The sequence below is a fragment of the Ketobacter sp. MCCC 1A13808 genome, assembly GCF_009746715.1.
GTDB lineage: Bacteria > Pseudomonadota > Gammaproteobacteria > Pseudomonadales > Ketobacteraceae > Ketobacter.
The window spans coordinates 346,030-403,700 of sequence record NZ_VRKW01000002.1 but is presented as its reverse complement, the minus strand read 5'-3'; the positions used below and the strand labels follow the sequence as shown (position 1 = coordinate 403,700).

The 57,671-nt window shown below is 52.3% G+C and carries 47 protein-coding genes and 1 pseudogene (1 of these 48 running past the window's edge); 25 read left to right on the top strand and 23 right to left on the bottom strand.

What is annotated here, in order from left to right; all coding sequences use genetic code 11:
* The 3 genes from asd to FT643_RS05690 all read right to left on the bottom strand — a co-directional run.
* Window positions 1-113 carry the 5' portion of an archaetidylserine decarboxylase gene (asd, locus tag FT643_RS05700; protein WP_156870076.1) on the bottom strand. 748 nt of this gene lie to the left of the window's left edge, so only the first 113 of its 861 coding nucleotides appear in the window; the start codon lies at window positions 111-113; its stop codon lies beyond the left edge, outside the window.
* Between the two features lie 54 nt (window positions 114-167).
* On the bottom strand, window positions 168-1,004 hold the full coding sequence (locus FT643_RS05695) for a sulfurtransferase (RefSeq protein WP_156870074.1): 837 nt from the start codon (window positions 1,002-1,004) through the stop codon (window positions 168-170).
* A gap of 75 nt (window positions 1,005-1,079) precedes the next feature.
* Window positions 1,080-2,840, bottom strand: a complete 1,761-nt coding sequence (locus FT643_RS05690) for an HDOD domain-containing protein (RefSeq protein ID WP_156870072.1) — start codon at window positions 2,838-2,840, stop codon at window positions 1,080-1,082.
* Window positions 2,841-2,959: 119 nt separating this feature from the next.
* Here FT643_RS05690 and motA point away from each other — a divergent pair, with 119 nt between their 5' ends.
* Both motA and motB read left to right on the top strand, forming a co-directional pair.
* Window positions 2,960-3,811 (top strand): flagellar motor stator protein MotA, encoded by an 852-nt coding sequence (gene motA, locus FT643_RS05685; RefSeq protein WP_156870070.1) that lies wholly within the window; start codon window positions 2,960-2,962, stop codon window positions 3,809-3,811.
* The gene (gene motB, locus FT643_RS05680) at window positions 3,811-4,881 is read left to right on the top strand and encodes a flagellar motor protein MotB (protein ID WP_156870068.1); all 1,071 of its coding nucleotides are present in this window, start codon (window positions 3,811-3,813) and stop codon (window positions 4,879-4,881) included. Before motA ends, motB begins: the two co-directional genes overlap by 1 nt.
* On the opposite strand, the gene FT643_RS05675 is transcribed toward motB, so the two are convergent.
* The 6 genes and pseudogenes from FT643_RS05675 to FT643_RS05650 form a co-directional block, all read right to left on the bottom strand.
* A complete protein-coding gene (locus FT643_RS05675) occupies window positions 4,878-5,243 on the bottom strand; it encodes a Na+/H+ antiporter subunit G (protein WP_156870066.1) in 366 nt (121 codons plus the stop codon). The two genes, motB and FT643_RS05675, sit on opposite strands and share 4 nt — an antisense overlap.
* A gap of 13 nt (window positions 5,244-5,256) precedes the next feature.
* On the bottom strand, window positions 5,257-5,526 hold the full coding sequence (locus FT643_RS05670) for a K+/H+ antiporter subunit F (protein WP_156870064.1): 270 nt from the start codon (window positions 5,524-5,526) through the stop codon (window positions 5,257-5,259).
* Window positions 5,520-6,008 (bottom strand): Na+/H+ antiporter subunit E, encoded by a 489-nt coding sequence (locus FT643_RS05665; RefSeq protein WP_156870062.1) that lies wholly within the window; start codon window positions 6,006-6,008, stop codon window positions 5,520-5,522. Before FT643_RS05665 ends, FT643_RS05670 begins: the two co-directional genes overlap by 7 nt.
* Entirely contained in the window at window positions 6,001-7,512 is a 1,512-nt protein-coding gene (locus FT643_RS05660) for a monovalent cation/H+ antiporter subunit D (protein WP_156870060.1), read from the bottom strand. The genes FT643_RS05665 and FT643_RS05660 overlap by 8 nt, the downstream gene beginning before the upstream one ends.
* 143 nt (window positions 7,513-7,655) lie before the next feature.
* Window positions 7,656-7,970: pseudogene (locus FT643_RS05655) on the bottom strand (Na+/H+ antiporter subunit C); the annotation flags it as partial.
* On the bottom strand, window positions 7,970-10,765 hold the full coding sequence (locus FT643_RS05650) for a monovalent cation/H+ antiporter subunit A (protein ID WP_156870056.1): 2,796 nt from the start codon (window positions 10,763-10,765) through the stop codon (window positions 7,970-7,972). The gene FT643_RS05650 and the pseudogene FT643_RS05655, both read right to left, overlap by 1 nt.
* Before the next feature lie 439 nt (window positions 10,766-11,204).
* Here FT643_RS05650 and FT643_RS05645 point away from each other — a divergent pair, with 439 nt between their 5' ends.
* Window positions 11,205-11,819 (top strand): 3'-5' exonuclease family protein, encoded by a 615-nt coding sequence (locus tag FT643_RS05645; RefSeq protein WP_198043347.1) that lies wholly within the window; start codon window positions 11,205-11,207, stop codon window positions 11,817-11,819.
* A 175-nt stretch (window positions 11,820-11,994) separates the two neighbouring features.
* On the opposite strand, the gene FT643_RS05640 is transcribed toward FT643_RS05645, so the two are convergent.
* Both FT643_RS05640 and rsgA read right to left on the bottom strand, forming a co-directional pair.
* Window positions 11,995-12,819: an SDR family NAD(P)-dependent oxidoreductase gene (locus tag FT643_RS05640; protein WP_156870054.1), complete on the bottom strand. Its 825-nt coding sequence runs from the start codon at window positions 12,817-12,819 to the stop codon at window positions 11,995-11,997.
* A gap of 345 nt (window positions 12,820-13,164) precedes the next feature.
* Window positions 13,165-14,178: a small ribosomal subunit biogenesis GTPase RsgA gene (rsgA, locus tag FT643_RS05635; protein WP_156870052.1), complete on the bottom strand. Its 1,014-nt coding sequence runs from the start codon at window positions 14,176-14,178 to the stop codon at window positions 13,165-13,167.
* A gap of 75 nt (window positions 14,179-14,253) precedes the next feature.
* Between rsgA and orn the strand changes: the two genes are divergently transcribed.
* The gene (orn, locus tag FT643_RS05630; protein WP_156870050.1) at window positions 14,254-14,799 is read left to right on the top strand and encodes an oligoribonuclease; all 546 of its coding nucleotides are present in this window, start codon (window positions 14,254-14,256) and stop codon (window positions 14,797-14,799) included.
* Between the two features lie 24 nt (window positions 14,800-14,823).
* On the opposite strand, the gene queG is transcribed toward orn, so the two are convergent.
* Window positions 14,824-15,870, bottom strand: coding sequence for a tRNA epoxyqueuosine(34) reductase QueG (queG, locus tag FT643_RS05625; protein WP_156870048.1), 1,047 nt, complete (start codon window positions 15,868-15,870; stop codon window positions 14,824-14,826).
* An 81-nt stretch (window positions 15,871-15,951) separates the two neighbouring features.
* Here queG and FT643_RS05620 point away from each other — a divergent pair, with 81 nt between their 5' ends.
* The 11 genes from FT643_RS05620 (at window position 15,952) to FT643_RS05570 (ending at window position 28,912) form a co-directional block, all read left to right on the top strand.
* A complete protein-coding gene (locus tag FT643_RS05620) occupies window positions 15,952-17,484 on the top strand; it encodes an NAD(P)H-hydrate dehydratase (RefSeq protein WP_156870564.1) in 1,533 nt (510 codons plus the stop codon).
* Between the two features lie 101 nt (window positions 17,485-17,585).
* A complete protein-coding gene (gene tsaE, locus FT643_RS05615) occupies window positions 17,586-18,041 on the top strand; it encodes a tRNA (adenosine(37)-N6)-threonylcarbamoyltransferase complex ATPase subunit type 1 TsaE (protein WP_156870046.1) in 456 nt (151 codons plus the stop codon).
* A gap of 51 nt (window positions 18,042-18,092) precedes the next feature.
* Complete coding sequence (locus FT643_RS05610) at window positions 18,093-19,490, top strand: N-acetylmuramoyl-L-alanine amidase (protein WP_156870044.1); 1,398 nt, start codon at window positions 18,093-18,095, stop codon at window positions 19,488-19,490.
* 36 nt (window positions 19,491-19,526) lie between these two features.
* Window positions 19,527-21,386, top strand: a complete 1,860-nt coding sequence (gene mutL / locus FT643_RS05605) for a DNA mismatch repair endonuclease MutL (RefSeq protein ID WP_156870042.1) — start codon at window positions 19,527-19,529, stop codon at window positions 21,384-21,386.
* A gap of 26 nt (window positions 21,387-21,412) precedes the next feature.
* Window positions 21,413-22,375, top strand: a complete 963-nt coding sequence (gene miaA / locus FT643_RS05600; protein ID WP_156870562.1) for a tRNA (adenosine(37)-N6)-dimethylallyltransferase MiaA — start codon at window positions 21,413-21,415, stop codon at window positions 22,373-22,375.
* 66 nt (window positions 22,376-22,441) lie between these two features.
* Window positions 22,442-22,708 carry an RNA chaperone Hfq gene (gene hfq / locus FT643_RS05595; protein ID WP_156870040.1) on the top strand — a complete coding sequence of 89 codons (267 nt, stop codon included), beginning with the start codon at window positions 22,442-22,444 and terminating at the stop codon, window positions 22,706-22,708.
* A 167-nt stretch (window positions 22,709-22,875) separates the two neighbouring features.
* The gene (hflX, locus tag FT643_RS05590; RefSeq protein WP_156870037.1) at window positions 22,876-24,189 is read left to right on the top strand and encodes a ribosome rescue GTPase HflX; all 1,314 of its coding nucleotides are present in this window, start codon (window positions 22,876-22,878) and stop codon (window positions 24,187-24,189) included.
* Window positions 24,190-24,272: 83 nt separating this feature from the next.
* A complete protein-coding gene (gene hflK / locus FT643_RS05585; RefSeq protein WP_156870035.1) occupies window positions 24,273-25,427 on the top strand; it encodes an FtsH protease activity modulator HflK in 1,155 nt (384 codons plus the stop codon).
* Window positions 25,427-26,293, top strand: a complete 867-nt coding sequence (gene hflC / locus FT643_RS05580) for a protease modulator HflC (protein ID WP_156870033.1) — start codon at window positions 25,427-25,429, stop codon at window positions 26,291-26,293. Before hflK ends, hflC begins: the two co-directional genes overlap by 1 nt.
* Before the next feature lie 117 nt (window positions 26,294-26,410).
* Window positions 26,411-27,595: an ATP phosphoribosyltransferase regulatory subunit gene (locus FT643_RS05575; RefSeq protein WP_156870031.1), complete on the top strand. Its 1,185-nt coding sequence runs from the start codon at window positions 26,411-26,413 to the stop codon at window positions 27,593-27,595.
* Between the two features lie 24 nt (window positions 27,596-27,619).
* Complete coding sequence (locus FT643_RS05570) at window positions 27,620-28,912, top strand: adenylosuccinate synthase (protein WP_156870029.1); 1,293 nt, start codon at window positions 27,620-27,622, stop codon at window positions 28,910-28,912.
* 34 nt (window positions 28,913-28,946) lie between these two features.
* On the opposite strand, the gene FT643_RS05565 is transcribed toward FT643_RS05570, so the two are convergent.
* From FT643_RS05565 to FT643_RS05550, 4 genes are all read right to left on the bottom strand, one after another.
* Complete coding sequence (locus FT643_RS05565; protein ID WP_156870027.1) at window positions 28,947-29,774, bottom strand: sulfite exporter TauE/SafE family protein; 828 nt, start codon at window positions 29,772-29,774, stop codon at window positions 28,947-28,949.
* A 24-nt stretch (window positions 29,775-29,798) separates the two neighbouring features.
* Window positions 29,799-30,242 carry a protein tyrosine phosphatase family protein gene (locus FT643_RS05560; protein WP_156870025.1) on the bottom strand — a complete coding sequence of 148 codons (444 nt, stop codon included), beginning with the start codon at window positions 30,240-30,242 and terminating at the stop codon, window positions 29,799-29,801.
* Between the two features lie 189 nt (window positions 30,243-30,431).
* Entirely contained in the window at window positions 30,432-32,606 is a 2,175-nt protein-coding gene (locus FT643_RS05555) for a malectin domain-containing carbohydrate-binding protein (RefSeq protein ID WP_156870023.1), read from the bottom strand.
* Between the two features lie 382 nt (window positions 32,607-32,988).
* The gene (locus FT643_RS05550) at window positions 32,989-34,194 is read right to left on the bottom strand and encodes a malectin domain-containing carbohydrate-binding protein (RefSeq protein ID WP_156870021.1); all 1,206 of its coding nucleotides are present in this window, start codon (window positions 34,192-34,194) and stop codon (window positions 32,989-32,991) included.
* A 1,010-nt stretch (window positions 34,195-35,204) separates the two neighbouring features.
* Here FT643_RS05550 and FT643_RS05545 point away from each other — a divergent pair.
* The 3 genes from FT643_RS05545 to FT643_RS05530 all read left to right on the top strand — a co-directional run bounded on the left by FT643_RS05545 (window position 35,205) and on the right by FT643_RS05530 (window position 39,371).
* A complete protein-coding gene (locus FT643_RS05545) occupies window positions 35,205-36,182 on the top strand; it encodes a calcium/sodium antiporter (RefSeq protein WP_156870019.1) in 978 nt (325 codons plus the stop codon).
* Between the two features lie 100 nt (window positions 36,183-36,282).
* Window positions 36,283-38,148, top strand: a complete 1,866-nt coding sequence (locus FT643_RS23085) for a DUF1538 domain-containing protein (protein WP_198043346.1) — start codon at window positions 36,283-36,285, stop codon at window positions 38,146-38,148.
* Window positions 38,145-39,371, top strand: a complete 1,227-nt coding sequence (locus tag FT643_RS05530) for a P-II family nitrogen regulator (RefSeq protein ID WP_156870017.1) — start codon at window positions 38,145-38,147, stop codon at window positions 39,369-39,371. Before FT643_RS23085 ends, FT643_RS05530 begins: the two co-directional genes overlap by 4 nt.
* Here the strand turns inward: FT643_RS05530 and stpA are convergent.
* Both stpA and FT643_RS05520 read right to left on the bottom strand, forming a co-directional pair.
* Complete coding sequence (stpA, locus tag FT643_RS05525; protein WP_198043345.1) at window positions 39,361-40,560, bottom strand: glucosylglycerol 3-phosphatase; 1,200 nt, start codon at window positions 40,558-40,560, stop codon at window positions 39,361-39,363. The genes FT643_RS05530 and stpA overlap by 11 nt on opposite strands.
* Before the next feature lie 89 nt (window positions 40,561-40,649).
* On the bottom strand, window positions 40,650-41,150 hold the full coding sequence (locus tag FT643_RS05520) for a DUF2780 domain-containing protein (protein ID WP_156870013.1): 501 nt from the start codon (window positions 41,148-41,150) through the stop codon (window positions 40,650-40,652).
* A 192-nt stretch (window positions 41,151-41,342) separates the two neighbouring features.
* On the opposite strand from FT643_RS05520, the gene FT643_RS05515 reads away from it, so the two are divergent.
* The gene (locus FT643_RS05515) at window positions 41,343-43,595 is read left to right on the top strand and encodes a multiheme c-type cytochrome (RefSeq protein ID WP_156870011.1); all 2,253 of its coding nucleotides are present in this window, start codon (window positions 41,343-41,345) and stop codon (window positions 43,593-43,595) included.
* Between the two features lie 146 nt (window positions 43,596-43,741).
* Window positions 43,742-45,151, top strand: coding sequence for a carotenoid oxygenase family protein (locus FT643_RS05510; protein WP_198043344.1), 1,410 nt, complete (start codon window positions 43,742-43,744; stop codon window positions 45,149-45,151).
* A 38-nt stretch (window positions 45,152-45,189) separates the two neighbouring features.
* Here the strand turns inward: FT643_RS05510 and FT643_RS05505 are convergent, their stop codons facing one another.
* Together FT643_RS05505 and FT643_RS05500 are read right to left on the bottom strand one after the other, a co-directional pair.
* Window positions 45,190-46,362, bottom strand: a complete 1,173-nt coding sequence (locus FT643_RS05505; protein WP_156870007.1) for a DUF5610 domain-containing protein — start codon at window positions 46,360-46,362, stop codon at window positions 45,190-45,192.
* A gap of 119 nt (window positions 46,363-46,481) precedes the next feature.
* Entirely contained in the window at window positions 46,482-47,342 is an 861-nt protein-coding gene (locus FT643_RS05500) for an MBL fold metallo-hydrolase (RefSeq protein WP_156870005.1), read from the bottom strand.
* 81 nt (window positions 47,343-47,423) lie between these two features.
* Between FT643_RS05500 and FT643_RS05495 the strand changes: the two genes are divergently transcribed.
* The 4 genes from FT643_RS05495 to FT643_RS05480 all read left to right on the top strand — a co-directional run bounded on the left by FT643_RS05495 (window position 47,424) and on the right by FT643_RS05480 (window position 50,634).
* Complete coding sequence (locus FT643_RS05495; protein ID WP_198043343.1) at window positions 47,424-47,747, top strand: ArsR/SmtB family transcription factor; 324 nt, start codon at window positions 47,424-47,426, stop codon at window positions 47,745-47,747.
* Window positions 47,747-48,178, top strand: a complete 432-nt coding sequence (locus tag FT643_RS05490; RefSeq protein WP_156870003.1) for a YeeE/YedE family protein — start codon at window positions 47,747-47,749, stop codon at window positions 48,176-48,178. Before FT643_RS05495 ends, FT643_RS05490 begins: the two co-directional genes overlap by 1 nt.
* 9 nt (window positions 48,179-48,187) lie before the next feature.
* Window positions 48,188-48,658, top strand: coding sequence for a DUF6691 family protein (locus FT643_RS05485; RefSeq protein WP_156870001.1), 471 nt, complete (start codon window positions 48,188-48,190; stop codon window positions 48,656-48,658).
* 248 nt (window positions 48,659-48,906) lie between these two features.
* A complete protein-coding gene (locus FT643_RS05480; protein ID WP_198043342.1) occupies window positions 48,907-50,634 on the top strand; it encodes a pectinesterase family protein in 1,728 nt (575 codons plus the stop codon).
* A 102-nt stretch (window positions 50,635-50,736) separates the two neighbouring features.
* On the opposite strand, the gene FT643_RS05475 is transcribed toward FT643_RS05480, so the two are convergent.
* Window positions 50,737-51,942, bottom strand: a complete 1,206-nt coding sequence (locus FT643_RS05475; protein ID WP_156869997.1) for a pectate lyase — start codon at window positions 51,940-51,942, stop codon at window positions 50,737-50,739.
* A 462-nt stretch (window positions 51,943-52,404) separates the two neighbouring features.
* On the opposite strand from FT643_RS05475, the gene FT643_RS05470 reads away from it, so the two are divergent.
* Window positions 52,405-55,530 carry a YncE family protein gene (locus FT643_RS05470; RefSeq protein WP_156869995.1) on the top strand — a complete coding sequence of 1,042 codons (3,126 nt, stop codon included), beginning with the start codon at window positions 52,405-52,407 and terminating at the stop codon, window positions 55,528-55,530.
* An 81-nt stretch (window positions 55,531-55,611) separates the two neighbouring features.
* On the opposite strand, the gene FT643_RS05465 is transcribed toward FT643_RS05470, so the two are convergent.
* A complete protein-coding gene (locus tag FT643_RS05465; protein WP_156869993.1) occupies window positions 55,612-56,304 on the bottom strand; it encodes a hypothetical protein in 693 nt (230 codons plus the stop codon).
* 383 nt (window positions 56,305-56,687) lie between these two features.
* Window positions 56,688-57,590 carry a dienelactone hydrolase family protein gene (locus tag FT643_RS05460; protein WP_156869991.1) on the bottom strand — a complete coding sequence of 301 codons (903 nt, stop codon included), beginning with the start codon at window positions 57,588-57,590 and terminating at the stop codon, window positions 56,688-56,690.
* Window positions 57,591-57,671: the final 81 nt, after the last annotated feature.

Genomic DNA, 57,671 nt, shown 5'->3' with positions numbered 1-57,671 from the left:
TTAATCAGTGGCCAGCGGGATTCCGCCACCAGTCCGGCCAACCTGGACAGCAGGTGTTGGGGGACGCAGTATTGAGGCAAAACTCTTAGTCGGTCCAGCGCAGAAGCAGTCATGGCTTTCTCATCTTCTTGGTGTGATTAATTACGGTTAGATTAATGGGGATCAGGTCAGGTGCTTTCAACCGGCATGTCGGGGTCGTTGCCCCATTCTGACCAGGAACCGGGATACGCCTGAATGCTTCGGAAGCCGAGAATTTTGCCCAGCAGGTAGGTGAAGGCAGAACGGTGGTGGCTTTGGCAATGGGTAACAATGTGTTTGTCGGCGCTAATCCCCAATTCCGCCAGTTCCGCAAGGATCCATTGCCGGGGCCGGATACGCAGGCCATTTTGATGATCCATGGCTCTGGTCCACTCATAATTCACGGCCCCGGGAATATGGCCGTTTTGCATGGCGCCGGGTCGCAGGCCCAGATACTCCTCCGCCGATCGTGCATCCCAGATGACAAAGTCCGGTTGGCCCAGGCGCAGTAGTATGTCTTCCTTGTTAAGCAGCGGGCTATCCGGTACCGCCCCGGTCCGGTAATAAAACTCGGGCGTTGTGGTTGTCGCGGTGTGGATCTCGTTTTCCAGCGGTAAATTCGCTTGAGCCCAGGCATGCAAGCCGCCGTTGAGGTAAGACCAGCCAGAATGTCCGATCACATCCAGAGTCCACAGCAGGCGACCGGCCCAGCCGCCGCCCTCGTCATCATAAGCCACTACGTGACTGTGCGGCTGCAAGCCGATACGGCCCAGCACCTTTGCCAGAGTTTCAACCGGAGGTAGCTTTCCGGGGGCAGGAAATTCACCGCCCATTAAATGCATAAAGGGCAGATGAACAGCCCCGGGAATGTGGGCGCTGTGATACTGCTCCGTGCGGCACAAATCCACAATTAACAGGCTGGGGTCGGCCAACGACGCGTTCAGTTCTTCGGGCTCTATCATTAAGGGGTATGCTGTCGATTCCATGGCGAGAGTGTACTCAAGGGGCTGCCTGAATGCCAGACATTGGGCTGCCCCTTGATGACCGCAGGAGCGGGGAGTTTACGGTTGTAATGCCATCAGGTATTTGCTGCAGTTGGCGCAGGTGGATTTGAAAATCTTGTATTCTGCCTCGGATAGACCGATGCGGTCCGTCAAGCCCCGGTCGGCGTAAAACAGTCCATAGGCTCCTTGCTGATTGAATACGGACATCAGAAAAAAATCCTCGCACTGGCTGGCTTGTCTGAACTGGCCGGGAATCACGCCTTCGATCTGCTGCTGACGTTCCCGGCTGATCCAGGTTGCAGCGGGTTGCCTGAGCAGCTGAGTGAATAGATTGGGCGGCTGAAGTTGAACGGTGAAACGTTGCAGCGCAGGTGCCTCGGAGCAGCCTTGGGCGTAGTAAGCTTCCAATTTGGACCGTTCTGGATTGAGTACAGCCACTACGACTCTCTCTAACTCGGTGCACCGATATAGGCAATCGGTAATGCTGCGTAACGCCTCTTGCTCACTGCTGAAGGCAGAGGGCTGGTGCAGCAGCTTATTTATGAGCGTTTCGTAATCTGCATATTTTTCTGCCGAGACAAAGCCGGGGAAGACGGCCGCGGGTTTCGCCGCGGGTTTGGGCGCTGACCGAATGGCGTGATGATCCAGTCCGTCGGGTAATTTTTCGCTTTTAATGCCAATTGCTCGGGGCTGATTGAGCGGGTCAGGACGCTGGCTTGGTGGCGCCGGTGTCGCGGATTTTGGCGCCTTTGCTGGGACGGAACCCTGGCCCAGCATGCTCGCCATTTTGGTAACCGCAGCGTCCATCTGACTCGGTTTGATGCGACGACGTTGCGCGCTCGGCTGCGGCCATAGCAAACCCTCTGCCGGGCTTTGGACGCCAACGATCGCGAATCGCCGTGACGTCTCAAGCGCCACGGATTTGGTTAATTCCAGGATGCGAACCAGAGGTTGATCCAGATAGGCCGCGACGATCGCCTGACAACGCAGGGTGGGCTTGGAGTACCAACTCCGGGCACTCTGTTGCGCCAGCGTATTGCTGAGGTGGACTGTGAACCCTTGCGAATGCGCCAGCAAGCCGGCTTCGGTTTTGTTGGGCATACGCACCGAGGCCGCATCATTGGAATGCTTTTGTGCCAAACGCGCATACCGCATCAAAAACGCGGGCGAGGGGATCGGTGCCCCGTAAATGGCATCGCATACCTGGTCGGAAAAATGCCAGTGTTGTGCCAGCGCCTTCGCCAGCTCGGCGCGCTGGCATCCCAGAACCGCCAGTTCGGCTTCCTCAACGGGTACACGTTGTTGCTGCACCAGCGCGTCGATCATCCGCGCCTCATTGCTCGCCACCCGCCACATCGCCCAATCGGGTACGCCATACAGCAGGCAAGCCAGAACCAATTGATCGGCATTGCCCTGGTGCCGGAACGGAAGCCAGCTCAATGCCAGCTCGGCTGCGTGACCGCTTTGAATGATCGCTTGCAGATAGCGGGGCTCAAAACGGTTGTTGGTACCGCAGTCGGGCTTCAGGGAATCGACCAGAGCGCTGATATTATCCATTCCAAGCATAGAGACGCAGTGATGTGGATTGCTCAGGGTGCCGGCTGCCTTTTCTGCAAACTGATTATTGCAGGCGCGCAGTACATGCAGTCGCAATACCGGGTCTTGCGCTACCAGGTCGCCTATCTGATTTAGGGAGGTGTCCGGGTGCTCCAGCAAGCGGCGGATTTCAACGGCGCTGCCGGGCAAAATGGGCAGCACGGCCTGCGCCAGTTCAGACACCCAATATTGCAGACCTTTGGCTTGAAACGCGCTCGCCATAGAGCTTAAAAACCTAAGTAATTTGTGTAATCAGCAAAGCTGTCCTTAACTTTTAACTATAGACGCATTCCGCAATTGATCAGGAAAACAATCAGTGATTACAGGCTCTTAGTATTTATATGAGTAAGTTATTCGGATATTTAATTGTTATCGGCAGTGTTTTGGGCGGATTTGTGCTGTCCCACGGCGAATTGGCGACGCTTTGGCAACCATTCGAATTATTAATAATCGGCGGTGCGGCGTTTGGTGCGTTTGTGGTTTCCAACCCGTTTTACGTAGTAAAAGAAGTCTTTCATGACGTCGGTCGGATGTTTTTGGGACGGCGCTACGGGCGGGTTCTGTATATGGACCTGCTATCGTTGTTGTACGAGTTGTTTAATAAAGCCCGCCGCAATGGTCTGATGTCCATCGAAGAAGATGTGGAAGACCCGAAAGCCAGTGATATTTTTGAGCGTTACCCCCGGGTTACCAGCGAGCCGATTTTGCTGGAGTTTATCTGTGACTACCTGCGGATTATTTCGTCTGGCAACCTGTCCGCATTTGAGCTGGAAACCCTGATGGACCAGGATATTGAAACCAGCTTTCAGGAAGCGGAACATCCCGCCCATGCGCTTAGCCGGGTTTCGGATGCGTTGCCTGGATTCGGTATAGTGGCGGCGGTATTGGGCATCGTGATTACCATGAAATCCCTGGGCGGCCCGCCGGAAGAATTGGGTATGCACGTAGCGGCCGCTTTGGTGGGAACTTTTCTTGGGGTGCTGCTGGCTTACGGGTTCGTCGGGCCGATGAGCGATGCAATGGCGCACTCAGCCAAAGAGCGGGTGAAAGCGCTGGACTGCATAAAAACCTCGTTGCTGGCTATGCTCAACGGCATACCGCCGCAGCTGGCGGTGGAGTTCGGACGCAAAACCCTGTTCTCTTCGGAGCGCCCCAGCTTCAGTGAACTCGAGGAGCATTTGCGGAGTCGCTGATGGAATTTGAGAACGACGACCGGCCCATTATCGTAAAGCGAGTCCGAAAAGTTCAGGGTGGTCATCACGGGGGGGCCTGGAAAGTGGCCTTCGCGGATTTCGCCACGGCCATGATGGCGTTTTTCCTGCTGTTGTGGCTTTTGGAAGCGGCGTCTCCCAAAGAAAAAATTGCCTTGTCCGGTTATTTTTCTGATCCTTCTGCTTTTACAGAAGGCGGCTCCCCTTATGTTATTGATTTGGGTGGGGGTCTGAAAGACGATCAGTTTTCCGGTGAAAACAATGTGGAATCACCGAACAGCCGGATTCAGGATCAGGGCGTGATGCTTGACGAAGAAACCGTGCAGGATCTGGCCGCTGAAATTGAGAATCTGAAATTTCAGGAATTAAGGCAAACCCTGGAAACCCGGATTGAAAACAACCCGGACCTGCGTAAATACAAAGAGCAGATCATTATGGATGTGACGCGGGAAGGACTGCAAATCCAGATCGTAGATGCCAAAGCGCGCCCGATGTTCGACAGTGGCCGCGACATTATCAAGCCCTACATGAACAGCATCCTGAAAGCGGTGGCGGAAACGTTAACCGGAGTGCCGAACCGATTGAGTATTTCCGGCCACACCGATGCCATGACATTTTCTGGAACCTGGGATTATTCCAACTGGGAATTGTCCGCAGATCGCGCTAATGCGGCGCGGCGATCATTGCAGCGATACGGAATCAAGGAAGCAAAGGTGGCGCAGGTGGTGGGTCTGTCTTCTTCGGTGCCTTATGACAAGGGGCGCCCGGACAATCCGATCAACCGCCGTATTACTATTCTGGTGATGAATGATAAGTCTCAGGCAAAACTGAAAGCACAACAGGAAGGGGACGTTATTCCTGTTCCGGAACAAACAGTTGATAAAATTGAAAGTGAAGCCGACGCATTGAAAGCCTTTGAACGGTTGCGGAAAACGATGACTCGCAAACAGTCCGCTGACCCTGGCCTGTTGTTTCCGGATCCAGGCTCAGCAGACCCCAAAGCTACAGCTCAACCGAAGGCAACCCCCCCACAGGACGACGAAGTATTTTAGCGTGCTTGGGGTGCTCTCCGTTCCAGAATATCTTTACTCATATCCGCGTTTTGGGTGCCCTCGACTAGCTTGGTGCGTCGCTGGAAGGCGGCCTTGGCCACCATATAAGCGGACACTGGCGCGGTGATAAAAAGGAATAAGCTGATGACCAGTTCATGGATGCTAATGCCCGCCCCCTGCAAGGGATGCAATATCATGGACGCAATCAGGATGCAGCCGATTCCCAGAGTAGTGGCTTTGGTGGGCGCATGCAGACGGGTATAAAAGTCCGGCAGTTTCACCATGCCCAACGCACCGATCAGAATAAACAGGCCACCCATTATCAACAAAAACGAGGCAAACAGTTCAACCCAGAACAACATAGTTTATTTCCCTTTATTCAATGATGTCGCCACGCAACAGATACTTGGCCAGTGCGGCGGTGCTGACAAACCCGAGCATGGCAATCAGCAGAGCGGATTCAAAATACATGTCACTGGAAAAGTACAGCCCCAGCAAAACAATTAACGCGATACTATTAATGTAGAGCGTATCCAGCGCCAGAATACGATCGGCTGTGGAAGGGCCGGCCAGCAAACGTATTGTATTGAGTACCAGTGCCAGCCCGACCATCACGGTCACGACCAGCAAAACCGTATTCAACATGCGAAGATCTCCTTCAGCGGCGTTTCGTAGCGTGATTTTATTCGTTGTATCAGGCTTTGTTCATCATCCATATGCAATGCGTGGATGTATAACCATTTCATATCTTCAGAGAAATCCAGGCTCACTGTGCCGGGAGTGAGTGAAATTGTGCTGGCCAGTACCGCCAAAGGAAATTGGCCGGTCAGATCCAGCGGCAGGGCGATTAATCCCGGACGCAACTGCCTGTTGGGCCGCAGGATACGCCCTGCCACTTCAAAGTTGGAGACCACAATGTCAGCCAATACCATAATGATGTAAAGAAAGGCTTTAATCGGTTTTTTAATTCGGTGGTGGGGATTACTCAGGGGCGCTGTTACCCACGGAATGATGGTGGCCAGAACCAAACCCAGCACCAAGTGCCCCATGGTGAATTCATTCAGCAGCATCCATACCCCGATCAAAATCAGGGTATGCAGCGGCATGGGGAAAATTCGTTTAAGCATCAGTGTCTCCCGGTATCCGCAGCGGCACACTCAGGCTGCGTGTCATGTCCTGAGCGGCAGCCTGGGTGTATTCAGTGATCCAGCCCGCGAACACCACCATCAGCGGCAATGTGATTACCAGTAAACACACCGCCGTTAATTGAGCGGGGTGTACCTTCACTTCTCCGGCATTCTCACCCCGGGTGCGCCAGAACAAAGTGCTGCCGGAACGCGCTAACATCAGCAACGCAGCCAGACTGGCCAGCAATATTGGTGGCCAGATCCAGCCTGCTTGGTGGCTGGCCAGCGCGGCCTTCAGCATCAGTGCTTTGCCAATAAATCCGGAGATCGGCGGCATGCCGATCAGCGCCAGCGCAGCAAGCATAAACAAGAGCCCCAGCAACGCCGGTTGTGCGACCGGGCGTGCCTGCACAAAGCGGTCTTCCGCTTTACCTCGTTGGCTGACGATCAGCCCGGCCACCAAAAACATCAGCGCCGTTGCCAGTGTGCTATGGATCAGGTAATACAAAGCACTGGCGGTGGCTTCACGGGTGTTCAGCGTCACCATCAGCAGCAGACTGCCTACCGAAACAATGACCATATTGGCAGTCAGCTCACGCAGGGTTTTGCTGGCCAGAGTCGCAATGATACCGATCACGATGGTGAGCCAAGCCAGCGGCCAAAGCCACGGTTGAGCGATGTTGGCCAGCTCCCCGGCACCGTCGCCGAAGATGGTGCTGTGAACCCGCCACAAGCTGTAGATACCGACCTTGGTCATAATGGCGAATAACGCGGCGACTGGTGCCGGTGCCACCGAATAGGCTTTGGGCATCCAGAAGTGTAGCGGCATCATCGCGGATTTCAGGCCGAACACCACCAGTAGCAGCATGGCGCCGGATTCCGCCAGTTGTACATCGCTCTCCACAATATGCGCTGCACGGAGTTGCATATCGGCCATATTCAGGGTGCCGAACGTGCCGTACATAATGCCCAGGGCAAACAGGAACAGCGCAGAGCCGGCCAGATTCAGTGTCACATAATGAACATTGGCAAGGGTTTTCTGTGGGCCACCTCCGTGGATCAGCAAGGCATATGAGGCAATCAGCAACACTTCGAAAAACACGAACAGATTAAATAAGTCACCTGTTAAGAACGCGCCCTGGATGCCCAGCGCCTGAAACATCAGCAACGGGTGCAAAAATTTACCTTTCTGATCTTCACCGGCGCAGCTGAACAGTTGCACACACAGCAACAAAAGGGCAGTGAGCACAGACATTAACGTGGCCAGCCGATCAGCCACCAAAACAATGCCAAACGGTGGCTGCCATTCCCCCATGGCATACACGATCGGACCGTGCTGATTCACTTGCCACAGCAACGTGATCGTTGCCAGTAGTTGCAGCAGTGCCGCCAACGTGCCGAACACCCGCTGCCGTTGCAGAGTGCCGGCGATGGGCGGCATTAACATTAAAACGCCGGCCAGTAGCGGGATTAATAGCGGCAGTACAGGTAAATGCTGCAGCATCAGGTGAGCTTCCTTTTTACGTTATTCTGTTGGGCTTGTTGGTGGTTCGCCGGTTTCTTGCGGGATCGGTTCTGCCGGGCCTGATTCTTTTCAATGCGGTTTGCCAGCGCATCTTCCATCGCACTGCGTTCCGGTGGCAGTTCGCGTCCGTCCACGTGATCGTTGCCCAGATCCGAGCGTGCCCGGATCGCCAATATCAGCACGAAGGCGGTCATGGCAAAACCGATCACGATGGCAGTCAGGACCAGTGCCTGTGGTAATGGGTCGGCATAATCCTGGCTGTGGCCAACGATGGCCGCTCCGTTTACGGTTAAACGCCCGCTGGCGAATAGAAACAGATTCACTGCGTAGGATAATAATGTCAGCCCCAGAATCACCGGAAAAGTTTGTGCCCGTAACATCAAATAAATACCGGCTGTGGTTAGCACGCCCACGCTCATGGCAAAAGTAAATTCCATCAGTCATCTCCTGCCTTGAGGCGCTCACTGGTGGTGAGTTTACCCAAATTAGCCAGGATCAGCAGTGTCGCGCCGATCACCGTCAGATACACTCCGAAATCAAACACCATGGCACTGGCCAGTTCAAACTCACCGACCAGCGGCAGGTGATAATGATCAAACCAGGTGGTCAGGAAGTTGCGGCCAAAAGCCCAGCTCCCCAGCCCGGACAGAGTGGCGATAAACAAGCCGCTGGCAATCAGACCCAGATAATTGATGGGCATACGCTCCTTCATCCACACTACGCCATGAGCTACGTATTGCTGGATCAGGGCAATGGCGGTGATCAGGCCGGCAATGAAACCACCCCCCGGCATGTTATGACCGCGCAGGAAAATATAGGCGGACACCAGTAACGCCAGTGGTAACAAGCTCTGCGAGACCACGGCCAAGAGGAAGGGGTGGCGTTCCTTAGACCAGCGATAGCCTTTATTATCCGCGGAGGGCATATACAACAGGATTTGTGCCAGCAACTTATAAATGCCCAGGGCGGCGATGCCCAGCACGGTGATTTCACCCAACGTATCAAAACCGCGAAAATCCACCAGAATCACATTCACCACATTGGTCCCGCCACCGCCGGATTTACTGTTTGCGACGAAGTAATCTGAAATGCTGTCCAATGGCCGGGTCAACATGGCATAGCAGATAGTGCCGATGACGCTGCCAAACAGGGCCGCCACGCTGAAGTCGCGGACAATGGTAGTCAGATTGCTGTCAATGACGGGACTTTTTTGCGGCAAAAAGAACAGGGCCAACAGAAATAATAGGATGGTCACGACTTCCACAGAGAGCTGGGTCAGGGCCAGGTCCGGTGCCGAAAAATAGGCGAATGCGATGGATACAATCAAACCTACGACAGACAAGGCAATCAGGGCGACCAGTCGTAAATGGCTCCACCACAAGGTGACGAACGTCGCCGCAACCATCAAGCCGGCACAGAACCCCACCACCCAGTTAATTGGCAATTGGGGGTGGGTTCCGATGGCGTCCAGCAGATCGAACAAGGGGGCTGCGCTTACAACCAGCGCCAGCAGTATCAACAAAAACATAGAGCGTTGTAATGAACCGTTGTCCAGCCATTTATGCAGCGTGGTTACCCGGGCAATCAGTTTTTGCACTTGTTCTTCGAACATGTACTTGGCATCCCGGTCGGCGAACTGCATCTGAAAACCGAATAGATGGCGGCGGTTGATATATAAAGTCAGGCCGCCTAATACCGCCAATGCGCTCATCAACAGGGGAAAATTAAAACCGTGCCAGATCGCCAGGCTGAAGACCGGCAAATCCGCTTGTAACACCGCAGCGGATGCCGCAGCCAACAGGTCACCCACCATAAAATGCGGAAAAATCCCCACCAGTAAACACACCACCACCAGCACTTCAACCGGTACCCGCATATAGCGTGGCGGCTCATGGGGGGTTTTTGGTAAATCGATAGGCTCGCCATTAAAGAATACGTCGTGCATAAAACGCAGGGAATAGGCTACGGCAAACGCGCCACCGGCTGTCGTCAGCAAGGGGATCCACCAGGAAAGTGCGCCCAGCGTGGACTGGTTCAGGGTTTCGGTGAAAAGCATTTCTTTGGAAAGGAATCCGTTCAGTAACGGAACGCCGGCCATGGAGGAAGCGGCCACCATCGCCAGGGTGGCCGTATAGGGCATGTATTTCCATAGTCCGTTTAATTTGCGCATATCCCGCGTGCCCGACTCATGGTCAATAATGCCGGCGGCCATAAACAAGGAAGCCTTGAACACAGCGTGGTTAATAATATGGAACACGGCGGCGACGGCAGCCAGTCGCGTGCCCAAGCCGAATAACAAGGTGATCAGCCCCAGATGGCTGACCGTGGAATAGGCCAACAAGCCTTTCAGGTCGTGCTTGAACAGGGCGATATAGGCGCCCAATAACATGGTTGCCATACCGGTCAGCGACACCGCCACAAACCAGGCTTCGGTATCGGCCAGCACAGGATAAAAGCGTGCCAGCAAGAACACACCGGCTTTCACCATCGTGGCGGAATGCAAATAGGCCGACACGGGGGTGGGGGCCGCCATGGCGTGGGGCAGCCAGAACTGGAACGGAAACTGCGCCGACTTGGTAAACGCGCCCAGCAAAAACAGTGTCAGAATCACCGGGTAGTGCTCGCTATTGCGCAGTACATCACCCATGGCAAGAATTTCCCGTAATTCATAGGTGCCGGCCACATGCCCGATCATTAACAATGCCCCCAGCAGCGCCAGGCCGCCAGCACCGGTAACGGTTAACGCCATGCGCGCCCCTTTACGGGCTTCACTCTTATGCCACCAGAAACTGATCAGCAGGAACGAGCTGATGCTGGTCAGCTCCCAAAACAACCACAACTGCAACAGGTTGGCGGACAGCACCACTCCCAGCATGGCGGACATAAAGAACAATAAATAGGCATAAAACAGCGCCATATTATCGGACTCGGAGAGGTAGTAGCGCGCATACAAAATAATCAGCAGACCGATTCCCAGGATCAGCAGACAGAACAGAAACGCCAGCCCATCCAGATGCAGGGAAAGATTCAAGCCCAATAGCGGTACCCAGGGGATCGAGAACACCGATACTTCGCCGGAAAACACCTCAGTCGCGTGCTGCAGCAAAATTCCCAGAGCCAAAGCCGGCATCAACGCCGTCAACCAGGCACTCACAGTGCGACCGAACCTGGCAAACAGCACAGGCAACAAGATGCCTGCCAGGGGCAGCAACAGTATCCAAAATACGTTCATACGAGCAAAGGCCTCACCTAAGCGGAATTATTCTTATTGGGCAGCGCGAAAAGATAACATGAAACCAACTAGGGCGTCAGATAGTGATTTTCCGGTAGCTCACGTTGAGTGAGCTTGCCAAAGTATAGATCAGTAAAACAGGTGCTTAAGTTGAGGACTTCCGGCTCCCAGCAGAATGCGGAAGTTGTCATATTAATTTGTTACATAAGCGTTTGTAATGTTTGCATACTCTGTCAAGTCGCAGTACAACGTGCCAGCGCAGGTTGGCAGGCCCACTTCCACCCGTTTTCAGCTAAAGCCCATGCAGTGCGGGGTGCCGCTAAGCGGGCTGCAATCTCGACCGTTTTAATAAGGAAATTGGCAGGGATCGTGCTTAAGCGTGGGGCAGGGAAAGGCGCTCAATGAAGTTGTTTTTTAGAACGGTAAAGGACTATTCATAATGAACCAAAGAATTTTCTCCCGAAGACGCAGGCGCGTTCGTTGCAATGTGCTGGACATAGAAGCATCGGGATTAGGCAGCGACAGCTATCCGATCGAAGTGGGTGTTGTAATGGCCAGCGGTCGCGAATATCAGGCATTGATTAAGCCGGCACCAGAGTGGAAGCACTGGTGTAAAGAAGCAGAAGCGATGCACGGCATTAATTGCGAGGCTCTGGAGACTTACGGGTTAAGTGTCCACGATGTGTGTGCCGAGTTAAACGACTTCTGCCGCGGAGAAACGTTGTATTCAGACTGTTGGACACGAGATTTGCCCTGGATCTTAACGCTGTTTGGTCAGGCGGGTGTTTATCCAGCATTTAAGTGCAGCCCGATTGAAATGGTGCTAAAAGAACACCAGCTATCCGATTGGACGCAGCACAAAAGCAAAATAATAGAAGCGACAGGACTCAGGTCGCATCGTGCATTGAACGACGCAAGAATCATCGCGAAAACGATGAACATGCTGTTGGGTCAGGCGCAAATATCGCGGCCCGCATCGGTCGAAGCAGAGGCTGAAAGTGCCTCCGTGACGAGAGATACTGTCAGGCAGCACTCTGTCGACCGAGTGGCCTGACCGGCCACCGGTCCATAGCGGTTTATAAAGAAATAAACAGCGTGGCGATGGCGTTCAAGCCCTCATATCCATTGCAGGTCTCAATATTGGTGGCTATGAAATTTTGCCTGGTCTTGAAATTTATGATGCGTTTAAAAATTGATTTAGAGAGGATGGGGCGGTATTTCTAGTGGGACTAATCGATTTGCTTTTGTGGCAGCATCTTTAATGTTGTTCGAGCGATAAGCTTACCAATGGGATCCTTTAACCACATTGGTAAAAGCCGAAGCAGACCGAAGAGATAGACTTCCGCCCCGGAGCTAACCCGCGCGCGGTTATGTTGCACTGCCCGGCGTATTTTTCGCGCCAGACCTTCCGGACGCAGTGCCATCTGTGTAACACGATTGGCCTGTGCGCGCGGCAGCCCTACCTGAGGGCCTTCATAGATCTTTGATTTGGTAGTGCCCGGGCGCGCCAGGGTTACACCCACGCCTTTTTGATGCAACTCCCAACGTAATTGCATTGTAAAGCTCTCGACCGCAATCTTCGATGTGGTATACATCGTCATCCCGGGCATTGGAAACAATGCCGCGGCCGATGAAACATTGACGATATGCCCTTCCTTTTTACTAATGAAATACTCTCCGAATACCCTGCTTCCGTACAAAACTCCATTGAGATTGACGTCGATTACCTGCTGCCAGCGCTGAAAGTCCACACTAAAAAGCCCGGCGGCCCGAATTATCCCGGCGTTGTTAATTAATAAGTGGCAATCCCCGAGCGAAGCGAGAGTGTGGTCCAGTAGTCTCTGTATATGTCTAAACTCGCTGACGTTGGTTTCGAAACAAATGCAACGTTGGTTCAATGATGTGATTTTCTCAGCAAGATCTTCCATGCTTTGCACGTCGATATCAGCCAATACGATGTCCATTCCGGCATTGGCCAACTCCATTGCCAGAGCGCTGCCGATACCGCCCGCCGCGCCAGTGATCACGGCAACCTTTCCTGAGAGTTGTTTCATATACTTCCTCTACTTCTGATATCGAAGATCCATTCCACGCAACAGTCAGTGTGTCAAAATCCTCTACACTTGTAATTAAAGAATACTATCGTGACAGAGCCGCAGTGGTTCGAGATCGGGCCTTCTCGTGTGGGTAGATGGAAACGTAGCCCGGTTGATTCCGGGAATGGCAGTGCCAAATCATATGCAGTGTTTCTGCTAGGGATTGATGATGTGAATAGTCCTAGTGAGTTATACAGGTTAATAGTGAGCGTGTCGGGAATGGTCCCAGGTGCGGGCGAGAATGCAGCCTATTTTGTTTATAGCCGTTAGCTTTGCCTAGTGTGCAGCCCTTCAAATAGCGTCCTACCGCCCCTCCAGCAGCGCCTCCCGAATCGAAAAGTAATTCTCAACCCGTTGCCGTTCTATTTTACCGTTCTCAACCGCCTGATGCAGAGCACAGCCCGGCTCCTGCAGATGCCGGCAATCCCGAAACCGGCATTCAAAGCGCCAGGGATCAAAATCCCGAAAACCCTCAATCACTTTATCCGGGTCCAGGTGCCAGAGTCCGAACTCCCGGATCCCCGGCGAATCAATCAGATCGCCACCAAAAGGAAAATGAAACAAGCGGGCATTGGTGGTGGTGTGTCTACCCAGTTTGGAGCCTTCGGACAATGCACCGACCCTGGCGTTGACTCCGGGTAGCAGTGCGTTTACCAGTGAGGTTTTTCCGACACCCGATTGCCCGACAAAGACCGAGGTTTTCTGATCCAGCTCCAATTGCAATTCTGCTAATCCTTGTTCAGTTTTGGCGGAGCATTCCATGACCGGGTATCCGATGTCTCGGTAGGTATTTAACAACGCATCAATCGCCACTTCGTTCATTTCATTCAGCAGGTCGGTTTTATTGAGCAGGATTTTGATCGGGATTTTTTGCAGCTCCGCCGCCACCAAATAGCGATCAATCAGCACACCAGAGGGCGCCGGTTCCGGTGTGACCACCAGGATCATAAAATCGATATTGGCGGCCACCGGTTTGAGGTTACCCCGTGGGTCGGGGCGTGACAGTAGGCTGGTGCGCGGCAGGATAGTTTCAATCACACCGTAGCCGGATTGGCCACGACGCATGACCACGCGATCACCGGTGACCAGTGATCCCAGGTTGGTGCGAAAGTGGCATCGGATGGGGTCGGTGGGTGGTGCCAGTGGTTCCACTTCCACCAGTGTGCCGAAATGGCTGACAATCAGGCCTTCTTCTTCATCACCCAGGTCGTCGCTATCACTTAACTTGCGGGCTTTCTTATCAATCCGGTCCGCTTTTTCCTGCTGAACTTTTTCTATGCGCCAGCTTTGACGACGGGTTAGTTTACGTTTGCTCATGTTGCCCTATTCGGTCCACAATCGGATTCTTGCGCTATTCTACGTTAATAATACGAAGCAAAGTTAAGGATTGTCATGAACGACCGCAAAAACAACCTGATTTGGCTGGATCTGGAGATGACCGGGCTGGATCCGGACCAGGATGTCATAATCGAAATCGCGACCATCGTAACCGATGCCGACCTCAATATTCTGGCTGAAGGTCCGGTGTTTGCCGTGCACCAAAGCGACGATACCCTGGCCGCCATGGATGAATGGTGTACGACACAGCACGGAAAATCCGGACTTACCGAGCGGGTACGTCAGAGTCAGACCGGTGAGGATCAGGCTCAGCTGGCTACTATTGAGTTCCTGTCACAGTGGGTGGACGAGCGAGCTTCCCCCATGTGCGGTAATAGTATTTGTCAGGACCGACGCTTTCTTTATCGATACATGCCCAGGCTGGAAGCGTTCTTCCATTATCGTAATCTGGATGTCAGTACGTTAAAAGAGCTGGCGCGGCGCTGGAAGCCGGACGCGTTGGATGGATTTAAAAAATCCGCCACCCATCTGGCACTGGATGACATCCGCGAGTCGATTGCTGAGTTGAAACATTACCGGCAAACCTTCATTCAGCCCTGATCGTTAGTTGCAAACGCGTTTGGATTAGTGGGCTCTGTGCTGTTGCAGAGCCCATTGCACATGCTCTTGCACCAGTGCGGATGGGTAGTTGGTCCGGGTGCGCAGCGCCTTCAGCACCGCCTCAGAAGTGGGGGCATTACCCAAGCCGATGGCCAGGTTTCTGAGCCATCGTTCGTATCCAATGCGTCGGATTGGTGAGCCTTCGGTACGCGCCAGATAGGTTTGTTCATCCCAGCAGAACAGCTCCACCAGGTCACTGTTCTGCAAGCGGTGGCGGGGGTTAAAGTCGTCTTCAGCGGTGAATTGTGCAAACCGGTTCCAGGGGCATACCAACTGGCAGTCATCACAGCCGAATACCCGGTTTCCCATGGGCTTGCGGTACGCCTCCGGAATGGGGCCGTGCAGTTCTATGGTCAGATAAGAGATGCATTTACGCGCATCCAGTTGATAGGGGGCCACAATGGCCTGGGTCGGACAGACATCAATACAGGCCGAGCAGCTACCGCAATGTTGGGTGACAGGCTGATCCACCGGCAGTGGCAAATCGGTATAGATTTCACCAAGAAAAAACCACGAACCGGCGCTGCGATCCAACAGCAGCGTATGCTTGCCAATCCAGCCTAAGCCGGCCTTTTCTGCCAGGGCTTTCTCCAGCACGGGTGCACTGTCCACAAACGCCCGGTAACCATAAGGGCCGATTTCCTCTTCAATCCTTTTACCCAGCCGGGTCAATCGTTTGCGCATCAGCTTGTGATAATCCCGTCCCAAGGCATAGCGAGAAATATACGCCTTATCAGGATCTTCCAGAATCTGTAGCAGTTCGGTATCCGCTGCCAGATAGTCCATACGTGCGCTGATAACTCGGATCGTGTCTGGCTGCAGTTCGTGGGGGCGGCTGCGTTTGGTGCCGTGGCGGGCCATATATTCCATCTCTCCGTGAAAGCCCTGATCCAGCCATTTCTGCAAATAATGCTCGTGCTGATCCAGCCGTATATCGGCGATTGCGGTTTTTTGAAAACCGAGTTCGCTGCCCCAGAGTTTGATGTTGTTAACGAGTTGCTGATAGTCCAAACGCGAAAAACCTGCGTCACAAGAAAGTGATTTAAGCTGTGGTATAAGAAGGCTCAGCTTACACCAAAAATGGAGTGCATGATGGCCAACGAATCAAGACAGTATACCAGTGAATTGCCCGCGAATTTGTATTATGCCGCCGGGGTTCGTGAATTGGATCGGATCGCAATTGAAGAGCAAGGTATTGCGGGCTTTGAGTTGATGAGCCGGGCGGGGCAGGCGGCCTTTGATGCGCTGCGGGATTTGTGGCCGCAGGCGCGGGAGTTGTGCATTTTCTGCGGAACCGGCAATAACGGGGGCGACGGCTATGTTATTGCGGCGGTGGCAGAAAAGGCAGGCTTCGAAGCCCATTGTGTCCAAGTAGGCGATGTCGAGAAAATACAGGGGGAGGCGCTTATTGCCTTAAACCATGCCAAGGAAGCCGGTGCGTCCTTTGAATCATTCGATCCGGAAAAGCCCTACCGGGGGGACGTTGTCGTGGATGCGCTGTTGGGCACGGGTCTGACCGGATCTGTGCGCGAACTTTACGCGCAGGCGATCGTGGCTATGAATGACAGCGCTTGCCCGATTCTGGCCGTTGATATTCCCTCTGGTCTGTGTGCCGATACGGGAACCTGCCTGGGCTCAACTGCAAAAGCGCAAGCCACCGTTACCTTTATTGCGATGAAGCAAGGTCTGTTAACAGGGCAGGCGCCAGATTATGTGGGTAGCTTGCTGTTCGCCGGGTTGGAGGTGCCCGACGAGGTGCTGCAACAGGTGGCACCCTCCGCCACCTTGCTCAGTAGCCGCGATGTTGAACGCTGGTTACCGCCGCGCTCACGGCTGGCTCATAAAGGCCAGAACGGTCATGTGCTGGTAATAGGGGGAGATAAAGGCATGGGGGGCGCAGTGGCGATGGCCGCCGAAGCGGCGGGCAGGGTTGGCGCTGGGTTGATTTCCGTGGTGACCCGCCCCCAGCATATTTCCCCGATACTGGCGCGACGTCCTGAGTGTATGGTGATCGGCGTGGACGAGGGTGAGGATATTGCCCTTTATTTGGAAAAAGCCGACGTGATTGTGATTGGTCCCGGCATTGGCCAGCAGCCTTGGGGGCAGCAGTTGTTGCGTCAGGCCTTGGCCACCGATAAGCCTCTGGTGCTGGACGCGGATGGGCTAAACCTATTGGCCAGCTGGCACCAGCAAGCGGACGTGATGAGCCAGCGCGTGAATTGGGTGTTAACACCGCATCCTGGGGAAGCGGCACGCCTGTTGGGCAGCTCGGTTGAAGATTTGATGAAAAACCGTTTCGATGCGGTATCAAGCCTGCAGCAGAAATACAGCGCCGCCGTGGTGCTGAAAGGCGCGGGCAGTCTGATAGCGTCACCGCAAGGCGACGTCTCTGTCAGCAATAGCGGTAATCCCGGCATGGCGAGCGGAGGTATGGGGGATGTGTTGAGTGGGGTGATCGGTGGTTTGATAGCCCAGGGGTTAGCGTTGGGTGACGCAGCGGCTTGCGGAGTTTGGGTGCACGGCGCGGCAGCAGACCGGGCTACCGAGCAAACCGGTCAGCGCGGGTTATTGGCAACCGATTTAATGCCACATCTGCGCAGATTGGTGAATCAGGCTGGACGATAGGGGGCAAAAGCGAGCACAATATCCGGCTGCCGAACTTTTCGCCTAACTGGCTATCCCATTTAGTCGAATAGCAAACGAGATGTTTGAGGATGCCCCCTCCCATGATCCTGGATCTGAACAACGAAGCCGACACCCTTGCCCTGGGTAAGCGCCTTGCGCAGGTATTGCGCCAGGGCGGTGTGATCTATCTGCATGGGGATCTGGGGGCAGGCAAGACGACGTTGAGCCGCGGCATTATCCAGGCTCTGGGCCATTCAGGTGCGGTTAAGAGTCCCACCTATACTCTGGTTGAACCATACCAACTGGGCGAATTGACGGTGTTTCATTTCGATCTTTACCGCCTGGAAGATCCGGAAGAGTTGGAGTACATCGGTATCCGGGAATACTTTGACGGCGACGCGATTTGTCTGGTGGAGTGGCCGCAAAGGGGTGGCGCGGGCATCCCCCCGGCGGACCTGAACATCAACCTGATAATGGTCGGAAAGGCACGTCGTGCGGAGCTGGGTTTTGGCACCGCGAGGGGGCAAAGTTTGTTAGGCGAATTAACGAAAATTTGACCAAACGGAAAAAAAAGCCTAAAAAGTGAAATGGGAAAGTAGTTGAAGCTCATGAGGTTAGAGAACAAATTGAACGGGGTATCTAAGAATCTGTTGCAAGCAGCGGTTGTGCTTTGGTTTGTCATCACGGCACCCTGGGCTGCGGCAGCCGAGAAAATCAGCAGCGTACGGGTCTGGAACGCGCCGGACAACACCCGCGTGGTGTTCGATCTGTCCGGTCCGGTCAAGCACCAGTTATTTACCCTGGAAAACCCCAATCGTGTGGTGATTGATATTGCCGGTGCGCAGAAAACCAATGCCCTGGATCTGGTGGAAATAAAAGGCGGGCCATTGGTGAATGTACGCAGTGCGCCACAGGGGAACGGGACGTTGCGGGTGGTGCTGGATCTTGACCGCAAGCTGAATCCGAAAAGCTTTTTGCTCAAGCCGGGCGACCAATATGGCAATCGTCTCGTGATTGACCTGGAAAGCCTTTCCGGCAGAGTGGCGGGCAATTCGGCCGCAGGTAAACCTCAAGCGGCAGCCAAACCCAAACCAACGGTTACTAAATCCTACAGTGGCATTTCCGGTGGCCGCGATATTGTGGTGGCCATTGATGCTGGCCACGGCGGTGAGGACCCCGGCGCGATCGGTGCGAAAGGAACCCGTGAAAAGGACGTTGTGCTACAAATCGCCAGGCGTCTATATAACGTGTTGCAGGCTGAGAAGGGAATTAAGCCGGTGCTGATCCGGAACGGAGATTACTTTTTGCCACTGGCCGCCCGGCGTGATACGGCGCGTAAAAAATACAACTCGGATCTGTTTGTGTCGATACATGCAGATGCCTTCAGTAACCGTAACGCCAAAGGGGCGTCGGTTTTTGCTTTGTCACGCAGCGGAGCAACCAGTACCCTGGCTCGCGTGTTAGCCGAAAAAGAAAACCAGTCCGATGCGATCGGTGGTGTCAATATCGACAATGCGGATGTCATGGTCACCTCGGTTATTTATGATTTGGCAATGGAAGGCAGTATGGAGCACAGCATCAAAGTGGGTTCGCTGGTATTGCGTGAGATGGGTTCCGTTACCCGGCTCCATAAACCCCATCTGGAGCAAGCCGGATTTGCGGTGTTGAAGTCGCCGGACATTCCATCGATTCTGGTGGAAACCGGCTTTATATCAAACCCGGCCGAAGAAAATAACCTGCGTTCCAAAGATCACCAGGTGAAGCTCTCTCGTGCCATCAGTCGCGGTATTATCGCCTATTTCGATCAACACCCCCCTCCCGGTACTTATATCGCAATGCGCAAACAACATTTGCAGGCGACCAGGCACCGCATCACATCAGGTGAAACCCTATCCACCATTGCGGTGCGATACAGGGTCAATCTTGCTTCCTTAATGCAGTATAATGACCTCAATGACAGCGACGTAATCCGCGTCGGTCAGGTATTACGGATTCCGAATTCCTGATAAACCACACCTGATAGCAGCAAAGTGGGTTTTCCTTTGAGCAAAATTATTCGTCTGACGACGCGATTAGCCAACCAGATCGCCGCTGGTGAGGTAGTAGAACGTCCGGCTTCGGTGGTGAAAGAGCTACTTGAAAACAGTCTTGATGCCCAGGCTACCCGGTTGGATGTGGACGTAGAGCAGGGCGGAGTCAAGTTACTGCGCATTCGCGATAACGGCCTGGGCGTGAATGAAGCTGACCTTCCGCTCACCATAGCCCGTCACGCCACCAGTAAAATTCACGAGCTGGAAGATCTGGAAGGGGTGACCACACTGGGCTTTCGTGGTGAAGCCTTGGCCAGCATCAGTTCGGTCTCCCGCCTTAGTCTGACGTCCAGCGATAACCAATCCGGCGCAGGTTGGTGCGTGCAGGCAGAAGGGCGGGACATGGAGGCGGTCTTGCTTCCAGCCGCCCATCCTCAGGGTACCACGGTCGAGGTGAGGGATTTATTCTTTAATACCCCGGCCCGACGCAAATTCCTGCGTACCGAAAAAACCGAATTCAGCCATTTGGAAGAAATCGTTAAACGTTTGGCGCTAAGCCATTTCGATGTGGGATTTACGTTACGCCATAATCAGCGGGTGGTGCATGCGCTGCGTTCCGCCACCACCGAGGCAGAACAGGATCGCCGGGTGGCGACTTTGTGCGGTCCTAATTTTATAGAAAGTGCGGTGCGTATTGATACGCAAACGGACGAACTTAGGTTGTGGGGCTGGATGGGGTTGCCGACGTTTTCCCGCAGCCAGGCCGACCTGCAGTATTTTTTTGTGAATGGCCGCAGCGTAAAGGACAAAGTCGTTAATCACGCGGTGCGGCAGGCTTATCGTGATGTCATGTATCACGGTCGGCATGCGGCGTTTGTGCTGTATCTGGAACTCGATCCAAAAGGGGTGGATGTCAATGTGCATCCCACCAAACACGAAGTGCGGTTTCGCGAAAGCCGGCAGGTTCACGATTTTTTGTATCGCAGTTTGCACCGGGCCATTGCGGAAATGTCCCCTGCGGACAGTCAGCCGGTAAATCAGACGAGGACCGATTCCGGTTTTAATCCGGCCTCCGCTGCAGCTGCGCCGTCGGCCTTGCATCCGTTCAATGCGTCGCCGGGTTTGGCGGTCGGGTCTGGAGAATTCCGCCACCAGAACAATTTGCAATTCACTCAACCCAAATCCACTTTCGGCGAACGCCAGGTGGCGGACACCATGCAGGTCTACGCCGATCTGCATACGCCAGCCAAATCAGCTAGCCCGATGGCGGAGCATGAGGCAGGCGAAACACCACCATTGGGATTTGCCATTGCGCAATTGCACGGAATTTATATTCTGTCGCAGAACCAGCATGGATTGGTGGTGGTTGATATGCACGCGGCTCACGAACGCATCACCTATGAACGTCTTAAATCCAGTTGGCAGGATGAGAAAATCCGTTCACAACCATTATTGGTTCCGCTGAGTATGGCGGTCAGCAGTCGCGAAGCGGACTTCGCAGAGGAACACCTTGGGCTGTTTCAGAAATTAGGGTTTTTGATCCAACGCATGGGGCCGGAAACCTTATTAGTGCGCGAGGTTCCTATTTTGTTGCGGGATGCCGACGTCGAAACCCTGGTGCGGGATGTGCTGTCGGATATTGTGACCCATGGCAGCAGTGACCGGGTCGAGCAATCGCTTAACGAGCTGCTCTCTACTATGGCGTGCCATGGCTCAGTCCGGGCGAATCGCAAACTCACACTACCCGAAATGAACGCATTATTACGCGATATGGAAGTCACTGAACGCAGCGGCCAATGTAATCATGGCCGGCCTACTTGGACGCAAATGTCGTTGTCGGAACTGGATAAACTGTTTCTGCGGGGGCGATAATAGTGAAGCCGCCGTGCATATTTTTGATGGGCCCGACGGCGTCCGGTAAAACCGCGCTGGCGGTGGAGCTGGTAAAGCACTTTCCCATGGACATCATCAGTGTAGACTCCGCCTTGATTTACAAAGGCATGGACATCGGCACCGCAAAACCGGATGCGGGCACCCTGGCTGCGGCACCGCATCGTTTAATCAGTTTTTTAGACCCGGCGGAAACCTATTCTGCCGCGGATTTCCGCCGCGATGCGTTGCAGGATATGCAACAGATAACGGAGCAGGGCCGAATTCCGTTGTTGGTGGGCGGCACCATGATGTATTTCAAAGTGCTGCACCAAGGTATTGCTGAGCTGCCGGCGGCAGACCCGCAGATTCGGCAGCAGCTATTAGATCAAGCGCAACAGCAGGGGTGGGCCGCCATGCACAAAGAGCTGGTTGCGGTCGATCCGCAAGCGGCAGCGCGTATTCACCCGAATGATCCGCAACGACTGCAGCGGGCGCTGGAAGTATACCGGGCTACCGGGAGAACGCTGACCCAGTGGCAGCAAGGTCAGAAAGGCAAAAATGGTGACCAAAGCTGGGGTGGGGCGCAGGAACAATTCCCATACAGGGTGGTCAATATAGCGGTCTGTCCTCTGCAGCGGAGTGTTTTGCATCAGCGCATCGAAGTCCGTTTTCGCGAGATGTTGGCGCAAGGTTTTTATGAGGAAGTCAGGGCACTTTATAATCGTGGTGACCTGCACCCGGACCTGCCTTCAATGAGGGCAGTCGGTTATCGTCAGATGTGGGATTGTCTGGATGGTAAATTAAGCTACGCTGAAATGGAGGAGCGAGGGATTATCGCAACTCGTCAGCTTGCGAAACGGCAGATTACCTGGTTACGGGGTTGGAACGACTTACATTGGTTGGATAGTCTTGATCCAGAATTATTCGAAAATGTCTTGAAAATTCTGCTATTGAACGACATCCTATGTAAGCCGACGTTTTCTCGTTAAACGTGTTTTGCATGTTTGCTTTTTGATCTTTTAGCCCGATTTTGGGCCAACACAAGGAGACTATTTATGTCTAAAGGGCATAGTCTACAAGACCCTTTTCTAAACGCTCTACGCAAGGAGCGGATCCCCGTTTCTATCTTTCTGGTAAATGGCATCAAATTACAGGGCCAGGTTGAATCCTTCGATCAGTATGTCGTCTTGCTTCGTAATACAGTTAATCAAATGGTGTATAAACACGCTATTTCGACTGTCGTACCAGCAAGAAATCCACGCGCCCATGGTGGGCCCACCGAGCGTGGCAATGGTATTGAAGGTGGCAACAGCGATATTTAAGCGCTGTTCCCTGCCTTTCCCTTCGGTAACATCATCAAACTTGGCTGTTGCCCCCAACGCATCAGGCAAGTTTGATTTCGTGCGTGATTTTTTCGCCATACCGCTATCAGAGTCTCTTTTGATGAGCAAGACTCTGCCAACCTTTCAGGAAAACAGAACACTGGTATATGGAATCGTTATTTGACCGCCCCCAAAGCGGAGAGCGGGCTGTACTGGTGCACATTGAATTCCCCCAGGAAAGCCAATGTGAAGACTTGCAGGAATTCGAGATGCTGGTGGACTCCGCCGGTGCCCAGCGCCTTGGTGTTGTCAAGGCTTCCCGGTCGGCCCCTAACCCCCGTCTTTTTATCGGCACCGGAAAAGTGGAAGAGCTGGCCAAGCTGGTAGCTGAATTTGAAGCCGATATTGTTATTTTCAATCACGCCCTGGGACCCACTCAGGAGCGCAACCTGGAAAAAGAGTTGTGCTGCCGGGTGTTAGACCGCACCGGATTAATCCTGGATATCTTTGCGCAGCGCGCCCGTACTCATGAAGGCAAGCTGCAGGTTGAGCTGGCCCAGTTGGAGCACCTTTCTACCCGCCTGGTGCGGGGCTGGACACACTTGGAGCGTCAAAAGGGCGGGATCGGTTTACGAGGGCCGGGTGAAACCCAGCTTGAAACCGACCGCCGGTTACTGCGGGCCCGGGTAAAACATATTCGCGAACGGCTGGTTAAGGTACGTAAACAGCGTGATCAGGGGCGGCGTGCGCGTAAGCGGGCGGAAATGCCCACGGTGTCGTTGGTCGGGTATACCAACGCCGGCAAATCTACCTTATTTAACCGTCTGACTGAAGCGGATGTCTATGCCGCCGATCAGCTTTTCGCAACGCTGGATCCAACATTGCGCCGTATCGAGGTGCCGGACCTGGGGGCCGTGATTCTGGCGGATACGGTGGGCTTTATCCGGCATTTGCCGCACAAATTAGTGGAGGCTTTCCGGGCCACGCTGGAAGAAAGCCGGGAAGCGGACTTTCTGCTGCATATCGTAGACGCGTGTTCTGATGAGCGGGAGGATAATATCTTCCAGGTCAACGAAGTGCTGCACGAAATACAAGCAGATCAGGTGCCTCATGTGATGATTTATAACAAAATCGATTTGATGGGGGATTTTGCGCCGCGCATCGACCGGGATGACGATGGTATTGCCAGGGCAGTCTGGTTGTCGGCGCAAACGGGTGCCGGTACTGAAATGTTGCATCAGGTGTTGAATGAACGCCTCGGCAAAAGTATGGTGGAGAGCACTTTGTGCCTGCCGCCTTCTTTATCCGCTGTGCGTGCACATTGTTATGGCTTGAAAGCCGTGCAGGGTGAAACAGCCGATGTGGCCGGTAACACGCTGTTGCAGGTAAGAATGCCACGAAAAGCGTGGGCGCAAATGTTAAAGCGCTTTGACCTTAATGAAGAAATGATGGCGCAGGACGGAGCAGAGTTGCGAAATTAACTCTATCCGGAATAATAAACCTACTATAACGTTTTGAGATGCAATAACATTTCCCCAGCTAAAAAACGAAAACGGAGCACTATATGGCTTGGAATGAGCCCGGTGGCGGGCGCAATAATCAAGATCCATGGCGAGGTCGCGATGGTCGCGGGCAGTCGGATCTGGATGACGTAATTAAAAAGTTGCAGGATCGCTTTGGCGGCATGATGGGTGGCGGCTCAGGCAAAGACAGCGGTGGATTTGGGTTGCTGGGATTGATCATCGCCATTGCATTGGTCATCTGGTTTGTCGCTGGGCTGTATCGGGTCGAGCAGGCAGAAGAAGCGGTGGTGCTGCGTTTTGGTAAATACCACGACACCGTCAACGCCGGTTTACATTGGAATCCCTGGGGCATTGATATTGTCCATAAAGTGGATGTGAATCAGCGTGAAACGATGCCGGTGCGGGCGACCATGCTGACCGAAGATCAAAACATCGTGGATATCGATCTTCAGGTTCAATACGTGGTGACGGACTCCAAAGCCTTTTTCCTCGAATCCAGCAATCCCATTGATTCTTTGCGCAATTCGGTCGAATCCGCATTAAGGCATGTGGTCGGTGGCAGCGAAATGGATCGTGTGCTGACGGATGGCCGTGAGGCCATCGCAGTAGAAGTGCATCAACGTCTGCAAGAATATCTGGATCGCTACAAAACCGGGCTCAAAGTCGACAAGCTCAACATCGAAGATGCGCATCCGCCAAAAGATGTCAAAGCCGCTTTTGATGATGTTATTAAAGCGAAAGAAGACGAAGAGCGGGTCAAGAACGAAGCGCAGGCTTACGCCAACCAAATCGTACCGGAAGCACGAGGTGACGGTCAGCGCATGATTGAAGAGGCCAATGCTTATAAAGCCGAGGTGGTGGAGCGTGCCAAGGGTCAGGCCAATCGCTTTGACAATCTGTATTCAGCCTATAAATTAGCGCCTGAGGTGACTCGGCGTCGTATGTATATTGAATCCATGGAGCAGGTGTTGGGTAACACATCCAAAGTGCTGATGGATACGCAGGGTGGAAACAACATGGTGTATCTGCCCATTGATAAAATTCTGGAACAAAACAAGCGTGGCTCCGGCAAGGCAACATCCGGCGATAGCTCTGCACAACAGTCCGCATCCAGCAGTCGTCAGAAACCTGCGGATACGGTGCGAGGCTTGGAGCGCTTGCGCCAGTCCCGTGAAAACCGATGGGAGGGCCGGTAATGAATAATAAGAGTATGACATTGTTATTAGTCCTGGCTTTGATTGCGCTTTTGGTTTCCGGCACTTTATTTACAGTGAAGGAAAGTGAGCGCGGTGTTTTGCTGAAGTTTGGTGAAGTGGTACGGGAAGACCTCAAGCCCGGGCTGCACTTTAAAATGCCGTTGATCCATGAGCCCAGAGTATTTGATGGCCGCATTCGCGTTATGGAAATGCGTCAGGAAGAGTATCTGACCCAGGAGAAAAAGCGTCTGATCGTGGATTCCTATGTCATGTGGCGAATTCAGGATGTGAAACAGTTCTTTATTGCGACCGGTGGCGGTTTGGAGCAGCGTGTGAATCTGCTGTTGGGGCCACGTGTTAATGAGGGGCTGCGTAATCAGTTTGGTGAGCGCACCGTGTACGAAGTGGTCGCCGGTGAACGCGAAGAGCTGGTTGTGGATCTGACCGAGTCAATCGACAAAAAAGCGAAGGAAAATCTGGGAATTGACGTGGTTGAGATCCGGGTCAAGCGGATCGAGCTGCCGGCAGCGGTGAGCGGATCGGTGTATGACCGGATGCGGGCTGAGCGGGAGCGGGAAGCGCGTAGTCATCGTGCCCGTGGTAATGAGCTGGCGGAAGGCATAAAAGCAGCAGCGGATCGTGAACGCACCGAGATTATTGCTGGTGCCTACCGTCAGGCGGAAGAGCTACGCGGTGCCGGTGACGCGGAAGCGGCTACCATCTACGCCAAAGCCTACAATAAAGACCCTGATTTCTTTGCGTTTTCCAGATCCATGGACGCCTACCGGGGTGTATTCAGTAGTAAAGACGATCTGATTCTGGTGAGTCCGGAAGGGGAGTTTTTCGAGTATATGAAAAAAGAGTAAACACGCAGTCGGGTCCAATTAATCTTTAACTCCGACATTGGATGCGTGTTATGATAAGGAAACCGGGGCATTCCCCCGGTTTTTTTGTGTGTGCCAAAGACCTAACAGCGAAACAATATGTCCACTGCAGACCGATGGTTACTCCCTGACGGGATCGATGAAATCCTGCCTCCTCAGGCAGCCAAACTGGAACAGTTGCGCCGGGATCTGCTGGATCTCTATCGTGTCTGGGGTTACGAGCAAGTGTTTCCGCCGCTGGTAGAGTATCTGGAATCCCTGTTGACCGGTGCCGGCAATGATCTGGCTTTGCAAACCTTCAAATTAACCGACCAGCTAACGGGCCGCCTGATGGGCGTGCGTGCGGATATGACCACGCAAGTAGCCCGTATCGACGCTCATACTTTGAAGCGGGAGGGGGTTACCCGGCTGTGTTATGCGGGGCATGTGTTGCACGCAAAACCGGATAATCTGATGGCGAGCCGAAGCCTGATTCAGATCGGCGCCGAAATCTATGGCCATGACGGCATCGCCAGCGATATTGAGGTGATCGGTTTAATGCTGGAAACCCTCAGTGTGGGGGGGTGCCAGCAGATCCATCTCGATTTGGGGCATGTTGCTATCTATCGGGCTCTGGTGGCAGAAGCCGGATTGAGTCAAGACCAGGAAGATCAGCTGTTCGAAATTTTTCAGCGTAAAGCGGTTTCCGAGCTGGATCAGTTCCTGGCGGAAAAAGTGCACAGCAAGAATCTGATAGCGATGCTGCGGGGCTTGATTACCCTGGCCGGCGATCACTCTGTGTTGTCGGATGCCGGTGAACTCTTGAAAAATGCACCGGATGCAGTGCAGTCTGCATTGCGGGATCTGCGGAATATTTCTGCGGTGCTTTTACAGCAGCACAGAGATGTTAATTTGTATTTCGATCTGGGTGAGTTACGTGGTTATCACTACCACACCGGCCCGGTGTTCAGCGCCTATGTGCCCGGTATGGGGCAGGCGATCGCAAATGGCGGGCGCTATGACCATATCGGTGAAGTTTTCGGTCGCGCCCGGCCAGCTACCGGGTTCAGTACTGACCTGGCTCAGTTAGTGCAACGTGTCGCACATCAACCCGCAGGCAATCGGGTGTTTGCACCTTACTCAAACGATGCTTCGTTGCAGCAGGCGATACAGTCTTCACGGGCAGCGGGCAATATTGTCGTACAGGCACTGGATGAAGGGCAGACGGCCCGCGCATCGGGGTGTGACCAACAATTGGTGTTATCCGGCTCTGTGTGGACCGCGGTAGCAGTATCCGAATCTTAATTTGTTCTAGTAGAGACAATAGTAATGGGCAAGAGCGTCGTAATTCTGGGAACCCAATGGGGTGATGAAGGCAAAGGCAAGATCGTCGATCTGCTGACTGATCGAGTGGCTTGCGTGGTGCGCTTTCAGGGCGGACACAACGCCGGTCATACTCTGGTGATTGACGGAGTAAAAACGGCGTTGCATTTAATTCCCTCGGGCATTTTGCGAGAGAACGTGCATTGTCTGATCGGTAACGGCGTCGTTCTGGCTCCGGATGCACTCATCAGAGAAATGACGATGTTGGAAGAGCGCGGCGTACCGGTTCGTGACCGATTGCGGTTAAGCCCGGCCTGCCCACTGATTTTGCCGTACCATGTCGCGTTGGATAAAGCCCGTGAAGTGGCGCGAGGAAAAGCGGCAATTGGCACCACCGGGCGCGGTATCGGCCCGGCTTATGAAGACAAGGTAGCCCGGCGCGGGCTGCGTTTGGGGGATATTTTTCACCGTGAGCGGTTTGCTGCCAAGCTGGGTGAAGTATTGGATTACCACAACTTTGCCCTTAAGCATTACTACAAAGCAGAAGCATTGGACTTCCAAAAACTGCTAGAAGAAACACTGGAAATGTGTGAGCAGTTGAAGCCGATGGTGGCCGATGTGACCGAGATCCTGCATCAACACCGGTTGGCCGGTGACAATATCATGTTTGAAGGCGCGCAGGGCACGTTGCTGGATATTGACCACGGGACCTATCCGTTTGTGACGTCTTCGAATACCAGTGCGGGTGGTACTGCCACCGGTTCCGGTTTTGGCCCTCTTTACCTGGATTACGTGCTGGGCATTACCAAGGCTTATACCACGCGTGTGGGATCGGGTCCGTTTCCCACAGAATTGTTTAATGACGTGGGTGATCACCTGCGGGAAAAAGGGCATGAGTTCGGCACCACCACCGGGCGTACCCGCCGCTGTGGTTGGTTCGATGCTGTGGCCTTGCGCCGATCCATGTTGATTAATTCGGTTTCCGGTTTATGCCTGACCAAGCTGGATGTTCTTGATGGGCTGGACACAATTCGTATATGCGTTGGTTATGAAGACGCGCAGGGGAAGATGCTGGACGCGTTTCCAGTGGACGCGGCAGACTATGACGGCATTCAGCCGGTTTATGAAGAGGTGCCGGGCTGGAGCGAGTCGACCTACGGGGTTCAGTCCCTGGAGGACTTACCCGCAAATGCAATTGCCTATGTTAAAAAACTGGAATCCGCTGTTGGCGCGCCGATCGATATTATTTCCACTGGCCCGGACCGAGTTGAAACCATTATTCTGCGCAATCCGTTCTGACCTGTAACGCCGTCTGCACCGGTGATGATGGGTCTTAAACGAGTGTTTGCACCAGCATGCTGCCACTGATGATCAGCATCAGTCCGGCAAATCCTAGCTGTAAGCTCGGCCCTGCCAGTTTGCCGGCAAAAAGGCGTCCCGCCAGCATGCCTGCCAGTGCGCCTGCTGCGAAAGGTGCGGCAACGTGCCAGGGCAGCGCCTGACCCTGATACGCAGCGATGCCTACCGTTGCCAGGCTGGTAATGGTAATAGCCATCAATGAGGTGGCTACAGCGGCATGAAAGGACAGGTCGGTCATTGCCCGCAACATGGGTACGATAATGAACCCCCCGCCCACGCCCAGTAGCCCCGATAGAAAACCGGTCAGCAGCCCGCTACCGGAAATCGCCAGGGCGCAGGGGCGCGTCCATTTCAGTTGTCCGGTTAGCGGATTCATGCGGCAGACCGGTTCGGTCGGATCTTCTTTATCGGTTTTCATTCCGGCCAGCACCACCCGGGTTTCTTCAGGCGCCGTTCGTGCCTGCAAAATCATGCGGATACTCACCACCACTAACACCAATGCAAAAATGATATGGAGGCGGCTGACCGGAAGTCTGCTGGCGGTATACAAGCCCAGAGGAGCTGTCAGTATGCTGGTTGAGGCCATGGTGATTGCTGCACGGTATCGAACAATGCCCTGCGGCCAGGCTGTTGCAGTGCCCACAAATGCAGCCAAAGCAACAGCAATTAATGCGGTCGGGATTGCTTGAGGTAAGCTCCAGCCCATGCCCCATATCAAAAGAGGCACGGCTAATACAGACCCTCCGGCGCCGGTCAGGCCCAAAACCAGGCCGACTAAAATTCCTAATGAAATAGCCAGCATTGCAAAGCCCGTTACGAGTGTGAGTTACGGGTTCATGAGCTGAAGCACAACCGGCTCCAGATTCAAAAGCCCGGCAGCGCGACCTAACTCAATCGCGTGCTGCGGTGTTTGGCTGTCAATCCAGAATGCCTTCAGCGCGAGTAGTGCTCCGACCCGGTTGGAGCTACGGCAGTGAACCAGCACAGGCTGGGTGTCGCTTTCCGCCATCGCGTCTGCCAGCTGCTGAGCATTGGCGCGGTTCAGATCCTGTGGTCCGCTTACGGGAATATTGACATAACGCATACCCAGCCCCTCAACCACAGCGGGCTCGCTGGGAGGGGTCTCGTTCAGCGGGCACAGATTAACTACCGTCTTGATGCCTTTTTTAGCGGCATCTCCAAAGTCTTGTTCGCTTGGCATTCCGCTTGCCAACGTATTAGGCAGTGGAGCAAATTGATTGGGCAGTGAGATCGGATGGTCGTTCAGCATGGCGAATTCCTTGGTCAGACATAAGTCTCAATAGTGCCATATTTTTTGCGGTGGGTCTGGTGTGCCTGGGAAGGCGCTGAAAAAGATTTGCGGGTGGGCCGGAAAGGTTAATAGGAAACGAAAAAAGCGGCCGGTAGGTCGGGGGCTGTTTTCCCGATCTGCCGGCCGCGCTCCAGAGTGTGGGTTCTACTACTTTATAACAACCTGGATGGGTTGCGATTGCTTACTACGGACACCGTTATGGTCAACCGTTTGGACCGCGAAGTAGTGGGTTCCTTTGTCCAGGCTTTTGAACTCATACTTCAGCTGCGTACCCGGTACTGTCTCTGCATAGGTCATGTTGCCCGCGCTTCCGACGCCATGAAAAATTTCATATTGTGAAATTTCACTTTTCGGTAACGCTTTTCCGTTGGCGCGCTTGGCGGGGGCTGCCCAGCTAATAGTGGCGTCGTTTTTTACTTCCACGGGGCTGGTGCCGGCAACGATGAGTTTTACCGTATTAGACGTAACGGATTTCCCGTTACTGGTGACGACGCAGTAGTATTGACCCGCATTGTTACTGGTTACGGATGTCAGTTTCAGATCCGAGTTGTTCGCGCCTGATATTTTTCCACCCTTGAAATACCACTGGTAGTTCAGTGAAGCGGGGCCTTTTGCAGACACGCTCAAAGTAACGCTACGACCCGGGTTCACAATTTCATTGCTCGGCTGGGCTGTGAATGCGAGTGGAGTCGCGTTGCCGGTGTTTCCGGCTCCTGTGCTATCACCACTATTGTTGCCGGTGCTTGCGGCAGAAATCTTCATGACTTCGATGCCGGAGATAAAGGCAGTGGACTTGGTGTCAGTGAATCGTAGAGTCAGATAGCCGTCACTGACTTTGATACTCGGAATATTACGAACCAAAGCGGTGTTGCCTTTTCCTGTTGCTGCGAATACATCGAGACTGTCTACAATTTTGTTTCCTTCTGAGTAGACATCGAATACGCGGGCGCCATTTTTAAATGTGCCACTGTAGTTCTCAGAAAAATGTAAATTTACTGAGTACTCACCTGCATCAACCGGGAATGAATATACCAGGTTTGGATCGCCGGCAGAATTTCGTCGGCGTGATTGATAAATTGTATCATCCGAAGTCTTGGCAATTGCTTGATTAGGATTGGATGCGGTTTTTCCAGCGTTGAAGTGAGCGTCTGCGCTCCACGTGTTACCAGCGCCATCTTTATAGGTAGTACCACCGGCATTGACCCGGTATATTGCTTCAATTTTGGAGCTTCCGTTGTTGGTGTCTCCTCCAGTGGACACCTCTTCGTTTGCGATCACCTCGATCGCAGAAACAAATGCCGTGGATTTTTGATCCAGAAAGCGAATATTCAGTGTTCCATCTTCAACATTAATATTGCTTATGGTTTCATTCACTGCGGTGTAACCGGAGCCGGCTTTGCTATAAACATCAAAATCGTTTTTTCTGATTTTGTCTTCCGCGAAAATGTCAAAAACGCGCTTTCCGAAGCCAAAGGTTCCGTCGTAGTTTTCAGAAAAATGCAGCCGTACCGAATAGTTGCCATTGTTAACGGGAAATGCATATTCCAGATCACTTTGGCTGGAAGTGTGCCGGCGACGGCTTAGATAGATATCATCGTCTGCAGTGCCGATGATATTGGTGTTAGCCGATACGCTGGCAGTTAACCCATTTATGAAATGGTTATCCGCATACCATTGTACGCCGTTGCTGTCTGTTACTTTGCCGCCACCTGAGTTAATGCGATAAACAACTTTCTCCACGGTGGGAGCGGTTGTTTCTGCACTCAAGACTTCGATTCCGGATACGAATGCGGTGGATGCCAGATCAGTAAAAGTAATATTGAGTTTGCCGTCTGTCACTTTTACGCCATCAATGTAGCGAATCAGTGCTCTATAGCCGTCGCCAGCTTCTTTAAATACGTCGATGGATGTCGGGTCTGTTTTGCCTTCAGCCGCAACCTTGAATACACGGGCTCCATTTTTAAAGGCTCCCTGGTAGTTTTCCGAAAAGTGCAAGCGGACATTGTAGGTGCCGTCGGCGACGGGGATAGCGTAACTCAAATCCGGCTCGTTGGAAGTGTGCCGGCGCCGGCTTTGGTAAAGCGTATCTTTGATGGTGTTTTTGATGCCGAGTGATAAATTCGAGGCAGTAATTCCGCCGTTAAACCCGAAGTCGGCAGACCAGCTGTGTCCGGCGCTATCCGTGAACTGTTTGCCACCCGCGTTGATTCGAATGTCGGTTGGGCTTATATCACTTGCGGAAAATGCTGCTCCGGCAACCAGCGCCAGACAGCTTGTACTTACAACTTTTAAAAGACCCGTACGGGTTATCGATATAGACATCTTAAACAATACCTTGAATTTAATGCAACTGGGAAACTTACACCCACAAGCCTAGCAGCGGGTATTCAGGGGTGCTTGTGGGATAGCTCACAACTTTCTGGTTAATGAACTTCTGCGTCAGGAACTGTGTGGAACATCACAGGTGTTCAATGCGCTGGAGCTAAAAAAAAATGTCGAATACGTTTGAAAATCGAATACCGCGATTGGATTTGATGAGAAAGCCAGACAGATAAAATGAATTATTCAGGATGAAGGTAGGGGGAGGGGCTAAGAAATGTGAAGCAGGTACGGTTTTGGGAGATAGAAAAAAGGCCAGCTATTGAATTTAGCTGACCTTTCTCCGTTTTGCCTTTGTGATCTGGTTCGCGTTAATTCGCAATAACTATCTGACCACTACTTTGATTGCTCTGGATCTATTGCTACGAGCGCCTTTGTTATCGACCGTCTGGATGGCAAAGAAATGATTGCCAGGACTCAAGCCTTTGATAAGGTGATTGAGTTTTCGGCCATCAACAGCGTCATACATCGACATATTAGAAGCACTTCTGCCATGGAATATCTCGAATTCAGCGATTTCCGATCTCTTCAGTGTTTTACCGTTGGTGCGCTTAGTCGGGGCTGCCCAGCTTAGTGTAGCGCTCTTTGACGTTTGTGCTGCATTGGTGCCGGAAACCACTACGCTGACAAGTTTAGTGTAAAGGCGTTTGTTGTTGTTGCGCACTACACAATAATATTGGCCTGCGTCTTTTTTCTGGATCGAAGCGAATCGTAACTGAGAGGATTTTTCACCTTTTAGCATGGTGCCGCCTTTGCGGAACCACTGGTATTTGATACCAGAACCTGAAGCACCGACTTTAAGGCTAATAGTTGAGCCGGGGCTGGCAAGAGCGTTGGACGGTTGCGAGGTGATTTTAAGCCCGGAACCGGAAGAGGCGCTACTGCTAGCTGCACTTGTATTGGCTGTTATGGTTTTCTTTGTGTTTGAACTCGAGTTACTGCTAGTTGATTTTCCCGCTATATTTTTGCCTTGCAGGGATTTGATCTCGATACCTGATATTAACCCAGCGTATTTCTTGGCTTTAAATTTCAGGTTGATTTTACCGTCATTTACTTTGACATACGAAATTGAGCGAGTCATTGCGGCACGGGCACTGCCGGATTGTTTAAATACATCGATACCTGAAAGCTCTTTACGCCCTTCAGCATACACGTCGAAGACTCGTTTACCCTTACCGAAAGCTTTCTGCTCCATCTCTGCAAAGTGAAGCTTTAAAGAATAGTTGCCGTTGGGAACAGGAATGACGTAATTCAGTTCCTTGTCTGTGAACTTGTGCCGACGCTGGCTTTGATAGACGCGATCCTGGTTGGTTTTCTTGATCTGGAGGTTTCGGTCTTTGACTTTATAACCGTTTTTAAAGCCGTAATCGGCTAACCATTTCTGGCCTGAGCTATCGGTAAACGCGGAGCCTCCGACGTTGATTCTTTTGACGGAGCTGTTGTTGGCGGCAGACGCCATTCCTGCGACAAGAGGTAAACAAGCGATACATACTACTTTTATGAGCCCTAAGCGGGAAATTGATATAGACATCTGGGACAATACCTTGAATTCAATTACTACTGGGAATTCAACTCCAAACTAAAAAGCGCTCGCTGTTGGGGTAACCCTGTACAAGAAACGTTTTTCTTGGTGGGCACACCCATGCTGTTCACTTTTTCACGGCGTCAATTAACTATACGGAATGTGCGAAACCGTAGAAAATTAACTATGTGTGTCTGCTGTTGATGCGGTGCTTTGTATTCGTCAGTGCAATTTCTATTTAGGTGAATTTAGTGGTTGTTTTCACACGCTAACTTAGCGTTTGTTAAGCATAGGCCTACCTTAAGCGATGGGTACCTCGAGTTGTGAGAAGTGGTGCACAAAAACCGCAGCGTTTTCTCCAGAAGTTAGGCTTTTTGTGACGTTGTAGGAACCTTTCTTAGGCCCCTGAAAAATAGCGGTTTTTTATTGATCAATAGGTGGTCATAAAACATACAAAAAAGAACACTTCGACTTCGCGTTCAATGAGTGGGGTGATCGGGATTTTAGGGAGGTAATTTAATTGTCTTTTTAGGTGTAGGCGTTTAAATCAAGGCAGGATCTATACAGTTAGGGTAAAAGTGTATAAAGCCGGTCTGTTAGGCGAACATCCCCTGGGAGATCTTTGGCGGGTTATATTTGCAGCATCACTCCGGCTCCCGTATCCACCGGTTGGTAACAGAAGCGATTGAAGTCCGCAGCGGGAGTGCGCAGGGAATTACACATAGTAAAGATAGGGATATAACGGATACAGATAGAGAACATTGGGTCTATCACAAATGAAGCTTGGGCGAATTTTTGAGCGCAGTTTACCCCGGCAATTGGGTGCCGAACCCGATTGTATACGACTTGTTTAGCAGTGGTTTTTCGTGACCGAGATCACGCCCCGACTGCGGAGCATTACCACAAATTATGTAGGCTCTTAGCTGGCTGCCGGAATTCTGGTCATTGGTCTGGTTTATAAGTAGTATGGCCGCCACTAAACTATCGTCAGGCATGAGATGCCGGGCCGGGGGAACGTTATGTTACTTGCAGTAGGGGCTGTTCTGGTTGGATTTGCTTTGTTGGTGTGGAGTGCGGATCGTTTTGTCGATGGGGCTGCGGCCACCTCCAGTCACTTCGGAATGCCCAGTTTACTGATCGGCGTGGTCGTCGTGGGCTTTGGCACCTCGGCACCGGAGATGGTGGTGTCGGCTCTGGCGGCGTGGGAAGGTAATCCGAATCTGGCGTTGGGCAACGGCCTGGGCTCGAATATTGTAAACACCGGATTAATTCTGGGCGTGACCGCGTTAATGGTACCGTTAATGGTGCACTCCAAAATTGTGCGCAAAGAGTTGCCCATTTTGATCGTGGTCGGTTTGATCGTAGGCGGAATGCTTTGGGATGGGGCTTTGCAGCGCTGGGAAGCCATCCTATTGCTCGTCGGATTCTTTATTCTGATTGGCTGGACCGTGTATTCCGCGATGAGCGGAAGCGATGATAATTTAGCGGTCGAGATGGATCAGGAGCTCGTGGAGCACGCTATGAGCTTAAAGATGGCGTTGTTCTGGGTTGGGCTCGGGTTGGTTCTGTTGATAATCAGTGCCCGGGTGCTGGTGTGGGGCGCAGTAACGATAGCGGAATCAATGGGGGTTAGTGATCTGGTGATCGGTTTAACCATTGTGGCATTGGGCACGTCGTTACCGGAATTGGCCGCTTCGGTGATTGCCGCGCGAAAAGGCGAGCACGATATCGCAATCGGTAACGTGGTCGGTTCAAATATTTTTAATCTGCTGGCTGTAATCGGGATTGCGGGCATTATTAAGCCGTTGGAAGCGATCTCACCTGAAGTATTGCATCGGGACTGGCCCGCCATGATGCTGCTGAGTGTTGTTCTGTTGATAATGGCTTTAGGATTTAAACGCCAGGGTAGAATCAACCGCATTGAGGCCGTGTTGCTGCTATTGATGTATGTCGCTTACAACATCTATTTGGTGAAGACCGCACTACCTGCTGCCTGAGACGCCAGCAGGCTAAAGGTGATACGGGCGCAGCAAAAGCTGGCCTGAATTCTGCTACTATCATGAAGACGTTTTCCAAGGCCGATGATTCGTATTTGCTATGAGTAACAACACCGTGCAACTCGGGTTCTCCGGAACCCTGGCTATTTTACTGCCGTATCTGAAAGAAAAATTTCTGGAACAGATAAAATCCATCTGGTTTATTGTGTTCTATCTATTGTTCTTCCAGGTTGTGATTCTGGGTTTGCCTATTGTGTACTCCTCGATGATTGCAGCGGGCATGTTAGTAGTGGTGATCGGCCTGATGTTTTTCATGGAAGGGCTGCGTATCGGGCTGATGCCTCTGGGCGAGATGCTGGGCGCTGTGCTGCCGAGAAATTCCACTTTACCGTTAATTCTGCTGTTTGCTTTTTTATTAGGCCTGGGAGCAACTTTTGCAGAGCCTGCGATCGCAGTGTTGCGTGCAGCCGGTGCGGGAGTAAAACCCGATGATGCCCCTTTGTTATATAGCTTGCTGAATGACTTCTCCAGCCAGCTGGTATTCAGTGTGGGCGTAGGTGTGGGTTTCGCCGTGCTGCTTGGCGTATTGCGTTTCTTCTTCGGTTGGTCTTTGAAATATTTGATTTTGCCCGGGCTTGCCGTGCTTTTGTTGCTGACGGTAGCAGGTAATTTCAACGTGGCGATACAGCCTGTATTGGGGTTGGCCTGGGATTGTGGCGCGGTTACAACTGGGCCGGTGACGGTGCCGCTCGTGCTGGCGTTGGGTGTTGGAGTGTGTCGTATTGTCGGCAACGGTGATGCTAAAAATGCGGGCTTTGGTATTGTTACGCTGGCATCGCTGTTTCCGATTCTGGCTGTTTTATTGTTGGCGTTTTACCATTTTTATGCCCAGGATTACTATGGTCAGGAATTTTATGAGGGCAGTGCTGAATACGAATTAGTGGTACCTAAACCACTGCTGGGAGAAGAGGATTCCTACACTGATGTTTCTGCATCGGAATTTGAAGAGTTTATTGCTAATCCGGTGTTAGACGATCGTTATGATGTGTATTTTGAAGGCGGGGAAACGCGCTTGGTGGATGGGCGAATTGTAGTAGCCGATTCGCGCATCGTATTAGAAAAAAAAGCGATTCAGGAATCCAAGATGGTTAGCGGTCAGAGCTGGAATCCTGAAACAAATATTGTCAACACGTTAAAAACAGCGGCCATCGACGCGTTGCGAGCGATCGTCCCGTTGTGCCTGTTTTTATTTGTTTCGCTCAAGCTGGTGTTAAAAGATAAAGTTAAAAACGCGGATGAAATCGCGTTGGGCATCGGTTTTTCTGTGTTGGGAATGGGATTGTTTTTATGTGGCATTCTTATTGGATTGACACCGTTAGGCACTCAGCTCGGAAGCAATGTACCTTCTACTTTTACCGCGATCGTACCTTGGGGTATGAATGGCTCAGAGGGGCCGATATTTGAAAGCGATAGCATCGGCAAATTAGTAGCGATTTCGTTTGGCTTTTTTCTGGGCTACGGAGCAACGTTGGCGGAACCTGCGTTGAATGCATTGGGCGATACAGTGGAAAAAATTACCGTTGGCGCATTTCGTAAACGGTTGTTGATGCAGTCTGTAGCGACCGGTGTTGCCATTGGGATCGGTATGGGAGTTTGTAAAATAGCATTCAATCTGCCATTGATCTGGTTGCTGTTACCACCGTATTTAGTGTTGATGGTACTGACGATTATTTCTGATGAAGCGTTCGTAAATATTGCCTGGGATAGTGCTGGCGTGACCACAGGTCCGATCACTGTACCGTTGGTTTTAGCGATGGGTTTGGGCGTGGGGGCGAATGTGCCGGGTGTCATTGACGGTTTTGGCGTGCTGGCATTGGCTTCCGTTGGTCCGATCATCACCGTATTAATGGTCGGTCTGGTGGTGTCCAGATCGGACTTGTCGGACGACGCGGGAGACCGGATATGAAACCTTTTTCCCGGCGCGCGAATATTTCAATTGTAACGGCTATCCTGCCTCCGGCTGTCGCCGCTAAGGTTATTGACGGGTCATTTGAGCTGGGCGAACAGAATGCATTGTTGTTCAATGCCAGAGGTACCGTTATCCGTGATCGCTGGTATCAGAATTTTTTACCTGTGATCAGTCCGGAGCTGGAGTATTTGCAGTTTCTGGTGCCGGATCCCCAGGTGGATCAGATTGTGGAATCCATCATTCATCATGGTAGTTTGCATTTGCACGGAGCCGGTGCGGTATTTTCAGTGCCTTGCGATGAGGTGGAATATGGCAGTGATTTTGCGTTGTGGTCAACCCTGGACGATCAAGGTGACGATGCGTTTAACGCTTCCACCAATCTGAAAGAAAACATGTCTGCAATTTACTGTATTGTACAACCAGATCAGGTGGATACCATTTCTCGGGCGGCAATGCAGGCGGGTGCCCACGGCCCCGTTATTTTTTATTGTGAAGGGCGTGGGTTGCGCGATCGGCTGGGTTGGCTGAAGATTACCAAGAAAGGTGTCAAAGAAGTGATTACGGTGATTGTCGATAACGTCGACAAGGTCGCCGTTGCTGAAGCCATGATCGAGGCTGGGCGTCTGGATATGCCGGGGCGGGGTTTTTTGTTTAGTATGCCTATTCAGAAGGGCATGATCCATTTGCCCAGTACGGTTGGCAATCGTGGCTACAACGCGAATATGCAGCAGATTATTGCGGCTATTGATAGCCTGAAAGGGTCGACTCAGTGGCGTGATCAGAGTGTGGTCGAGCTTGGGGTGGTTGGCAAGAGCGCAGGTCTTTCATTGTTCGGAAAATTCAAAGAGCGTGATTGGTTAGTGGATCAGGAATGCCTGGGTTGTATTGTGCGGCGGAAATACAGTGACGCCATGATGGATGCCATTTTATCCGCCGGCGCTTATGGTGCAAATGTTAGCTACGCCCGCTTTATTGAGGTAGAGAGTCGAACAACCTCCAGCGGCATCCGCTTAAACCGTGAGAGCGGATTTATTCGCTGTGTTTTACATCGCTCTATTGTGGAAAAGGTAAAACAGAACATTAAGCAGGTTTGTGCTGACAACGAAATTGATGATGTTTGTATTTTTACCCAACCGATCACCCGCGGTTACACCTATTTGACACCGGAAGCGGAAGACACAGCTGTAAGAATGTATCGCGGAACCAAAGTCAGGCGTTAGCGAATGCGGCTGCCAGATCGCGGAAGAATGTAATGTATTGTTGGTGGCCGTTGGCGAACACAAAATTCAGGTTCAGTGGGTCGTTCTGATCGCAAATGCCATCATGATGGCGATTAGGTTGGCTGCCCGGAAGTGGGTTCAGGCGATCAAGCTGTAGTCCTGGGCGATCCAGTTCGCCGCCGCTGCTATCAACGTACAGCACGGCATTGTCTGACTGAAAACGCGCCCCCAACGCTTGCACCAAGGTTAAAAATCCTCGATCACTGCCGCCCCGTAACACCACGTCGCTTGCGGTCGATTGCGGATTGGAGGTAACAGTGTCGCCCACCCCGATAATTCTGGGCATCTGTTGCGGATCGAAATGCTGTTCAGCCAGGGCCAGTAATTTTTCCTGGTCGCGGGGAGCCGTGCGGGCATTGAATGACTCGCCGAGCGGATAGTGCCCGGTTTGTTCAAAGTAGTAGTGATTAAGAATGACCAGCACGCCGACTTCTTTGATCGCGCCTTGTAGCATAAATTGAAAATCCGTGGTGCCGGAGTCCTGGCCGCGTGCAAACTTGATACGTTCACCCTGTGCGTCCCGACCTAAATTGGGGGCGTAGTGGATGAAGAACGATTCACTTAAATTGCGAACGTCAGCCTCGTCCAGCAAAGCTTGCATTATTCCTTTCAGGTCTTTCTGTAATTGAAGATACAATTCCGGCTGTTGGAAATGTTGATGGAATACATTGATGTTGATGGTAGGGGAAGCCAGGTTATCCAGAATGGCTGAATGACAAAGCAAATCGATATCGGCATTGGATAAGTTATAAGGTGCTTTATTTAAAAGGGATGTCAGATAGGCTTTCGCTTTGTCCGGAACAGAGCGTAAGAATGTGAGTTCTTCGTCGCTTACTCCCGGGTGGGTGACCCGGCCCTGTTGATCCTGCCATTGGACTCCGCCTCCGGCTAATCCCGGTAAATAAGACTGATGTGCGGCCGTCTGCGATTCAGCACCCAGTGCGGTATCAACGATCTGATTTAATCCGCGACCACCGATATGTTCTCCGTTGGTCAGAACATAAAAATGACCGGCAAGCAATTTACTGGCATTGATATAGTCAGGGTCCAGAGTCCGGGTGAGTGGGTCACGTACCAATCCCATGCACACACCATCCAGATCCTGAATAATGAGCAGATTCTTATTCATTACCAGCGACCTTTTAAGGCGCTGGTAATCGGTTGAAAATAAAAATTGATGCAGAAGAGGGGAATCGGCAGGGAAATCAGAGTGCATAATTAACCTGCAGCGCCCCACAGACCTTGCAGACTGCCCAGGATGTTAGTGCCGACACCCTCATTTCCCAGAAATTTAAGAATAGTGGGTGCAAATTGAGCCACCATGTCCGGGCTCAGGCCCAGACTGCTAAAGGCTTTGAGCACACTGTCCATATTGGAAACCTGGCTCAGTGCACTGGCTGCCAGGCCGCCGCCTTCGCCGCCCCCCAGTAGTTCACTGATGCCGGGTACTTTATCGGTTATGCCACTGAACTGGTCAGCAGGCAGTTGATTCTTTGCCAGCGCCAGCATGGCGGCAGTGCCTCCGGCTGCTTGTTTCGGGCTGACACCCAGGTCACCGGTTAACGATTCCACCAGCTTTTTGGCATCACCAGTCACCATTACTCCATCGTCAACTGCATTTGACGCAGATTCTTTCAGTTTGCCCATATCAAAGGCATAGGCGGGCGAGTACAAGCTAGTCAGGATTGTGGCTGTTAATATAACGAGTATGGTTCGCATTGATTTTCTCCAATGGGCTTATAGGGAACTGGCTGAGGGGCATTATTACAATAATTGGTGAAGATCACCACTTACCTTGTGGTTAGTGTATTTTAACTCGCTGATTTGTTTGTGGTAACAGTCGAAAGCGTAAAATAGAATAACCACGGGTTTGGTTTACCCCATTTGAGGAGAACGAAAATTAATCATAAATTGATTGTTTCTTTGGCCTGCATCCTGATACCCGGCATTTTGTATTCTGTTTTTATGATGTTGGGCGAAGGGCGGGATGGCAGCAAGGCTGTGCCTTTACCATTGCAGACGCCGTCCGAAACAGTCACCCACGTTAAGCCGGTATTCAGTGAACCGGAATATGTGGGAAAGTCTGCCTGTGTGGATTGCCACCAAAAAGAGGTCGAGGCCTGGACCGGATCTCATCATGACCTGGCCATGCAGGAAGTAAATCAAGCCACGGTGCTGGGGGACTTTGATCAGTCTGAGTTTGAAAAAGACGGCGAGGTTACCCGGTTTTCAAAACAGGGTGAGGTCTATTATGTCACAACGGTTGGTCCCGGCGGTACTGCTGAGAAATACCGTGTCGCGTATGTCTATGGGGTTTTCCCTTTACAGCAGTATTTGTTGGAATTGCCGGGTGGTCGTTTACAGGCGCTGAGTGTGTCGTGGGATAGTCGCCCGCAACAAGAAGGCGGGCAACGTTGGTTCCATCTCTATCCGGATCAAAAAATTCATCATACAGAGGCGCTGCACTGGAGTGGAATGCAACAGAACTGGAATTTCACTTGTGCAGAATGCCATTCTACTAACCTGGATAAAAATTACGATGCGCAATCCGACCGTTATGACACTCGCTGGTCGGAGCTGGATGTGTCTTGTGAAGCATGTCACGGGCCTGCATCCAATCACGTGGAATGGGCACAGCAACAAGATAATTCCGCTACCGAATTAACGTCGTTGAACAAAGGTCTTACCCATGTTTTCAACGAGCGTCAGGGTGTGCACTGGAAATCCAATGCGCAGACTTATAACCCGCAACGCAGCGAGCCACGCCGGACAGAAACCGAAATTCAAACCTGTGCGGCCTGCCATTCGCGTCGAGCACAACTATTTGAAGATGATCGTAAAGGTCAGGCATTGATGCAAAGCTATTTGCCTTCTAACCTGGAGCCGGGTTTATATCATGTTGATGGACAGATAGACGATGAAGTGTATGTCTACGGTTCTTTTCTACAAAGTAAAATGTATGCCGAAGGGGTGACCTGCAGTGACTGTCACAACCCCCATAGTTTGGAATTAAAAGTCAGTGGCAATGGGGTTTGTCTGCAATGTCACAATGCCGAGAAGTTTGAATCGGTAAGCCACCATTTTCATCAGCAAGATGAGCCGGGCTCGCAGTGCGTTGATTGTCATATGCCCAGTAAATTGTTTATGCAGGTAGACGCACGGCGCGACCACAGTTTCCGCATTCCGCGTCCGGATTTATCCGAGCAATTAGGCACGCCGAACGCATGCAATCAATGTCACTCAGATAAAAGCGCGAGCTGGGCGACCGATCGTATTAATGCCTGGTTTCCCGGGCCCAAGCCAGGCCATCAGCAGTTCGCCCATGCTTTGCAGGCAGCACGGCTGGGTGCAGGCGATGCCGAGCAACAATTAGTGGCTCTGCTGCAGCGGCCGGATCAACCGGCGATTGCGCGGGCTACGGCAGCGCAATCGTTGGGCCCCTATCTTTCCTCGCAATCATTGCCGGAATTGGCCAACGCCCTGAGTGACCCTGATCCCTTGGTGAGGGCCGGAGCGGTGCAGGCATTCGATGGTTTGCCGGCAGAGCTGCGGTGGCAGTCATTGAGTCCTCTGTTAACCGATGATATCCGGGTGGTTCGCACCTTGGCAGCCAGTCAGCTTGCGGATATCTCCGCGCAGCACATCAGTGCGGATCAGTTTTCATTGCTGCAATCGGTGGTGCAGGAGTATGAGCAGGCTCAAAAACACAATGCAGACACACCGGCATCCCGGGTCAATTTAGGTAATCTTTATGGTAGTCAGAGCAAGTGGGCCGCGGCGCAGGGAGAATACCAAGCGGCAATCAAGTTAGACCCCGGATGGATTCCTGCTTATATCAATCTCGCTGATATGCACCGCATTCGGGGCACGGACGATGAGGGGAAGAAAATACTGTCGGATGGGATTGAGCGCAACCCGGATTCGGCAGCTCTTTATTACAGTTTGGGGTTGCTACAAATTCGTTTGCAGGATAAAGATAAGGCGTTGAAATCTCTGGCTGAAGCGGTGCAGTTGTCTCCGGAGAATGAGCGTTACAGCTACGTTTATATTGTCGCGTTAATGGAAATGGGGCAATCGGCGCAGGCACGCTTAGTATTGCAGCAGTCGCTTAAGCTCAATCCCAATGCGGCGAATTTACGGTCTTTAAAAAACCAATTGCCATAACCGAAGGCTGTTATTCGTCAGAGGTGGCTCCGGGTTTTTCACCGGTACTAACCACCGAAGCGGCAATGTGCGCTGAACTGAGTGCTATGGTACTTTCGGTATGACGGTGTTGATTCTGTTTTTGTTTGACTTGAAGGATGCGCGCGATGGCAATAGCCCCACTGATGGATCAAGTATTTCAATGGTTTTCGGAACAGGCTCAGAAACGGGTGCCGGTTTCCGGAAATAACCCCTACCTGAAAGGTGCATATGCCCCGGTTGACGTTGAAACCACCAGCACCTCACTGAAAGTGCAGGGCCAGATTCCCGAGCAGCTTAATGGGGTCTTTACCCGCATTGGGCCGAATCCAATCTCGGTTCCCAATCCTGCCACTCATCATTGGTTCATTGGTGAGGGTATGGTACATGGCTTACGTTTGGAAAACGGTAAGGCGGTTTGGTATCGCAACCGCTGGATCGGAACCAACAATACGAATCGTCAGTTAAATCGGCCATTAGCACCCGGCAAACGCCATGGGATAAACGATACGGTTAACACCAATATTATTCGTCATGGGGGTAGTAACTGGGCTATGGTGGAAGCCGGTGCATTGCCGGTGGAGCTGGATGATGAGCTGGAAACGCTACAGCACAGTTTGTTTAACAGCAATGCCGTGGGTTGTTTCACTGCGCACCCTCATCTTGATCCGTTAACCGGAGAATTACACGCGATCTGCTATGACGCGAAACAACCTTTCCGCATCTTTTACCACGTAATTGACCAACAGGGGCAGTTATCCAGGCGGGTTTCCATCCCGGTTAAACACGGGCCGATGGTTCATGATTGCGCGATCACAACCAGCCAGACCATTCTATTGGATTTGCCGGTCACCTTTTCGATGCGGTCATTGATTAAAGGGGCGCGCTTTCCCTATCAGTGGAATAAACGACACCGGGCGCGGGTAGGCTTACTACCAAGGCTGGGAAATAGACAGGACGTGCGTTGGTTTCACCTTGACCCCTGTTATGTTTTTCATACCTGCAATGCTTTTGATGCAAACGATGGTAGCGTGGTCGTGGACGTGGTGGTACACCAGCGCATGTTTGATAATTCGATACAGGGACCGGAACCGCAACAGGTCACTCTGGAACGCTGGACACTGCCGCCAGATGGCGATCAGGTGCAGCGTAAAGTGATTTCGTCACTGTCGCAGGAGTTTCCCCGTTTTGATGAGCGGCTGGCGACACGGGCTTATCGGTATATCTATACCGTAGGGGTCGAATTGAGCAAACAAGATTCACCGCAACCTTTGTACCGGCACGATGTTGAAAGCGGTGCTCGAATTCATCATGACTATGGCCCCCAGAAAATTTCCGGCGAAGTTATTTTTATTCCCCGCAGTGATCAAGGCAGGGAAGACGATGGCTGGTTGTTGTCTTACGTGTATGATTTGGCGAATAACAGCAGCGAGGTGGTGATTCTGAATGCGGACGATCTTGATGGTGAGCCGCAGGCAATTATTAAATTGCCGGTTCGGGTACCATTAGGGTTTCACGGGAATTGGTTGGCGGACTAAACCTGTCCTGTTTGCGGAGATGCAGGCAGGGATTCTAATCAGGACGTGCCGCCAATCCAGTTATTGAAGGCCTGCACGGATTGCTGGCTGGCATCAGAAGATTGCAAAGAGTTTAACAAGCCGCCCAACAACTCATGGGCATTGGGCAGGTCCGACATCAAAGAGCGCACGGCGTCACGGGCTTGGTTAACCTGGTTGGTAAAGTCCCCGAGACCGGCAAGCGGATTGCGTACAGGTTGACGCCCGGAGATGTTGTCTAAGTTGTTGATGCGGGTATAGGTGTTTTGCACAACACTGGTTTCGGAGCGGGTCAGATCCACTGCGAAGGCGGATAACTCGTTGACGTCCATGCCCACTTCAAGGGCCTGATTAAAGGCTTTTTCAACATCCCCGTTATAAAAGGTTTCAGCTACGGAATTCACTTGCTTAAACAAATCCTGCAGCGCATTCATTTCACCTTCATCCAGTTCACCTTCTACCTGAAAGGCAAAATGATCGTAGCTTGAATATGTGCTACCGGTGTTATTCGCCTGAATATTCTGTTCTGAAAATTCCGTGAATTGCTGACTCAGGGACTGACCGGAGGCGACGTTCAACGTAACGCGGTCACCATCCTGAGTGACTACCTGCATTGAGAACGAGCGACTCTGGCCAACCGCAATGGATTGGCTGCTTGTCTGTATCGAATCGGGCGTGGTTGCCGGAGTCTGGAACAACGATTTGCCAAGAGATTGCAGTTGGTCAGCAATCATATTGACGGTGTTGTCGAAGTTGTTTTTGATCTCGCCGCTAAAAGTCCCCGATCCCTGCATGATATTTTTCGCCTCACGCAATCCACTCTCGACGCCTTTTAGTGCCTGATTGTAGAGATCCTGAATGCGGGAATCGGATGCACCGTTGGCTTTTTCCTGGCGTAGGCGATCAGTGATGAACCCCATAATGCGGTCGGTTACGGCTTCGGGGGAAAAGTCATCGGCACTGGATGCGGGTTTGGCGGAAGCATCACCGGATGTGCCGGCAGGCAAGCTAGTGGCAATGCGGTCACTCATTCTGTTGTAGGCAGACGCCAGCACGCGGGACAAACGATCTCCCCCTGCACCTGTGTTGCCGGACAGTCCGCCAGACCCATTCAAGCTGCCGGAATTCGCGTCGACTCCATAACCGCTGCGAGGTGGGATCTGGCTATAGGGCTGTAAGGTCTGAGTTTGCATACACGCGTTCCGCAATGAGGGTGTGGAGGCTCTACCTTTATTTATCGGCAAAGCCGCTAAGTTCTTTAACGGCTGGCGGTGACTTTTTTCCTATGATGTTTAGGGTGTGCGGCTGTGAATCAGAGTGCATTGATTGGCAGTTTCAGGTACACCTGTCCGTTGTCTTCAGCCGGTGGCATTACACCTGCTCGCACATTGACCTGAATCGAAGGCAGAATCAGGCGTGGCATATCCAGTGTGGCATCACGTGCTTCCCGCATAGCAACAAACTCGGCTTCGCTGATACCTTCACGGACGTGAATGTTGCTTTGCCGCTGGGTTTTAACGCTGGATTGGCATTGATGCTGACGTCTGTCCCCAGGGTAGTCGTGGCAAACAAATAGGCGGGTATCATCCGGTAATTTGAGCAAAGTGGATATGGATTGATGCAGCGTGGCGGCGTTGCCTCCGGGAAAGTCGCAGCGCGCGGTGCCGACATCGGGCATGAAAAGAGTGTCACCGACGAACAGTGCGTCACCGATCAGATAAGCCAGATCGGCCGGGGTATGGCCGGGAGTGAAAATAACTTTGCCGGTGAGCTGGCCGAAACTGAACTCGTCGCCGTTTGTGAATAGATAATCAAATTGGCTGCCGTCACAAAGAAATTCCTTTTCGAAATTAAACAGTCGGCGAAAAATACGCTGTACTTGGAGGATATTTTCACCAATGGCGACTTTACCACCCAATTGCTCGCGCACGAAAGGCGCAGCAGTAAGATGGTCGGCATGGGCGTGGGTTTCCAGAACCCAGTCCAGTGCCAACCCCTGTGCAGTAATGAAATCCACCAGGCGTTGCGCGCCGGCAGTACCGGTACGACCGGACTTGGGATCAAAATCCAGCACCGGATCAATCACCACGGCATGACCGCCGGGCCGATCAAAAACAACGTAGGAAAAGGTTTCCGAATCCGGATCAAGAAAGGACTGTATCTGCGGGATCATAGCGCGCTCCAAATCAATATGCTTTAATATATAATATAAATATATATAATGATACCCGACAAGCGTCACGGAGTACCTCCTATGAAGCAAACCGAAATCAATCCCGAGGCGATGAGGGCAGCGGCAGGTCAGGCCTCTATGTTGCTGCGCGCATTGGCCAATGAAGATCGCCTGATGTTGTTGTGCCAGTTGAGCCAGGGTGAAGCCTGCGTCAGTGCGCTGGAGCAGGCCTGTAATTTGTTCCAGCCTTCGTTATCCCAGCATCTGGGAGTGTTACGTAGGAAGGGTCTGGTGGATACCCGCCGTGATGGCAAGCGCATTTTCTATCGGGTAACAGATGACAATGCCATGGCCGTGTTACAGGTGCTCTATGAGCGGTTTTGTCCTCGACCGGGTGGGTTGTGATGACGTTGGATTGGCAGGCATTTACTCCGTGGCAAGCGTTGAGCGGTGGGCTGCTGATCGGACTTGCGGCTGCCATTTTTATACTACTGAACGGCCGTATTGCAGGGATTAGCGGAATTCTGGGCGGGTTACTTCGGGCGCCGCAAGGCGATACAGGGTGGCGGCTTGCCTTTGTGTTCGGGATGATGGCTGCGGCCTGGGTTTGGCAGGGATGGGCTGCGCTGCCGCCAATGGTTATTGATGCCGACTTTGCACAGCTGGTTGTCGCGGGTCTGCTGGTGGGCATCAGTACGCGCTATGGGTCCGGTTGCACCAGTGGCCATGGAGTGTGTGGCATTGCCCGTTTGTCCCCGCGCTCCCTGGTTGCTACGGCGGCGTTTATGGGCAGCGGATTCGTGACGGTGTATGTGATCCGTCACGTGGTGGGTTAGGAGGTTTTTATGTCGAATGCGTTGGGTTCCAATCTTCTATCCGGTAGCAAATGGACTCTGATTAGCGCTGGGTTATCAGGTCTGATCTTCGGACTGGGTTTGCTGCTGTCAGGCATGGCGAACCCGGCGAAGGTATTGGCGTTTTTGGATCTGGCGGGGCGCTGGGATCCCAGTCTAATGTTGGTGATGGCCGGCGCGGTTGGCATCAGTCTGGCCGCCTTTACTCTGGCGAAGGGTCGCAGTCGTAGTTTACTGGGTGAGCCTCTACGACTACCCACGTTACGGCAACTGGACAAGCGGTTGATTTTAGGCAGCCTGGGCTTTGGCGTGGGTTGGGGGTTGGCCGGGTTTTGTCCCGGCCCTGCGCTGGTGGCGTTTGCAACCGGCACACCGAAGGCGGTCGTGTTTTTTATCGCCATGCTGACGGGAATGGGGTTGTTTGAAATACTGGGACGATTTGGGGCTGGTCCGCGCCATTAACGGGAGCCGGCATCAGCGCTTTTGGCGTCGTTTTTTGCCGCAATGAAAACCTGTATGAAGAGGCCGACGGATTCCGTTTCTGTCCCTTGCACCCCAGGTATGGGGAGATTTCCGAAAGTACACTATTCAAATTGCATACTGAGTTTCATTCCCGGTTTACGGGACATGTTAGCGTGCGGGCACGAGCCGGTTTATTCTGCCGGCCCCTCGATCAGCAGTAAAAAACAATAACATTTGGAATGCATATTATGGATAGTACCTTTAGTAATTGTTTACGTACCGGTGTGTGTCTTGGTGCCGGTGTCTGGCTCAGTTTCTCTGCCTATGCGTTCACGCCTAACCCGACGCCGGAGCCCGATCCGGACCCACCCTCCAACACCGGAGTAATTGAGAACGGACGCTATGTCCTGATCAATCGGAGCAGCGACACCGCTATGACGGTGGCCTCCGGTAGCCTCGACAATGGCGCCAATGTGATTCAGCAGGCGTACACCGGTCAGCCCTTCCAGCAATGGGATGTAAATAACCTGGGTAATGGCTATTACTCGATTCGGGCGGTACACAGTGGTCAATCGCTGGATGTCTGGGAATGGAATGGGAGTGACGGTGCCGATGTACGGCAATGGCCCTATCTGAATGCTGAGAATCAACATTGGAAAATTGAAAGCACCGGGCCGGACAGTTACAGCATTGTTTCCCGCTTCAGCGATAAAGCCATCGATGTGGTGAGTGCACCCTCCGGTGATGGCGCAAATGTATCGCTCTGGACTTTTACCAGCGGCGCATCGCAAAGCTGGAATTTCGTCAATGCTGCAGACGCCGGAAACGGAAGCAGTGATGACGGTGGCGATAGTGATGATGACTATTACAGCGACGATACTGGAACGTCATCCAGACCCCTATTAACGACTAATCAGGCAACCCGGTATACGATCCGAAACTATCTGGCAGGCGCAGGCAGCTTGGCTTCCGGTTTGCGCACGGACAACTGGAACCCGACCGCGGGCATCGGCGATGTCACCCAGCTCAATGCGCGTTATGTTGTGGCAACCAGCGGTGGTTCCCATCGCACCGTACAGTCCGCGATTAATGCGGCCGTTAGTGCAGGCGGTGGCAGTGCAATCAACATAGAAGTTAAACCGGGTACCTATCGCGAAGTATTGTGTGTGCCTTCTTCCGCTCCCCCGATTAATTTGTATAGCCTCGACACTGACGCCTCGAAAACGCTGGTCGTGTATAACAATCTGGCCGGCACCACCCGGCGTGCCGGGGTCAATACCTGTAATAACAGCAGTAGTTCAACGTATGGGACCACCGGCAGCGCAACCGTAACAATTAAAGCAAATCACTTTCGTGCTAAAAATATGACCTTTGCGAATGACGGTAACGAAAACACCATCAGCAACGGCGGTACACAGGGTGTAGCAATCTTAACGGAAAGCGATCAAGTGGTGTTTGAGAATATGCGTTTTCTGGGCAATCAGGACACCTTCTATGCCAAGACCGGTAGTGAAGATCTGGTGAAACGGGTGTATGTGAAAAGCAGCTATATCGAAGGCGATGTGGATTTTATATTTGGGGGCGCTACGATGGTGTTTGATGATTGCGTTGTGCATTACCTGCATACACGTCAAGGCCGCAATGGCGGGATTCTGTTTGCACCCAGTACCAATTCACGAAATCCGTATGGCATTCTGGTGATCAACAGCCGTTTCACGGCGCAAAGCGGCACCAGCGCTAACCTGATTCATTTGGGAAGGGCCTGGGATGAAGGGTTAAGTAATACATCGCAATATGCGAACAAAGTGCGTAGCGGGTCTTATCCCAACGGTCAGCTCTTGATTCGCGAAACCAATATGGCCAACCACATCCGAGCAAATGATCCCTGGCGCGATTCAACTGCGTCGCGTCCTTACAGCGCTAGCGAAGGCAGTTATCCGGCTAACCGGTTCCACGAATATCACAATGATCACTAAACCGGTTGTTTGAATTCTGTATGATCCGCAATAAAAAACCCCGGCAGTACCTGCCGGGGTTTTTTATTTTCTGGATTCAACTATTTGTTTGTGCCGTTGCTATCAGAACGAGGTTATGTTTGAAGAGGTACAGCTTTTCCATGAACCGTAGCAAAGCTGTCCGGCATTACGCAAGCGGCTATTGGTAATTCGCGCAGTGGAGGTCGGGCTATCTGTGCGGAAAACCGCTTCTTTCATGTTGGAAATATCGCAATTGGTCACGTTCACGTTAATGGTGAAGCCGGTACCGCCATTCTGGCGTAAAAATTTACCCATGTTATCAACAACGCAGTTGGAAACATTCAAATTGGTTTCAGCGTTGATCTGCATGAACTTGTCATAGCCGTTTACTCCGGTAATATTACGAATAGTCACATCCCCTTTTGATTTTACGGTCAACGCATCTTCGCCAACATCGGTCCAGCGAATATTATCGATGGTGCCGCCGTTATAGAAGTGAATTCCGTCTGCTCCGTTTTTGCCGATAATGACGTTTTTAAGCGTAGCGCCGTTTTCCACTCGGAAAACCGGCTTCTGGCCTTCGGCCTGACCACCGTCACCCAGGGCCGAGGTGGGGTTAAAGACTTTACAGCCACCATCGTATACGCCGCCGCTGACGACGATGGTTTCAGTGACGGTGACGCTGCCGTTTGCAGTACAGGTTGCGCCTTTGGTGTTTCCGTTGTTGCCGCCATCACCGCCGCCATTACCACCACCGGCTGCTGAAGCCAAAGTGAATTTCCATTGCTGGGCCGGGCCACCCCAGTAATTCCACAAATCAATATTGGCGCCATTCGCTGTTGAATTCTCGAAGGTTTCAATGGCCTTGCCACTGTAGCGGGAAATAATGCTATAGGCTCCATTACCCGTACTGCTGATCTGCCACTGCTGATTCTCGCCGCTGAGGTAAGTCCATTGTCGTGCGTCTGCACCGTCACTGGCATTCCATTCCCAAACATCCAGAGACTTGCCGCTGTGAGCCGGTCGAATGGAATAGTAGCCACTACCCAGGCTGCTGACGTCCCACTGTTGATAGTCTTGGCCGCTGTAATCCTGCTGTATGACATTGGCGCCATCTTCTTTGCTGCCGCCGGCAACGGTCATCGCTTTGCCACTGTTCTGGTTATAAAGAACATAGCGGCCGTTGGCGATTGACGTGCTGGGTGTTTCCGGATCAGGGCCCGGGTCGGGTGTTGGCGTGAAGGCCAGGGCGGGAAAACTGATACAGGTGGTTAACAGCAAGAGCGTTTTTAAATTGGTTTGTGACATGCTTCGGACTCCGTTCGCGTTCGTTTTTGTTCTGGTGAACTGCCTGGATATGATGGTTTGGGTTTAGCAGTCAGATATAGGGAGGTTATGTATAACGCAAACCACTTTTGGAAATCGGACAAAGCGGAATCGTTATGCGGCCATTATTGAAAAATGGTCTAAGGGGGGCGAGTTCATCTATAGCCGCGCAGGATGAATTGTATTCGTGAATTCTGTGACGGGGTTTTTGTTTCTGCTGTGATCCATGTCGAAAATGAACGTTCACGTCAATTTTTTGAGTCCAAATACACGTTGAATACGGCCAGATGTCGTCATTTATATCTTCCCTGGTTTCTGCGATGTGCACAATCGCGTTCCTAGCAAACGCTTGTACCGGGACTGCTTGTTGTTTCCCGGATTAATGATTGCTGACTTTGGTTGCATGCACCCATAAATCTAATAAAAAGATAGGGAGAATATAAGATGAAGCCTTGGAGAGCGGGACTACTGGTGTTATTGCTATTGCCGGCGATGACGACCTTATCGGCAGAAATAGTATTTGAAGAACATTTCGCCCGTGGCGCTGGATCTTTCCAGAGTGAAGGTCGAGTGATTGGTGTAATGGGTGAAATTCTGATGCTAGGGGGTGCTGAGCAAACAGCAATAACATCGTCGCCCATCAGCACCCGAGGGTACCAAAATCTGGTTCTAAAATTGGATCATGCGACGTCGGGCCTGGATGAGGGTGAGCTGGCGGAGGTGGCATTATCCGTGAACAACGGCCCTTATACGCGGCTTGAAACGGTCACCGCCACGGGCTCCGGCTCGGTTGATGTTGCGCTGGATACCACTGCTGAAAATAAAGACTCCATTCGCGTTCGCTTCAGGCTCGAAGCCAGTAGTCTAATGGAAAGATACGCCATAGGGTCAGTGGTGCTGGAAGCGGATGAAAACGGTGACTCTAACGAAGCAACGGACCCAACCAATCCAACGGGACCGACCGATCCGCCGGCTTCGGATGTCAGCGATGAGATTCCGGCCGCCGGTGATTTTGTCACCTTCGAATCCGGTCACGTGCGGCCTCTGGCATTAAACAGTGACGGTTCCCGTCTGTTCGCCGTCAACACGCCGGATAACCGCATTGAGATATTCGATACAAGCGGTTCTTCGCCGCAGCTTATTGAGTCTGTCCGTGTTGGGTTGGAGCCGGTGGCGGTTGCGTTGCGTGATGACGCTGAGTTATGGGTCGTTAATCATCTGTCGGACAGTGTCAGTATCATCGACATTTCCGTGACACCTGCGTTGGTAAAGCAAACCTTACTGGTGGGTGATGAGCCGCGTGACGTCGTGTTTGGCGGCGCCAACGATCAGTGGGCTTTTATAACCGCTGCGCACCGCGGTCAGAATGTTCCATTCGACCCCCAGCTTACAACCGCAGGGGTAGGGCGTGCGGATGTCTGGGTTTTTAATGCACTTAGCCCCGGTAACACGTTAACCGGAACACCGGCCACTATATTGAATATGTTCGGAGATACCTTGCGAGCTTTGGCCCGCAATGCGGACGGTTCACGCCTATACGCTGCAGTGTTTAACTCCGGTAACAGGACAACGGTGCTAACCGATGATCGCGGCCAAGGCGGTATAGACAAAGCACCACCTTATGAAAATGCAGCGGGAGAGGAACAGCCGGAGACCGGCTTAATCGTGCAATACAATGGTCGCAACTGGGTTGATAATGGCGACCCGGTGAGTGGAGTTGCGCCGAAAATCTGGGACGACCGGGTTAATCTCACGTTGCCTGATTACGATGTCTTCGAGATTGATGCCAGTGGTTCCATACCCCGGGTTATTAATCGTGTTTCCGGTGTTGGAACGACGCTGTTTAACATGGCGGTGAATCCACAAAACGGGCAGGTATATGTGAGTAATCAAGAGGCACGCAATGTCGTGCGCTTTGAGGGGCCTGGCAATAATGCCACTACGGTCAACGGGCATTTTGTGGAGAGCCGTATTACCGTATTGCAAAACGGTGTGGCGCGTCCACGGCATCTCAACAAGCATATTGATTACTCACGGGATTTGGGCACCAGCAGCGAAAAATCCCGCGCCCTGGCGATACCGCTGGAAATGGCGATCAGCCCTGATGGAGGAAAGCTCTATCTGGCTGCAATGGGCTCTGGCAAGCTGGCTCGTTTTGATACCAACGCATTAGCGGCGGATTCTTTCACGCCCAGTGAAGATAACCAGGTGACGCTTTCTGGCGGTGGGCCTACCGGTGTGGTGCTGGACAGCGCCCGCAACCGGGCTTACGTTGCCACGCGCTTTGATAATGGCATTTCCGTTGTGAGTACTGCCAATCCAATGACAGAAACGGCGCATATCCGGATGTTTAACCCCGAGCCTGCGGCCGTAAAAAACGGGCGCCGGTTTATGTATGATGCGAATTACACGTCCAGCCGCGGTGATTCGTCCTGCGCCGGATGTCACGTATTTGGCGATATGGACCATCTTTCATGGGATCTGGGCAACCCGGATGAAGAGGTGGTGGCTAACCGCAACGTGTACAACACTAATATCCCTCGTATCGGGCGTAATGATAACTTTCATCCGATGAAAGGCCCGATGACGACCCAAAGTCTGCGGGGTATGAAAGGGGCAGGGCCGTTGCATTGGCGCGGTGACCGTTCCGGTTCGAATGCATCCCGGGGTGAAACCCTGGAAGAGCAGGCGTTTGAAGAATTCAATGTGTCGTTTGTTGACTTGCTAAATCGTCAGGAACCGTTAACGGAACAGGAAATGGATTTATTTGCCCGGTACGCATTGCAGTTAACCTACCCACCTAATCCGATAGCGAATCTGGACAACAGTCTGAGCAATCGGATGCGTAATGCCTATGATGTGTATAACAATGACGTGAATGACACGCTGACCACGTGTAATGGTTGTCATGCTATTGATCCCGCCCGTGGTCGGTTCGGAACAGACGGCACAATGGCGATCGAGGGCGGTGGCGTGGAAGAAGATATGAAAATTCCCCATCTGCAAAACATGTATCAAAAAGTGGGTATGTTTGCCCGTAATACCCAGGTGCGGGGCTTTTCAAACCTGGGGGATCAAATCAGGGGGTTCGGATACGACAACTCTGGTTCTGCCGGCAGTATTTCCAATTTCCTCGGTGAAGATGTGTTTGATCTGACAATGCAGGAACGGGCGATGTTGGAAGAACTGTCTTTAAGTGCACCCGCCAAACTGAATCCGGTGGTCGGTCAGCAGGTGACGGTGACACCCGCCAACCGTTCGCGAACTGATGTGCGTAACCGGCTGGAACTTTTGGTGGCTCGGGCATTGGTAACCAGTCCGCGACCGGAGTGCGAGCTGGTTGCGGCAACGGTAATTGACGGTCATGCAGTGGGTTGGGTAATGAACCGCGAGCAGGGCTTTGTACCAAGTGATCGCAACCTGGATGCCGCAGCACTGAACACGCTTCTGGATAGAGCGCTGAAGGCGAGTCGGTCGGCTACCTTTACTTGTGTGCCTCCCGGCAATGGAACCCGTATTGGTATCGACCGGGACCTGGATGGTGAGACGGATTTTAGTGATAGCAACTGATACGCGATTAGAACAATAAAAAGGGGTATCGGCAGATACCCCTTTAGTATGGATTTAGCACCTTTTAGCACACCGGGTTAATTACAGATATTTATGTTCCAACTCGGCCAGCATCTCTTCCAGCTGTTGTAAACGTTGGCTGCCTTTGGCAGTCGCATTGGCACATAATGTGGGAGCCGTTTCTTCATCGGCGTCCAGTGTATTTGCCTGCACATCCTGACATAACTTTATTAACTCAATTTCGTCTTCCAGCTTTGAAGCTCGCAATTCATAGAATCGCAGTTGGTCTGTTTCAGTGGCTTCCCCGGCTTCAATTTTTTTCTGCAGGGCGCTGTGCTCCTGAAACTCGGCCATCATGGTTTCAACTTCTTGCGGCGTACGTTCAAACGGGATCAAATCGTTGTCCGGCAGCACTTCCCGCAAGTATTGGGTTTGCACAGCCTGATTTTCTCGGGCGATATCGGTAACGGATGGTTGATCAGCATTATTGTCAGCCATGGAACCGGTACTGATCGCCAAAGCACGGTTACTGTCGTCATTTTCCGGAACGCGGATACTTGATGCTATCTGCTCGTGTGTACCCGGAGTACGTTTATCGTCTGTGACAACGGCCGCGCCGGGTTGTGTCGTCGTCGCTGATTCGGTGATCGGTTCCGCGTTCTTATTCGTACCGAATGCCGTGTAGCAAACGACTCCTACCCCGAGAGCTGTCACGGTTAATAAAAGCAACATGGGTTTCTTGGCGGGCGAGTTGGATTGCTCGGGTGTGCTCATTGTGCGTTCCTTGATAAACTGCTTTCTTTTTAATGGGGTCGCAACACGGAAAAAAGTGCGCCAGAAACCGTTCTGGCGCACTATCAAGTGTTGCATGCTAAAAGGTAAAAATACACTCCAGCTTTCACCCCTCAATGCAGTAACCCGGAACGTCTGACCTATCCGGTTTGCTCCATTGTTTCGTCAGCGGAAGATGAATCCCGCTCAACGGATCTCCTTCCATGAGTGCCTTGCAGAAGGGCGATACCCGATAAATAATAAACGTTCATTTATTTTTGTCTATGGGGTTACGGTAACCTTTACCCGGTTTGGCCTTCGCACCGTTTTGTCCTGGTCACCCGACCCAGGCCGTTATTGAAAACCGATACCTTTTTTGCAGGGCATTATTGGGGTATGTTTTCGCTATCCCAGGTGGCAACATTGCTGCGTGGGCGATCTATATATTGTGCCCAGCGAAGGTCACCTTCCAGGAACGTTTTCTGGAACGCCAATGCGAGTTCAGCAACGTTATCGGAAGCGGCAGTGGGTGTTCCCCAGGCAAAGTGGCCAGCGGTTGCTACTTCGTAGATTACCTTGGGAACGCCGCGTGGAATGTTTCGGAATACGCCGGAGGATTGACCCAGGCCGCCCAAATAGGTCAGATCGGTTACGCCGTTCATGATCAAGGTCGGTATCTGTGTGTTGCGTCCCTTGGAGTCGAAGTCAATTGCAGACAGATTATGTCCTGCCAATGACATGGCGGTTTTCAGGCCGGGATATTCAGCTGAGTTGATCCAGGTTGCACCGCCACCCATTGACCAGCCGGTAACGCCCATGCGTGAGGTATCCAGCTTGCCGTAAAGTGGGCTGTTACGATCACTGTTTTCTGCTTTCAGCTCATCCAGCACTTCACGTTGTTGTCCTGCACGCTGGTCGACGGTGTCGAGGATAGTCTCGCTGTCCATCGTGACCATGACAATACCGTGGGAAGCAAAGAAGGGCCCCCAGGCTTGATACATGTATTGTGATCCGATAAAGGGTGGACAGAATACCAGACTGGCGAACGGAGGCTCTGCGTTAGTGGGGTAGTACACGGTAGCACCACCGGCGGCGTCAAAGCGTGACATATTAAAATCTGCAACCCGGTAAGGACCATTGCGGGTGTAATTTCCGGGCGCTTCATCGTTGCGGCAAATGGCATCAGCGGGGCAATCCGCTGCATTAACCTGGAACGTAGTGGTCATTGCGGCAAGGCCTAATCCTAAGGCTGCTGCGAGTAGAGTCCTGTTCGGAAGTTTTGCTTTCATTTTACGTTTCCTTCTTATTAACGTTATTCCATCCCGCTCTTAAAATTGATCGTTTTCCTGCCGATCAACCAGAGCGATACT

Bases quoted from the DNA above. Each gene is read 5' to 3' on its own strand.
- FT643_RS05695 (WP_156870074.1), bottom strand. From the start codon at position 1,004: ATGGAATCGACAGCATACCCCTTAATGATAGAGCCCGAAGAACTGAAC.
- FT643_RS05690 (WP_156870072.1), bottom strand. From the start codon at position 2,840: ATGGCGAGCGCGTTTCAAGCCAAAGGTCTGCAATATTGGGTGTCTGAA.
- motA (WP_156870070.1), top strand. From the start codon at position 2,960: ATGAGTAAGTTATTCGGATATTTAATTGTTATCGGCAGTGTTTTGGGC.
- motB (WP_156870068.1), top strand. From the start codon at position 3,811: ATGGAATTTGAGAACGACGACCGGCCCATTATCGTAAAGCGAGTCCGA.
- FT643_RS05675 (WP_156870066.1), bottom strand. From the start codon at position 5,243: ATGTTGTTCTGGGTTGAACTGTTTGCCTCGTTTTTGTTGATAATGGGT.
- FT643_RS05670 (WP_156870064.1), bottom strand. From the start codon at position 5,526: ATGTTGAATACGGTTTTGCTGGTCGTGACCGTGATGGTCGGGCTGGCA.
- FT643_RS05665 (WP_156870062.1), bottom strand. From the start codon at position 6,008: ATGCTTAAACGAATTTTCCCCATGCCGCTGCATACCCTGATTTTGATC.
- FT643_RS05660 (WP_156870060.1), bottom strand. From the start codon at position 7,512: ATGCTGCAGCATTTACCTGTACTGCCGCTATTAATCCCGCTACTGGCC.
- FT643_RS05650 (WP_156870056.1), bottom strand. From the start codon at position 10,765: ATGAACGTATTTTGGATACTGTTGCTGCCCCTGGCAGGCATCTTGTTG.
- FT643_RS05645 (WP_198043347.1), top strand. From the start codon at position 11,205: ATGAACCAAAGAATTTTCTCCCGAAGACGCAGGCGCGTTCGTTGCAAT.
- FT643_RS05640 (WP_156870054.1), bottom strand. From the start codon at position 12,819: ATGAAACAACTCTCAGGAAAGGTTGCCGTGATCACTGGCGCGGCGGGC.
- rsgA (WP_156870052.1), bottom strand. From the start codon at position 14,178: ATGAGCAAACGTAAACTAACCCGTCGTCAAAGCTGGCGCATAGAAAAA.
- orn (WP_156870050.1), top strand. From the start codon at position 14,254: ATGAACGACCGCAAAAACAACCTGATTTGGCTGGATCTGGAGATGACC.
- FT643_RS05620 (WP_156870564.1), top strand. From the start codon at position 15,952: ATGGCCAACGAATCAAGACAGTATACCAGTGAATTGCCCGCGAATTTG.
- tsaE (WP_156870046.1), top strand. From the start codon at position 17,586: ATGATCCTGGATCTGAACAACGAAGCCGACACCCTTGCCCTGGGTAAG.
- FT643_RS05610 (WP_156870044.1), top strand. From the start codon at position 18,093: ATGAGGTTAGAGAACAAATTGAACGGGGTATCTAAGAATCTGTTGCAA.
- miaA (WP_156870562.1), top strand. From the start codon at position 21,413: ATGGGCCCGACGGCGTCCGGTAAAACCGCGCTGGCGGTGGAGCTGGTA.
- hfq (WP_156870040.1), top strand. From the start codon at position 22,442: ATGTCTAAAGGGCATAGTCTACAAGACCCTTTTCTAAACGCTCTACGC.
- hflX (WP_156870037.1), top strand. From the start codon at position 22,876: ATGGAATCGTTATTTGACCGCCCCCAAAGCGGAGAGCGGGCTGTACTG.
- hflK (WP_156870035.1), top strand. From the start codon at position 24,273: ATGGCTTGGAATGAGCCCGGTGGCGGGCGCAATAATCAAGATCCATGG.
- hflC (WP_156870033.1), top strand. From the start codon at position 25,427: ATGAATAATAAGAGTATGACATTGTTATTAGTCCTGGCTTTGATTGCG.
- FT643_RS05575 (WP_156870031.1), top strand. From the start codon at position 26,411: ATGTCCACTGCAGACCGATGGTTACTCCCTGACGGGATCGATGAAATC.
- FT643_RS05570 (WP_156870029.1), top strand. From the start codon at position 27,620: ATGGGCAAGAGCGTCGTAATTCTGGGAACCCAATGGGGTGATGAAGGC.
- FT643_RS05565 (WP_156870027.1), bottom strand. From the start codon at position 29,774: ATGCTGGCTATTTCATTAGGAATTTTAGTCGGCCTGGTTTTGGGCCTG.
- FT643_RS05560 (WP_156870025.1), bottom strand. From the start codon at position 30,242: ATGCTGAACGACCATCCGATCTCACTGCCCAATCAATTTGCTCCACTG.
- FT643_RS05555 (WP_156870023.1), bottom strand. From the start codon at position 32,606: ATGTCTATATCGATAACCCGTACGGGTCTTTTAAAAGTTGTAAGTACA.
- FT643_RS05550 (WP_156870021.1), bottom strand. From the start codon at position 34,194: ATGTCTATATCAATTTCCCGCTTAGGGCTCATAAAAGTAGTATGTATC.
- FT643_RS05545 (WP_156870019.1), top strand. From the start codon at position 35,205: ATGTTACTTGCAGTAGGGGCTGTTCTGGTTGGATTTGCTTTGTTGGTG.
- FT643_RS23085 (WP_198043346.1), top strand. From the start codon at position 36,283: ATGAGTAACAACACCGTGCAACTCGGGTTCTCCGGAACCCTGGCTATT.
- FT643_RS05530 (WP_156870017.1), top strand. From the start codon at position 38,145: ATGAAACCTTTTTCCCGGCGCGCGAATATTTCAATTGTAACGGCTATC.
- stpA (WP_198043345.1), bottom strand. From the start codon at position 40,560: ATGAATAAGAATCTGCTCATTATTCAGGATCTGGATGGTGTGTGCATG.
- FT643_RS05520 (WP_156870013.1), bottom strand. From the start codon at position 41,150: ATGCGAACCATACTCGTTATATTAACAGCCACAATCCTGACTAGCTTG.
- FT643_RS05510 (WP_198043344.1), top strand. From the start codon at position 43,742: ATGGCAATAGCCCCACTGATGGATCAAGTATTTCAATGGTTTTCGGAA.
- FT643_RS05505 (WP_156870007.1), bottom strand. From the start codon at position 46,362: ATGCAAACTCAGACCTTACAGCCCTATAGCCAGATCCCACCTCGCAGC.
- FT643_RS05500 (WP_156870005.1), bottom strand. From the start codon at position 47,342: ATGATCCCGCAGATACAGTCCTTTCTTGATCCGGATTCGGAAACCTTT.
- FT643_RS05495 (WP_198043343.1), top strand. From the start codon at position 47,424: ATGAAGCAAACCGAAATCAATCCCGAGGCGATGAGGGCAGCGGCAGGT.
- FT643_RS05490 (WP_156870003.1), top strand. From the start codon at position 47,747: ATGACGTTGGATTGGCAGGCATTTACTCCGTGGCAAGCGTTGAGCGGT.
- FT643_RS05485 (WP_156870001.1), top strand. From the start codon at position 48,188: ATGTCGAATGCGTTGGGTTCCAATCTTCTATCCGGTAGCAAATGGACT.
- FT643_RS05480 (WP_198043342.1), top strand. From the start codon at position 48,907: ATGGATAGTACCTTTAGTAATTGTTTACGTACCGGTGTGTGTCTTGGT.
- FT643_RS05475 (WP_156869997.1), bottom strand. From the start codon at position 51,942: ATGTCACAAACCAATTTAAAAACGCTCTTGCTGTTAACCACCTGTATC.
- FT643_RS05470 (WP_156869995.1), top strand. From the start codon at position 52,405: ATGAAGCCTTGGAGAGCGGGACTACTGGTGTTATTGCTATTGCCGGCG.
- FT643_RS05465 (WP_156869993.1), bottom strand. From the start codon at position 56,304: ATGAGCACACCCGAGCAATCCAACTCGCCCGCCAAGAAACCCATGTTG.
- FT643_RS05460 (WP_156869991.1), bottom strand. From the start codon at position 57,590: ATGAAAGCAAAACTTCCGAACAGGACTCTACTCGCAGCAGCCTTAGGA.